A 45,662-nucleotide genomic window follows, 5' to 3' on the forward strand; every position below is an offset into this window, starting at 1 on the left:
ACTTCATTTTACACGAATCAATCATGGGCCATTTTTTTATCTAGCTGTTGGTGTCGCACTTCATATTACAATCCGTCGAATATAAAAAGAAAAATGATGATGAGCCTAGTTCAAGCAAAACGTACATCTTTGATGGAGAAGGTAAAAAAACGAAGAAAAACAAAGAGAAAGCAGATCGAAAAACTATCAAGATGAAAAAAGTTAAAGAAAACAATGGCCGTCAAAAACTTACTGCATATGCTGAAGATGAAGATGATTACTACCAAAAAATTCAGGGCGGAACAGGAAAAGGTTGGCGATACCGAATTCAAGGACCTCTTACGACCGAAACTGATGCTGGTAATAACTTTAGTTTTCGATGGGGAACAGAGATTGAAGATATTGAGGACATGCTAGAGGAAGAGGGGGTTGATTATACGGGAAGCCACGATATAGTGAACTTCCGTCTTCGAATTGAATCGGATGAACCAGTGGTCTTTAATACAGTGGATCCAATTAACGATTCAAAAGAAGAATTTAGTGTCCCTATGTGGTTTGGAACACAAATTGGAGTAGTGAACATCCCGGTAGAAGCCAGTTCGGTACACATTTCTGGTAATGGTACAGACAACTTGTTGTATGAGTTTAAATGGAACGAAAACTATTTCCCATCTGGTTACTTAGACGAACGCGATTTTGATAAAAACCCAGGCAGGACTCCAGGTTTTGCAGTTCGATATTTTATGGATACAGCACCATCGATTGATACAGGCACAGCGAAAATCAATTTTAGTGGTTACTTCAAGTACCGTTCTCTGTACAACTATTATTCTTTGTTGTTGCATGAGTACACACAAATTACAAAAAAATCATCTTATGATATCGAGATTGTTGACTAAGCAAGGAAATGTGGCGGCTAGGCAGAATCTATGTCTAACCGCCATTTTCAAACAAGTAGAAATAGTGGTTCCAGAACAAGAATGAGGAGGAGATTGGTTGAAAAAACTCATTTGGAGCGCATTCGTTATCCTAGCACTTGCTTTAGGGGGATTGCTTGCTTTAGATATCTTACAGCTAAAACGCGCGACAGCTTTGTTAGATCAAATACAAATAAGTATCACAAAAATAGAAAAGGGGGATGAGATTGAAATAGGAATTCAAATGGCAGGAGAAATTCCGGAATATCCGGTGACACTTACCATTTTTACCGATAATCGATATTTGGAGCTTGTACCCAAAAGCTGGAGTGATGAAGAAGTTGTCACATACATCGGACAGACAGCAGGAGGAGCAGAAACGAAATTTGCCATTTCTCAACAATTTGATGGAGAAATGAGTGTTCGTTATGTAAAAAAAGAGAAGGGGACTGCCCCTCTGATCTACGCCTATTTTGAATCAGAAGTGAAAAGATTCATTCTGGAAGATGCTATTATTCGAACGGGGAATTTTGAGTGAGAAGTCGCGTCTTCGACCAGTGGTATTATCCCCTTACGGCAGACAGTGAGAAAAGCCCTCATGGTATCATGAGAGGAACACTGTTGACCGGAAGGGATTTTTTATGCCATCTACTTGACGGGGCTATGACCAAAATCATGACCAGAGTGAGGAGCCAGTAGCAACAAGTAGAGCCAGGGAAAGGAAAAGCCACCCGAAACGACGTGTACGTTTTTTCACAAGGATTGTCTCGTAAAAAAACACAAGATTGAGGTATAATAGTTGAGTGTGAAATTGGACTACGGAGTCTTGCAAGCAATCAATCTGTGACGTTGAAAGAGAGTGGGAATTTATGGGTCGTAAGTGGAACAATATCAAAGAGAAAAAAGCTTCGAAGGATGCCAGCACCAGTCGTATATATGCCAAGTTCGGCAAAGAAATTTATGTAGCGGCCAAGCAAGGCGAGCCGGACCCAGAGTCGAACCGCGCTCTGAAGGTCGTCCTGGAGCGTGCCAAAACATACAGCGTACCGAAAGCCATTATCGACCGCGCGATTGAAAAAGCGAAGGGCGGAGCCGAAGAAAACTACAGCGAACTGCGCTACGAAGGCTTCGGGCCAAACGGCTCCATGGTCATCGTGGACGCCCTGACCAACAACGTAAACCGCACCGCGTCTGAAGTGCGCGCCGCCTTCAACAAAAACGGCGGAAACATGGGTGTGACAGGCTCGGTTGCCTACATGTTCGACCCGACGGCCGTATTTGGCCTCGAAGGCAAAACAGCCGAGGAAGTGCTCGAAATTTTGATGGAAGCAGAAGTAGACGTCCGCGACATTTTGGAAGAAGACGGAGCCGTCATCGTCTACGCTGAGCCGGAGCAGTACCATGCCGTGCAGGAAGCGTTCAAAAAAGCAGGCATCACCGAGTTCACTGTCGCCGAGCTGACCATGCTCGCGCAAAACGAAGTGACGCTTTCCGAAGAGGCGCAAGCCCAGTTTGAAAAAATGATCGACGCCCTCGAAGATTTGGACGATGTGCAGCAAGTGTACCACAACGTCGATCTCGGCGAATAATCAACGAGAGAAAGACCTTTGCCGCATTGGTGGCGAAGGTCTTATTGTATAACGAAAACCCCCAGTCGAACTGGGGGGGTCGTTATACAATAAAACCGCCTCCTAAAAGGAGACGGCATATATCGAGCTCGCTAGTTTTGAGGTGTTACCGATCATCACGTGCGACGCATCTACCTCCAGTATGAAGTTAGAAGCTGTTAGCAGTGTTGCGGTTTTCCTTTACTCACTAGGTGATCGTGTAAATCATCCATGGCACATCGCCTCCGTAGAAGACTACAGCCTGTTTGAAAACACACCACCGAGCTCGATGAATATAGTATGATCCGATTTACAGCTTTTATACGCGCGAAATGCTCCAACCGTAAAACACTTATTTCAACAGCCGCGCGGACAGCGCGTTCAAAAACGACTGGTTGCTGTAGGCCGTGCCTCCGGCCAATCCGGGGTTGACGGCATTTTCGTACACCTGGCCGCTTTGGATCACGCGCAGATTGCTCCATTCAGGCTGCTGCTTCAACTGCTCGAACGATTTGGCGGCGTCGGGATCGCTGCTTTTGTCGACCATCACGAACAAATAATCCGGGTCTGCCTGTGCCAGCTCTGCGAGGGAAAGCGGCACGGGTTCTTTTGCTTGCTCTACAACGCTTGGGGTCGCCAGCCCGAGATCGGTATAGAGCAAATAGTTGTACCGCTCGTTTTTCGGATAGACGAGAAAAGCGCCTTCGTGAAACCATGCGGTCAGCACGATTTTGTCCTTGAGCGGAGCCAGCTTGTCGCGCGTTTTTTCGGTATTCGTCCGGACCTTGCTCACGATGGCATCGACGTTGGCGTCTTTGCCGCGCACCTCGGCAAGCAGCCGCAGGTTGTCTTCCCAATGCGCTCCATTCGAGGAGATGGGAATGACCGACGCTGCGCTTTCCAGCTTGCTGCGCTTTTCCTCGGACGTCTTGTCGGAGGTCAGGATCGTATCCGGCCCCAAAGCGGCAAGGTCGCCGACGTGGTCCGCGATGTCCGCGGGGAGCTTTTGCGTATTTTGCGTAATCGCGGCGTATTCCTGTGGGAACGCACCGCTTTTTTCTACGGTAGCGGCAAACGGCGGGATGCCGGTCAAAAGCGCATCTTCAAAGCTGCTGCGAGATTCGACGAAGGCGATTTGCTTCGTTCGCGCCGGGATTTTATATGTGTTGCCCAAATACTGGATAGAACGTGTCGGTTTTGCGGCAGGATCGCCTGCGGCTTGCCCTCCTGGCCCGTTCGCACCGCATGCTGCCAGCAACAGAAACACAGCCGTTACAGGGATGGCCAGTAGCTTTTTATACATCTTTACGTCACTCCGATCGTACCTTGGTCTGTTTTTTGCAAGAGAAGCCGTCACAGTAAATTATAGGGTACCCGAATGAGGACGGACTGCTTCATTCCTGAACTTTTTCAGACATTCTCCCGTATCCCATGCATCGGTGACGGGGTATTTGCCTGTTGTCTGTTCGCAGCAGATGCTCTACGATGGACAAATACAGACCAAAACGAGAGTCTAACTGAGCTTTTGGGGAGATGGAGCTGCGCCACTTGAAGACATTCCACGTCGTTGCGGAATGCCTCAATCATCAGTGGCTTTCGGTGGTTTGTTGGCTGAAAAACCTTTGAAAGAATCTCATGGAAGGATTCTCAACAGATCGTAGGGGCTTTTGCCTCGGAGAAGAGAACCAGCGATTAAGTATGCTGTTACGTTTTACTTCGCTAGTTAATCTTCGCATGATATTCGAAAATCCGTTACTTTTGGCGGTTGTTCGGTGCTGTTGTTTGGGTCTTCATCGCGGCTTTCGTGGAGGCGAGGAAAGAGGAGAAATCGCGGGAGCTTCTTGGGCTCCCTGCTGGGGGCTGGACTGCCCGGCTCCGGGGAAAAAGCGAAACCGCGTCCAAAAGTGGTTGATTCAGGGAGTTTCTCAGGGTTGGACGCTAAAAACGTGTTTCGCTTTTTTACTTTTCAATTCCTGTCCAGCGTATTTCGTTACAGTCGGGATGACCATTCATTCGTGTTCACACTCTATTTGGAATTTGTTTAGGTCAGACGAGATGACATCTTATTTGTTAGCATTTTAGATAAAAATACGTGGGAAGGTGATTTCGAAAAGAGAGGCTGGAGTGTAAAATTGAAAAGCATGGGAAAATATGAAAGTTGAGGGAATGATATGAGTATTATTGCACTAACCATTCTTCTGTTTTTTGGGTTTCAATATTTGCTGCCAATTGTTACACAGGAATTTCTTTGGAATCCAGAAAAAATGGACGATTATCGGCATTTCGATTCAGACACGCTTTCGATCCTGATTCTCTCTTACGCGTTCGCTTTTCCGATCGGGCTGATGGTGGAGGGAAAAATAGCAAAAATCCTGAAGATAATCCGTTTCCCAAAAGAAGATTCTGCTATTTTAAAAGTTTTGGACATTGCCCGGGAGAATGACGGATATGTTACAGTCGTAGATATAGCTACAAAATCTACTCTCTCCCTGGAGGAAGCGCAAAAAATTTTGGACGATCTTCAAAAAAAGGGACATGCTGACCTGAGTGTAACGAAATCGGGTGATATCCTTTATTACTTTCCTGGATTTCTAAAGCAGGACCAAATAGAGGATAGGGGGTGAGCAAATGAGGTACTTAGGCGGTGCGATGATAATTGTAATATGTGGCAGTTTTCTTCTATCGTGTTTGCTAATTACTGGTTTGCTAATGCAACAGCCATTTTTTTCTACTTTATATCTCATTATGGACAATAGGAGCATTATAGGTGTACTTTTGGCAGCTCTCTCCCTGATTTACATGGCGAGCCTGCTGATTGAAAAAGTGCTTGCGAAAAAAAGTCAGGACCGTTTTTATCATAGCCGTGTGATACAGATTGCCCTCGAACACGGTAACCAGATTACCGCGCCAATGCTGGCATTGGATACTTCCCTGAAGCTATCAGAATGTGAGCGAATCTTGAAGGAATTTGAGAAAAAGCAAGTCGTTAGCAGTTCAACTCCTGTTGGTGAGGCTGTGGTATATCACTTGGCACCGCTCATCTACGAGAATTGGTTGCCAAGTGATGGAGAGTATTGTGGAAAGGCTGACGAAACAGAAGCGGATGAGAAGGAGCAGAAAATATGGAAAAAGTGGCTGAAGGTCACCGGTTTCATTCTCGTGACAATCATTGCTCCCCTCTGGCTGCTTGATAAACAGACCATCCTTTCAGAGGAGTTTATGACAGGGGCACTCTTCGTCAACGTGTTTGCGGTTATCCGAATATTTCATGTTGTTTATTTGACTTACCGAAATTATGTACGGAAAACCGAGCACGATGTCTTGGGGTATGTCATGGACAATCAAGGTGTTCTCTATCCACAAGAAATCGCAGAATTTACCGACGAGAGCCTGTCGTCCATTCAGCGGATGGCCGATCGATGGCACAAGGCCAATCTCGTATCGATGTCCTACGGGAATGATGGGACCGTGATGTACTTGTTTCCGAATGTCACCGCTGAATCAATGGTGTACTTGCGGGAACCCAACTATAATCCGCTCGCGCAGCTCAAACGGGTAAAGGAGCAATTGATGCAGACATGCTGTTATGCCTTTCTTTATTCTTTTCTGGCCGGTTACGCATTCATGAATTGGAGCCATTTTATCTTTTATGGAGGGATTGGGGCGGTCTGCGCAGCCTACAGAACTTTCTACTCTATACAGGCGAGGGAGGAAGCGGAGCAGATTGAGCGAATCGGACTTCAGGTGGCTACACATCGGAATGGCCAATTGACCGTCCATGAATTGGCTTATAACGCAATGGTCAGCATGAAAGAGGCGGCAAAGCTACTAAAAAAGTGGGAGCTTGCAAACATTGCCAGACGAATTGAGATAGGTGAGGGATTCGTACCTGTTTACATTATCAGCGGCGTCGTGTCGAAGGAACAGCGGTTGGCTTCAGAGCGGGTGCAGCACTATCCATTTCCGATGGGGCGTATGACTGCGCAGAAATCGGCTGGAATTAGCTGCAGCGTGTATGTAGTGCTCGTCATCGCAGAAATCCTCGGCCATCAGGACAAACTTTCCCATATGCAAAAAATCCACCTGACGATGCGAGGTGGATTTTTTGGCGTTTTGTTCATCCGTGCCGTTTACCCTTGCTTTTTCGTCAACTGCCAAACGTCCATGAGGTTCACTTTGCGCTTCGTCTGGTCGTGGTACAGCTTGTCCCCGTCGATCCGGTCCACGAACAGCACGCCGTTCAAATGGTCGATCTCATGCTGGATACAGCGCGCCAAAAAACCTTCGCCCTCCAGCGTGAACGTCTCGCCCGCCCGGTTTGCGCTCTGGATTTTCACGTACTGGGCGCGCTTCACGATGCCCGAGTAGCCGGGAAAAGACAGGCACGCTTCCGGCCCGATCTGCTCGCCGTCCAGCTCCAAAATTTCCGGGTTAATCAGCTCGATCAGCCCGTCTCCGCAATCCATGACGATCACGCGCCTTAAAAAGCCGACTTGCGGCGCGGCCAGCCCTGCCCGGCCTTCCTTGGCGTAAAGAGTCTCCGTCATATCGTCCAGAAGCTTTCCCAGCCTGTCATTGAACTCGGTGACGGGCTTTGCGGTTTTGCGTAAAATCGGATCTCCGAAAGGGAGGATTGTTTTTACTGCCATCTGCCTTCTACCTCCAAAAAATGAATTACGCCCCTTCGTTTTGCGAGGGCGGGGTGTGCACCCACAGATCGTTCGGCGTGCATTCCAGCGCCGTGCACAAAGCATCCAGCGTGTCGGCTTTCATTTGCTTCGGCTGGCCGTTGAGCAGCGCGCTGATCGACGGAGCCGAGAGTTCATAGCCTGCCTTTTCTTTCAGCAACCGGGCGAGCGCCGCCCCGGACCAGATGCCTCTGTCCGCCATTACTTTTCGCAACATCCAGACAAGCATGCCTTCCCGTTCCCCCTCTCGACTTGCCAAAAAACGAATGTGTTAGGTATTGCCTAATGTTTTTAGTTATTACCTAATATAGCGGATTGGGAGAAAAAAGCAAGCGCGTCTCCTGGACGTGCGCCGTCGATGTTTTGTCCGAGCAGGATTATTTTATTGAATTTGGATTTTTAAAAATTGATTGAAAATAAAAAACACCCTCCCTTATAATGTGTATATAAAAGAAACGATGGTTCTATTATAGAACCAGGAGGTTGGGCCATGACATTAAAAACGTTGGAAAAATCGTTGGAGCTGTTGGAACTGTTTACAAAAGAACGAACTTCCTGGGGAGTGCGCGAGCTAGCCAAGGAATTGGGGATCAACCATACGACCGTCTACCGCATTTTGGCTACGTTCGAGCAAAAGGGGTATTTGATTCAGGACCACGAGACGAAAAAGTACGAGCTGGGCATGAAGCTGTGGGAGTTCGGACAGCTTGTGGAAGACAAGCTGGGCATCTCGGAGTACATTTACCCAATCATGAGAAACGTTTCCGAGCAGACGGGCGAAACGATCTTTTTGACCTGGCTCGATCAGTTGGAGTGCGTGCACGTGGAGATGGCGGAAAGTTCGCAGAGCATCAAGTTTTCCGTGTCGGTCGGCAGCCGGACGCCGTTGCATGCGGGGGCGTCCAATACGGTTATTATGGCGTACTTGCCGCGCGACGTTCAGGAGCAGGTGATCGCCAGAGGCTTGACGGCGCTCACGGCACACACCGTCGTGGAAAAAGAGAGCCTGTACAAGAAGCTGGACGAGATCAAAAAGCGCGGCTGGTGCTTCAGCGCGGGCGAGTTCGCCGACGAGGTGTTCGGGCTGTCCGTTCCGCTGTTCAACAAGCGGCGGGAAATCGTTGGCTCGATGACCATTGCCGGACCTGTCAGCCGCACTCCGGAGGGCGAGCGGTTGCTGACGATGCTGTCTGCGCTGCAGGAGGGGCAGCGTGAAGTCCAGCATTACCTGGACAAATACAACCTCAGCTACGTGTAGACGGGGAAAACGGGTGAAAACGGACAAAAGCGAGTAGAAACTAGCGGAAACTCCTAAAACGGCGAAACCGCGAAACCCGCGAAAATCGCAAAATCCGCGAAAATCGCCAAACCCGCCAAACCCGCACCACGCTATCTCGCATGGAATCTAGCAAAATCGCACAAATGCACAAAATCGCACAACGCTTTTAAAGGAGGTGAGGGAGGCAGCGCATTTGCATAGCAGCTTCGGGGTCGGATCTGTTTTGGTTTTCGGTGCAGTAAAAGAGAGAGAAAAAAGAAGCGAGTGGACAGGAAGGAAGAGAGAACGCTGCTGATACCGGATGGGGGTGTAGGCATGAGCGACAGAAAACAAACAGAAAAACAGCGGCATCCAAGAGCGGTAGAACCGTTTACGCTCTTTTTGATTCTCATTACTTCGGTGATGGGGGCCGTGATCGGGATGCAGTTGATTGTCACATTGGGAATTTCGGCGAATACAGCAATTATTGGTGCGTTACTGGCGATGGTCATCTCCCGGATTCCGATTGCGATCATGAAAAAATACCGTTCAGTGCATCGGCAAAACATCATTCAAACGGCGATCTCCTCGGCTACGTTCGGGGCCGCGAACAGCCTATTGATCCCGATCGGCATACCGTTTTTGATGGGCAAAACCGAGTTGATCCTGCCGATGCTGATCGGGGCGGCGTTGGCGATGTTTGTAGACGCTTTTCTCATGTACAAGATGTTCGACAACAAAATTTTTCCGGCGCAAGGGACGTGGCCGCCAGGTGTTGCGACGGCAGAGTCGATCATTGCCGGGGACCAGGGTGGCAAACGCGCCAAGTTTCTCGGGCTTGGGATCGCGGGCGGTCTGGTCGGGTCTTTTCTCGGGGTGCCGATGTCGGCATTCGGGGTCGCGTTCATCGGGAATTTGGCCGCGCTGACGATGTTTGGCCTGGGGCTGCTCATTCGAGCCTATTCGATTCCGCTTGCCGGAATTGACTTGAACGCGCTGTACGTGCCGCACGGCTTCATGATCGGCGCAGGCTTGATGGCGCTGGTGCAGGTCGCCATCCTGATTTCGAAAAAGAAGCAGCAGCCAGCCGCTCAGGCGCACGTGCAAAAGAGCGAAATTTCTGCCACTTCGCAAGCCGCTGCCGAGGTGGAGACGAAGGCGGACAAAGAAATCGGCCGCGTGTTTGGCATCGGGTTTTTCGCCTACTTGGCGGTCGCGCTGATTATCGCGATCACGGGAGGCATTATGACAGACATGTCGCTCGGCATGTTTATCGGCTACTTGCTGTTTGCCGCGTTTGCCGCTTTTGTCCACGAGCTGATCGTAGGGATTTCCGCGATGCACTCTGGCTGGTTCCCCGCTTTTGCGGTCGCCTTGATTACCTTGATTATCGGGATGCTGGTCGGCTTCCCGCCAGTCGCTCTCGCACTGCTCGTCGGCTTCAGCGCCGCGACGGGACCTGCGTTTGCCGATATGGGCTACGACTTGAAGACAGGCTACATCATTCGCGGCAACGGCGCGGACATGGAGTACGAGCTGGACGGCAGACGCCAGCAGTTCATTACGGCGATGATTGCTTTCGGTGTCGCTACGCTTGCCGTTTTATTTGCCTATGAAGGCTACTTCAAGGCCAATCTCGTGCCGCCCGTGGACAAGGTGTACGTCGCGACGATCGAAGCGGGCGTATCCGGCGATATTGCCAAACAGCTTTTGCTCTGGGCCATCCCGGGGGCGATCCTGCAATGGCTGGGCGGGCCAAACCGGCAGCTTGGCGTGCTGCTTGCGACAGGGCTTTTGATCCTCAGTCCGGCTGCGGGCTGGGCGGTACTGGCGGGAATTGCGATTCGCTCCCTCGTCCTGAAATGGAAAGGCAAGGAAGCAGAAGTGCCGATGAGCATTTTGGCCGCAGGCTTTATCGCCGGGGATGCGTTGTACAACTTCTTCAGCTCGATGCTGAAAATGGGCAAATCGTAAAATCGGAACGACAAAGGAGAGAGTGAGATGCCAGAAGCGAGAAGACAACGACTCTCACGCTATTTGCAGCAGGAAAACACAGATGCTTGCATCGTAGTGCCCGGACCGAATCTGTACTACTTCACGGGACTGGCGCTAAAGCCGAGCGAACGGCTCAGCTTCGCGGTCCTCACCAAAGAAAACCGGTTGCTGTTTGTCGTTCCCCAGGTGGAACTGAGCAAGGTCGAGAAGCTGGCTCATGACGATCTGTTCTGGTACACGGACGAGCAAGGCCCGGACCAGGCGCTGGCGGCACTGCGGCAAAAGCTGGGCACGCTCGGACGCCTCGGCATCGAGGAAGGACAGATGCGCGTCAAGGAGCTGAAAGCGGCAGAAATGCTGGGGGCAAAAGAGCTGGTCGCCATCGACAAAACGGTGGACAGGCTGCGCGTCGTCAAAGATGAGCGGGAAATCGCCGCGATTCGGCAGGCGGTGCGGGTCGTGGAAGAAAGCTTTACGGCTGTCCTTCCGGCGATTCGCGAAGGAGTGGCGGAGCTGGAAATTGCCGCCGAGCTGGAATACGAGATGCGCAAAAGAGGCTCGGAGGGCACGCCGTTTGGCACGATCGTCGCTTCCGGCTACCGCGGGGCGCTCCCGCATGGTAGGGCTGCGGACAAGCTCATCCGGTCCGGCGAGCTGGTCGTGCTCGATTTCGGGGCGTACTGCCAAGGCTATGTGGCAGACATTACGCGGACGGTGGCGGTAGGCGAGCCTGCGCCTGAGCTTGCGCGCATTTACGAGATCGTGCGGCAGGCGCAGCAGGCGGCGGTTGACGCCGTGCGTCCGGGGGTCACGGCGCATGAGATCGACGAGACAGCCCGCGCGATCATTCGGGACAGCGGCTACGGCGAGTTTTTCACGCACCGTCTCGGGCACGGCATCGGGCTGAGCGGTCACGAGGAGCCGTACATGCACAAGCAAAATCCGCTGCGGCTCGAACCGGGGATGGCGTTTACGATTGAGCCTGGCATTTACTTGCCGGACAAGGGCGGGGTCAGAATTGAGGATAACGTCGTCGTGACAGAGGACGGCTGCCTCAATCTGATGACGCTCTCCAAACAACTGCTTCAACTGTGAGGGGAGACGGGGACATGACCTACACGTATTTGAACACGGCAGCGGCTTCCGTCCCCCCGCAGCAGGTCGTGGACACGATGGTCGCCTATTTGCAAAAGACGGCGACCGTCGGGCCCTACCTGCCGGCTTTTCGCCGGGACATTTATGCGAAAGTCGATGCGATCCGGGAAACAGCCGCTGCCTTTATCGGAGCGGCGCGCGAAGAGATCGCTTTTGCCAAAAACGGAACAGAAGGTATTAACATGATCGCCAGCGGCATCCGATGGCACGAAGGCGACGAAGTCATTTTGGCGGACCTGGAATTTCACAGCAATTACGTGCCGTGGAAGCGGCTTGCGGAACAAGGCAAGATCAAGCTGGTCGTGCTGCGCACCGACGCGAGCGGCGTCATCTCGATCAGGCAGCTTGAGCAACTGATTACGCCCCGCACCCGGCTGATTACCGTGTCACACCTGCCGAACGCTTCCGGCGCTCTCCAGCCGATCCAGGAAATTTGCGACATGGCGAGCCGCAAAGGCATTCTGACCTTGGTGAACGCTTCGCAGACATTGGGCCTCGTCCCTTTGGACATGCGCGCGCTGCCCTGCGACTTTCTCGTCGCTTGCGGCCGCAAATGGCTGCGCGGCCCCGAGGGCTCAGGTATCGTTTTTATCCGAAAGGCACAGATCGAAAGCATTACCCCGGCCTTTACCGGATGGGGCGGAACGACGTGGGATTTTCAGACGAACGAAATTTCCTTTTTGTCGACGGCCAAACGGCTGGAAGCTGGCTGCCCGATCATTCCTTCCATTCTGGGGCTGGGTACGGCCCTGGAGGTCGCACAGGAAGCAGGCGTCGCGGCAATCTACAGAAGAGTCAAGCACCTCACTTCCTTTACGTTGGAAAAACTACGGACCATCCCGGGGGTGGAGATTTACGGACCGCAGGACGAGACTGACCGGCTGGCGATTATTCCGTTCAATATAAAAGGGGTAAGCCCCGATGCGATTACGGCTTTTTTGGAGCGGCACGCGGTCATCATCGAGGCGGGAACGTTCATGGCGAATACGTTGCTCCAGCAGTACGGGATCGAGAGGATGGCACGCATCTCGCCCCATTATTTCAACACCGAGCAGGAAATCGAACGGGCGATTGCGCTCATCAGGCTGATGCTGGCAGAAGCATGAGATCGTGACAGCATCGGCTCTTCTTTCCGAGAAAAAACGAAACGGTGGTTCACTATCGAAAACAAGAAGGGTGAAAAACGATGAGAATAGCAACCGATATTGGCGGCACTTTTACCGACCTGGTGTATGTGACAGACGAAGGCGAATTTGGCATGGCCAAAGCGCATACGACCCCGCCGCATTTTGAGCAGGGGGTGCTGAACGTCATTGCCCAGAGCGGCATTCCGCAGGAGTCGATCAAAATGTTCATTCACGGCACGACGGTCATCATCAATGCCTTGACCGAGCGCAAAGGCGTCAAAACAGGACTGATTACGACCAAGGGCTTTCGCGATGTGCTGGAAATCGCCAGGGGCAATCGCCCGGACCTGTACAATTTCCGCTATCAAAAGCCGGAGCCGTTCGTCGAGCGGTACTTGCGCCGGGAAGTGGAAGAGCGCCTGAATTACAAAGGCGAGGTCGTGACGCCACTCAACGAGGCGCAGGTGGCAGACATCGTCGCCTATTTTCGCGAAGAGCAGGTCGAGGCAATCGCCGTTGCCTTCCTGCATTCCTACGTCAATCCGGCGCACGAGCAGAAAACGGTCCGGCTTATCCAGCAGTTGTGGCCGGAAGTAGCTGTCACGGCCTCGCACGAAGTGACAAAAGAATGGCGCGAATACGAGCGCACGAGCACGACTGTTTTCAACTCGTACGTGCAGCCGATCGCCTCCTCCTATATTGATCGGCTGTACAACAAGCTGGCGGAGAGCCAATCGCACGGCAACAACTATATCATGCAGTCCAACGGCGGGACGACGACGTTCGCGCAGGCGAAAAAGACGCCAATTCACCTCGTGGAATCCGGCCCGGTAGCAGGCATTTACGGAGCGGCGGTCATCGGCGAGCTGATCGGCGAGCAAAACGTGATTGCCTTTGACATCGGCGGGACGACAGCGAAGTGCTCGCTGATCAGCAAAGGCGAAGTGAAAGTCACGACGGACTACTACATCGAGCGCTCGGACAAGGAAGCGGGCTATCCGATCAAAGTGCCCGTCGTTGACATCGTGGAGATCGGAAACGGCGGCGGCTCGATTGCCTGGATCGACGAGACAGGCTCGCTGCGCGTAGGCCCGCAGTCTGCCGGATCGGTCCCGGGACCCGTCGCCTATGGCCGAGGGGGAACAGAGCCGACCACGACAGATGCGAACCTGCTCGTCGGCCGTCTGTCCAAGGAAAACTTTGACTACCAGGTCGATCTGGAGCAAGTCAAGGCCGCTGTCGCGGAAAAAGTCGCGAAGCATTACGGCACCACGGTGGAAGAAGCGGCGCTCGGGATCATCCGCATTGCCAACTCGAACATGCTGAACGCGCTGAAGCTGATCTCGATTCGCAAAGGGTACGATCCGCGCGATTTTGCCCTGGTGGCCTTCGGCGGCGGCGGTTCGATGCACGCAGCCGCTCTGGCCAAAGAGCTGGGCGTGAAAAAAGTGATTATTCCTGTCGCTTCTTCCGTCTTTTCGGCGTGGGGGATGCTGATGACCGACTTGCGCCACGATTACATCCAGACCTACATCAAGCGGCTACAGGAGCAAAACTTGCCGGGGTTAAACGAGGAGTGGCAACGGCTGGAGGCGCAGGCGGCGCAGCAGTTCAGTGAAGAGGGAGTGGCACAGGAACGGATCGTCTTTGGCCGGATCGCCGACATGCGCTACATCGGGCAGGAGCATACGGTGAAGGTGCCTGTCCCGTCCGGTATCTGGACAACAGAAACGCTTGCCGACATCATGGCGCGTTTTCACGAGCTGCACGAGCAGAACTACACGTTCAAGCTCGAAGGCGCGACGGCAGAAATCGTCAACCTGCACCTGACTGCGCTCGGGACGGTAGACAAGCCGGTGTTGAAAAAACTCCCGCCAGCAATAGATGCGAACGCGCCTGCGGTCAAGGAAGTCCGCCCGGTCTATTTTGAAGAGCGCGGCTGGCTGGACACGGCGATCTACTTGCGTGCAGACCTGGGAGCCGGAGCAAAAATCGACGGTCCGGCTATCGTGGAGGAGCGTTCGGCTTCGACCTTGCTCTATCCGGGACAGACATTGACAGTGGACGAATACGGCAATCTGATTATGGATACAGGAGTGAGCGCGTAATGGAACAGCAAACTGCGACGAAGATGGACCCATTCAGCCTGGAGATCATTAAAGATTCGCTGAAAGCGATCGGCGACGAGATGTTTTACGCGCTCGCCCGCACCTCGATGAGCCCGATCATCTACGAAGTGCTCGACTACGCCTGCGGCTTGACCGATGCCAAGGGCCGTCTGGTCAGCCAAGGCAACGGGGTCACGAGCTTCATCGGCATGCTCAGCCCGATGGTCCAGCACGTGCTGGAGAAGTTCGACAACGGGCAAAAGCTGTCTCCCGGCGACATCATCATCATCAACGACCCGTACGTGGGCGGCGGCTCGCACTTGTCTGACGTGGGCCTGGTCATGCCGATCTACTACGGCGGCGAGCTGGTCGCGTTTTCCGCCAACAAAGGCCACTGGACAGAAGTAGGGGGCAAAGACCCCGGTTCGTTTACGAGCGATGCCAACGAGATTTATCAGGAAGGCTTGCAACTGCCGGGCGTGAAGCTGTTTGACAAAGGCGTCGTCAACGAGGCCGTCGTGGAAATCATCAAAACAAACGTGCGCTTCCCGGACTTGTCGCTCGGCGACATGTGGGCGCAGGCAGCCGCGCTGCGAACAGGCGAGCGGCGCTTTCAGGAGCTGTGCGAAAAATACGGCAAGGAAATGGTCCTGGTCTCTGTCGGGCAACTGATGGAGCAAGGCGCGCAGCTCGCGAAAAAGGAGCTGCAGCAACTGCCAAAAGGCGTCTACGAGGCGGAAGGCTACATGGAGGACAACGGAAACGGCGAAGGCCCGTATCTCATCAAGGTCAAAGTCACGATTACGGACGACCAGTTTCTTTGCGACTTCCGCGGCAGTCATCCGCAGGTGCAGACTCCGGTCAACTGCTCGTACTACGCGCTGCTTGCGGGCGTGCGCGCGATTTATCTGGCGGTCATCCGGCCGACGCAAAACGTCAACGAAGGCGTGTTCCAGCCGCTTTCGATCATTACGGATGAAGGCTCGATCGTCTCGGCCAAGCGCCCGGCTCCTGTCTCGATCAACTGGGAGGCGCGGCTCGGCGGTGCCGACCTGATCTGGAAAGCGCTCGCTCCCGTGCTGCCGGATCGGCTGACAGCAGGTCACTTGCTCTCTATCGCGTCCGTAGTCGTAAACGGCATTCACCCCGACTTGAACGAACCGTTTCTGATCGTGGAGCCATCTGTCGGCGGCTGGGGGGCAGGGCAAGGCCAGGACGGCCAGCGTGGCCAGTTTTGCATGGGCGACGGCGAGACGTACAACGTGCCAGTCGAGGTGGCGGAGACGCGTTACGGCGTGATGGTCGAGGAATACGGACTGCACTGCGACGGCGCGGGTGCAGGCGAATACATCGGCGGCTCGGGCGCGATCCGTTCCTACCGGGCGATGAGCGACAACCAGAAGCTGTCCGTCATTTTCGGCCGCCATCATTTTGCCCCGTGGAGCCTGAATGGCGGGGAGGAAGGCTCGCCGAACTACGTAATGGTGGAAAAAGCAGACGGGCAGGTCGACGGGCCGTTCGGCGTGAAGGCGCGCTATCCGCTGAACAAAGGCGATGTGGTCAAGCTGTACACGGCAACGGGCGGCGGTTACGGCAACCCGTTTGACCGCCCCGCCGAAAAAGTCGCCCGCGATGTGAAAAACGGCTACATCTCGCTTGCGCAAGCCAAGGAAAAATTCGGCGTGATTGTCGATGCGAAAACGTTCGCGGTCGTGGGAGTAACGGAGCAACGGCAAAAATAAGCAGATGCTTATATAATAGAAGAAACACAATTCAGGCAGCAACGAACAGGAAAAGGTGTTCGTTGCTGCCTGTTTGTCGTTATGATAGAAAGAGATGTATCGGGAAGCGAGGGGAAGAGCGTGAGAAAGCGAATCATACGCATAAGCGGTTTGCTGCTGGCCGTTTTGGCCTTTACGTTTTGGCTGACGCTGGGGCTGGCAACGCCGATCCAAACAGTCGAGGACGCGCTGGAAGCTGTGCGCGCAGGCAGAGCGGGCGAGCTGGCGCTTGACCAGGCGGATGCGGGCAAAATCGCTGGCTTTTTTCAGTTTGCGCAAACGAAGCAGTTGGGCGAGCCGGAAGTAACGCTCAGCGAGCATTTCGTCTCGGCGGACGAGCGCCAAGTCGTCGCGCGGTTTCTGGCGATCGAGTACAACCCGAATCGTACCGTGCGGCAAATCTACGGCGGGACGCTGATGTTTGCGCTGCACAAAAGCGCATTTGCGGCTTGGCGCATCACGCAGGTTGAAGTCAGCCAGCAAATGGGGCCGCACGATTAGCGTGAAAACATCGCGAGCCACGCTTTGCTTCTGCACCGAACTGCTTTTTTGCCGCAACTCCCCCCGTGACATTTTTTATGCCAACAGGTATCGTGGAACATAGAAGTTTCACGTATAGCAAAAGAGGCGAGGGATGAGGTGAACAAATGCGGTTTTATCAAAAATACATAAAGAAGTACGGCGTGCTCGCGAGCATCTCCATGATCTTTTTGATGGTGGAGGCGTTGTGCGATTTGTTGCAGCCGACGATCATGTCGCGGATTATCGACATCGGAGTGGCGCAGCGTGACATGGATTACGTGCTGAAAACCGGGGGACTGATGCTCTTGATTACGGCGCTGGGCGCTGTCGCCGCCTCCATGCGCAACGTGCTTGCCACTTATGTGTCGCAAAACTTCGGAGCGCAGTTGCGGTCCGATTTGTTTTCCAAGGTGCAGTCCTTGTCGTTTGACAGTCTCAACAAGTTCGACCGGGCGTCGCTCGTCACCCGCCTGACCAATGACGTCAACCAGGTGCAGGTGTTCGTCAACGGGATGATGCGCATTTTCGTCAAAGCGCCGCTGGTGTGCATCGGGGGACTGTTCATGGCGACGCAGTTGAATGCGGAGTTGGCTGTCGTGCTCGCTGTCGTCGTGCCGATTGTCGGCTTGTTGATCTTTTTGAATCTGAAAATCGGCTTTCCGTTTTTCCTCAAGGTGCAACAAGCATTGGACCGCGTCAACGGAGCGATGCGCGAATATTTGTCAGGGGTGCGAGTCGTCAAGGCGTTCAACCGCTTTGACTTCGAGGTCGGCAAATTCACGCGGGCAAACGAAGAGTTGCAAGAGAAGTCGCTGTCTGCCACGCGCGTCATGTCCGTGTTCAGCCCGGCGATCATGCTGACGGTCAACCTCGGGATTGTGGCCGTGCTCTGGATGGGCGGGCTTGGCGTGGAGCAAGGCAATATCCAGGTCGGCCACATTATTGCGTTCACCAACTACATGACGCAAATTTTGTTTTCGCTGATGATGATTTCCCTGGTTTTCAACATGTTCGTGCGGGCCAAGGCTTCGGCTGGCCGGATCGGAGAAGTTTTCGCCGAGGAAAACCGGATGAGCTGGAAAGAGGACGCGGCGCATGGACAGGAGCCGGGGGAAGAAAAAGGCCGGATTGACTTTGAACAGGTCAGCTTTTCGTACGATGGCGAAGGTGGACAGCCTGTGTTGAAGCAGATTTCGTTTTCGTGCCTGCCAGGAGAGACAGTGGGAATCATCGGTTCGACCGGGGCGGGGAAAAGCAGCCTCGTCAGCCTGATTCCGCGCTTTTACGATGTGACGGCAGGGACGATTCGCGTAAACGGGCAAGATGTCCGCGAGGTGGACCCGGCCAAGCTGCGTGAAAAAATGGCGATCGTCCCGCAAAAGACGACGCTGTTTACGGGAACGGTGCTGGAAAACATCCGCTGGGGCAAGGAGGATGCCACGGAGGAGGAAGTGGAAGCAGCGGCCCGGATGGCGCAGGCCCACGAGTTCATTGCGGCGACGCCGGAAGGCTACCAGACGCGCGTCGGCCAAGGCGGAGTCAACTTTTCCGGCGGGCAGAAACAGCGCATCTCCATCGCCAGGGCGTTGGTGAAAAAGCCGGAGATTCTCATTCTCGACGACAGCACGAGCGCGGTCGACGTGGCGACGGAGAGCAAGATCAAGGAAGCGCTGCAAACGTACGCAAAAGGGCTGACCTGCATCCTGATCGCGCAGCGGATCACCTCTGTCATGGATGCCGACAAGATTGTCGTGCTCGACAACGGAGAGGTCGCCGGAATCGGCACGCATGAAACGCTGCTGGCTACGTGCCGGGTTTACCAGGAAATCTTTACGTCGCAAATCGGCAAGGAGGTGAGCTAGGATGAGCCAGGAGCAAAAGGAACAGCCGTTTTTCCCTCCCCGTCCGGGCCGCGGCTTCGGCCATGGGGGCGCGCGCGTGCCGGTGAGCAAGCCGAAAAACTTTTCGGCGACCATAAAAAGACTGTGGCAAGCGTTCGGGCGGGAAAAACGATGGCTGCCGCTCGTGTTCGCCATCGTGCTCGTCGATGGTTTGCTGATGCTCTCGGCTCCGTACCTGATCGGGAAGGCCATCGACGCGATGACAGGCGGGGCAGAGGCGTTCAGCTTTTTGTCGATCATCATTCTCGCTTTGCTCGGCTCGTACATCGTGGACGGAGCCTTGACGTTTTTGCAGGGCTGGATGATCGCCGGCATCACGCAGCGAATCGTGACCAACATGCGGCAAGCTTTGTTCGAAAAGCTGCAAAAGCTACCGATTGCCTTTTTCGACTCGCGCACGCACGGCGAACTGATGAGCCGCCTGACCAACGATATCGACAACGTCAGCAACTCCATCTCGCAGTCGACGACACAGCTCATGTCCGGGGTGATCGTGCTCGCCGGGTCGCTGGTGATGATGCTCGTGCTTTCGCCGATTCTCACGCTCGCCTGCCTGATTACGGTGCCGCTCGTCTTTTTGCTCACCCGCACGATTGCGAAGCGAACCAGTGTGCTGTTCAAAAATCAGCAGATCGAGCTGGGCAAGCTGAACGGCCACATTGAAGAGACGATTTCCGGGATTCAGGTCGTCAAGGCGTTCAACCACGAGGAAAAGGCGATTGCCGACTTTGCCGCGATCAACGACAGACTGTGCAAGGTCGGGATGAAGGCGCAAATCTGGTCGGGCTTTTTGATGCCGATCATGAACGTGATTAACAACCTTGGCTTTGCGATGGTGGCGATTGTCGGGGGGATACTGGCGGTGAAAGGGATGATTACCGTCGGGGTGATCGCCAGCTTCCTCAGCTATTCGCGGCAGTTTGTCCGCCCGCTGAACGATCTCGCCAACATTTTCAACGTGCTGCAGTCCGGCGTAGCGGGCGCGGAGCGGGTGTTCGAGGTGCTGGACGAACGGGAGGAGCCGCTCGATTCCCCGGACGCCGCTGTGCTCAGAGAGCCAAAAGGGCACGTCGTATTCGACCGGGTGAGCTTCGGGTATCGCCCCGACCAGCCGATTTTGAAAAACGTCAGCTTCGAGGCACAGGCGGGAAGCACGACTGCTCTGGTCGGTCCGACGGGTGCGGGCAAGACGACCGTCGTCAATTTGCTGACGCGCTTTTACGATGTGACGGAAGGGACGATCTACCTCGACGGCAAAGACATCCGCGAATACTCGCGGGACAGCCTGCGCAGAAGCTTCGGTTTCGTTTTGCAGGACACGTACCTGTTTTCCGGGACGATCAAGGAAAACATCATGTACGGCAAGCCTGACGCGACAGACGCCGAGGTCGAGGCGGCCGCGAAAATGGCGCATGCCGATGTGTTCATCAATCGGCTGCCCAAGCGCTACGATACGCAACTGACCGAAAACGGCGGCAATTTGAGCCAGGGGCAGCGCCAGCTTTTGGCGATTGCCCGCGTCATCCTCGCCCGGCCGTCGCTTCTGATTCTCGACGAGGCGACGAGCAGCATAGACACGCGGACAGAGCTGATTATTCAGGATACGCTCGCGACGATCATGGAAGGGCGCACGAGCTTTGTGATCGCGCACAGGCTCGGCACGATCCGCGACGCCGACGCGATCATGGTCGTGGACAGCGGCGAGATCGTGGAAAAAGGCAGCCACGACGACCTGATCGCGCAAAAAGGGGTATACTACCAGTTGTTTTACAATCAGTTCAAAAACTTGCACGCTGCTTCGTCCTGATCGAAACAGCCCGTCTGGCACGCTGAATTTTACGTGTGCAGACGGGCTGTTTTGCTGGGATAAAGCTTCTGTAACGATGCAGCAGCGCTCAATGTGCAAGCCAAGCGTCAAGCGTTTTTGGCGAGGGGGCTGTTGTGCTCTCAGCTTGGTTGCCCCTTTGCGCGGACGTCCTTCCTTTCAAGGCTCGGAGCAGGTGCGGACCACATGTTTGTGACCACGTATGAGACGAAGCAGGAGGACCAGGACAAGTTTTTTGAAAACGCGGTCTACAAAAACTTGTCGGCCGTCAAAAACAACCATGTGTACAGGATGACGTTTGAGCAGATGTACTACTACGACCCGCTGGCGATTGAGGGGCAGCTTGATCTGGTCGTGGAGAAGCTGCTGGGGCATCAGGCGAAATAAACAGAACGACAAAAAGACCCGGGACAATCGCCCAAGGGTCTTTTTGCTGTCACTTGCCGAAGTAATCCAAAATAAACTCCTTAAAGCGAAGCGCAGCCGGAGACAAATACCCGCCTTTGACCAGCGCCATGCCGATTACGCGCTGGCACTTGGGGGTGCGGATGCGGATTTGCGCGATTTTGCTTTGGTCGATGCCGCGCAAATCGGGGAGCAGGGACACGCCCAGTCCGGCTGCGACCAGCCCCGCGACGGTGGCCGCCTCCTCGCCCTCAAAAGTCACGCGGGGGGTGACGCCGAGTTGCTCAAAAAGCTGGTCGGTCGTGCGCCGCAGCGCGTAGCCCTTTTTCAAAAAAATAAACGATTCCTCGGCAATTTCCGAAAGCAGGATGCTCTCCCGTCCGGCCAGTGGATGCCCGATCGGCACGATGGCAAACAGCTCCTCGCTCCAGAGCGGCGTCCACTGGATCGGCAGCTTGGTTTCCGTCGGCTCGGCGAGAAGGCACAGGTCCAGCTCGCCTGCGTCGAGATGCTCGAGGAGCGAGTAGCTGTGGTTTTGGATCATCGTGAAGCCGATGGAGGGCGACTTGGCGCGAAACGCGCCGATGAGGTCGGGAATCAGGCTGGTGCCGAGCGTGTGCAAAAAGCCGAGGGCAACCTCGCCGCGGTCGGGGTGGACGAGATCGCGCAGCTCCTGTTTTCCGTCCTCAAATTCTTTGAGGATGCGGTTGACGCGCTTCAAAAAAAGCTGGCCGTAACGGTTCAGCATGATCGTCCGCCCTTGCCGTTCAAAGAGCGGGACGCCCAGCTCTTCCTCCAGCCGCGCGATTGAGCGGCTGAGCGCGGGCTGGGAGAGCGACATCGCTTCCGCCGCACGGGTGACGTGCTGCATCCGGGCGAGCGTCTGAAAATATTCGAGTTGTTGCCATTCCATTCGGGTGACCTCCCTGCGCGACAAAGCGCGTGTGTCCGATTCATTACTATCGTGCATGAAAATTATGATTACAATAAATTATACATTATGAATTGTCAATGATAGTATAACAGAAAAACGGGTTGAAACGCGGGGAGGTTTCACCACCATGGGATACATCAAGCAAGGCACAACCGCTTTTCGCAAGACCAATCTGGCTTTTTTTGCGGCGGGCTTCAACACGTTTGCGATTTTGTACAGCACGCAGCCGTTGATGCCTGAATTTACAAAAGAGTTTCACGTTTCGCCGACGATGGCGAGCTTGTCGCTCTCGTTGACGACGATCTCGCTGTCCGTCAGCATGCTCGTGTTCGGGACGATCTCAGAGGTGTGGGGACGCAAGCCGGTAATGATTAGCTCGATGCTGGCCGCCTCCCTCCTGTCGATCCTGACGGCATGCAGCCCTTCATACGAATCTCTTCTTCTTTTTCGCATCATCCAGGGAATCTCGCTAGGCGGCCTTCCGTCTATTGCCATGGCTTATTTGGGCGAAGAAATGGAGCCGAAAAGTCTGGGAGTCGCCATGGGGCTGTACATCAGCGGCAACTCGCTGGGGGCGGTGTGCGGGCGGATTCTCTCCGGCATACTGACCGACCTGTTCAACTGGCACATGGCGATGGGCGCGATCAGCCTGATGAGCCTCGTCGCCACGCTGATTTTCTGGTTCAGCCTGCCTGCTTCGCAAAACTTTCACGCGCGCGCTCCCGAGGTGCGCAAGCTGGCGGCTTCCATGCTCAGCCACTTGCGGGACCCGGCTCTTTTCTGCCTGTTCGGCATCGGGTTTTTGAGTCTCGGCAGCAATGTGGCGCTCTACAATTACATCGGGTACGTCTTGACCGCAGCGCCTTATTCGCTCAGTCAAACGCTCGTCGGCTGGATTTTCATCGTGTTTCTCGTCGGGATGTTCGCCTCCGTCTGGATGGCGAAGCTCGCAGACAAGTTCGGCAGGCTGAAAATGCTGCTCGTCTCCTTGCTGCTGACGCTGCTCGGCGCGTGCCTGACGCTCGACAGTCATTTGGCGGTCATCATCGCGGGCTTGCCCGTCCTGACCTTCGGCTTTTTCGGAAGCCATTCGATTGCGAGCGGCTGGGTCGGGCGGCGGGCGACCCATGATAAGGCGCAAGCATCGTCGCTCTACCTGTTCTTTTATTACGCCGGTTCCAGCATCGGCGGGACGATGGGCGGCCTGTTCTGGTCGTCGCTCGGTTGGGGCGGTGTCGTCGCGATGATCGCCGGATTCATGGCCGTCGCCTTCGTCTTCGCCCTGCGCCTGTCCAAAGTCCTCGCCAATTCGTCTGCGCCGTCCGCCGAGAAAAAGTGGACGGTGGCGAAGCTGAAATGAAGCGGGGGAGCGCAGCGTGGTTGCCCCTTAACAGCGGCTACAGAGGCAGCGGGGGCGCCTTTCTTTTCTGAGATGGAACGGAAACGGGGCTGTGGAGTGCAAAATCAGCCAGGTTCGCAGCATGTTCCGGCGCGATCCCCTCACGGCAGACAGGAAAAAAGAGTCCAAAGCAGCTTGGACTCCACCCTGTATACCGGAGGGGATTTTTCACGTCACGGCAATACGCACAGAGGCTGGCTACTTCTGGGCGTGTCTTTTTTCCTGGATGACGCAGCCGAGGTAGAGCAGCAACAGCAGCAAGGAAACGTACACGGAGCCATCGAAGTAGCTTTTAAACAGCTCGCGCGACCAGCGATCCTCGCCGATAATCCAGTAAGCGAGCGAATTGGAGATGGCGATTCCGTCATTTGCTGCAGGGATGAGACTCTCGGTGTAGTTTTGGGCAAGGCAGACCGTCGATAGCACGGATGCGAACAGGAGCACAAGCGTTACGGCCGAGTAGTAGTTTTTTAACCGTTTCCAGGTTTTCTCAAATCCAAAATGGTATGATAGAACCGGGAAGGAGAGTGATCGCCCATGCTTCGAAAAGTGCTGGTCGCGCTCGCGTCTGCGCTCATTTTTTGCCTGGTGCTCGCCTGGTCGAACTACACGCCAGCAGGTGAGCGGGAAGAGGGTGTCTACCATTGGTCGTACGGCTCGCTTGTCGCGATTTATCTCATTTATGCCCTCCCCGTCTATTTGCTTGGCGGGATTCCGTTTGCCTATCTGATCGAGTTCGCCGAACGCAAAACGGGTTGGAAGCATCCGCTGGCTGTGTATCTATTTCGCTTTTTTGCCTATGCGTTGGCAGGCTGCTTCGTGATGGGGCTGTTCGTCGTAGTCGTATCGAACGGGCGCTCTTTGAGCAATGCTTTTGCGTCTGGCGGGTTGCTGCTGTTAGGCGGAGGCGCGGCTCTGTTGTACGGCCATGTCCTTCTGTTCAGTTTTTGGCTCGTCAAGAGACGAAAGGAGTGGGGATGATTGCGGGACACTTCTGCTGCTCGCAACATTTTTGATCTGTTTTTTAGCTAGGAGAGGATCGACATGACCATTGGTGGTTTTCAAAGCGGCTTTTCGGCCAGAAAAGTGCCGCGCGCCGAAGTGAAGTGGGAGCAGTTCCTCATCTGCAGCCACGGCTGCGAGGAAGTCATTCAACTGATTTCCCACGTATCCGGCGAGGTAGAGTTTGAACTGTGCAAAATCGAGGCCGAGCGGATGGGCAACGTGTTGCTTGCGGCAGTAAAGACAGAAAGTTGTTGAAACTTGTGGGCTGCTGACCCGTATGTATAAACGAACAGATAAAAAAAGGGGAGGCGGAACATGAACGACAACAACGTAGTGAAGATGAATCCGTTCCAAGCTGGAGGAAAGCTGCTCGCAACCATTCTCGTACTAGCCGTTTTGGTCTTGCTCGGGACCCAATCGTTTACGATCATATCAGCGGGGCATAGCGGTGTCGTGCTGCAATTGGGCGCGGTACAGCCAAAAGTTTTGCAGGAAGGCATGCACTTTAAAATTCCTTTTATCCAAACCGTCATTCCGATGGAGGTACGGGTACAAAAATCGGAGTCGAGCCAAACGTCCGCTTCGCGTGACCTGCAAACCGTCTCGACGACCATCGCGGTCAACCACCATCTGGACAGCGAAAACGTCAACAAGCTGTACCAGCAGGTGGGGCTGGAGTACAACAGCCGCATTGTCGACCCGGCTATCGCCGAAGCGCTGAAAGCCGTCACTGCGCAGTACACGGCAGAAGAATTGATCTCCAAGCGCTCCGAGGTGAGCAACAAAGTCAAGGAAGCGCTGCGACAAAAGCTGTCTGCCTACAACATCATTCTCGATGAGATCAACATTCGCGAGTTTACGTTCAGCGACGAATTTAACCGCGCGATCGAGTCGAAGCAGGTAGCGGAGCAGCAGGCGCTCAAGTCGAAGCTCGACCTGGAGCGGATCAAGATCGAAAAGGAGCAGGAGATTACGCGCGCGCAGGCACAGGCCGAAGCGTTGCGCCTGCAAAAGCAGGAAGTCACGCCGGAGCTGATTCAGCTCAGACAGATCGAAGCGCAACTGGAAGCGATCCGCAAATGGGACGGCAAGTTGCCGAACGTCACAGGCGGCGCGACTCCGTTTATCAACGTAGGGAACCAGTAACGACAAAAGCGAAGACCATCCGGGCCGCGAATGAGCCGGATGGTCTTCGTTTTTGATTTAGCGCGTGCTTTCAAACAGCTCCAGCCATTCGCCGTCCGGCCCGCGGAAAAACATGTAGCGGGAGCCGTTGGGCAGCGTCGTGATCGCTTCGTCGATGAAGGAGACGTCAAGCTGCTGCAGCCGCTCGATCTCGGCTTCGAGGTTATTCACCGCAAACGCCAGATGGTGCACCTTGCCTTCCTCCGGCAGCGCGTCGTTGTAGCCGTGAATCAGCTCCAGCTCCGTCTCTGTGCTGCCCGGAAACCCGAGAAAAGCGAGCGTAATAATCTGATTGGAATGCACGAGCGTCCCTTTCAGCTCCATGCCGATCACTTTCGTGTAAAAGGCGATGGACGCCTCCAAATCTTTGACCATCAGCCCGACGTGCTCGATTTTTTTGATTGCCATGAGCGGTTTCGTCCTTTCCCTGACAAGCTCGTTTTCTTTTTATTGTAAAAGATTTGCTGCGAAAAGTCTGCCCACCTGCTGCTGTTGCTTGCGGTGCTGCCTCCCTCCCATTCCTCGCGCTGATGGGAGGCATCGAATCATTCTATTGGAATGAATTGGCTGAACCTGATACGGTGAAGAGAAAGAACAGGAGGTGGCTGTATGAAGCATCAAATCGCCCGCATGCAAAAGCATCTGGCAGAAGTTCCGGACATGTTTCGGGACAGGGGAGAGGATGAAACGGCAAGGCGTCCGGCTCCGGGCAAATGGTCCGCCAAAGAAATACTCGGCCATTTGTGCGACTCGGCGATCAACAACCTCGCCCGCTTCGTCCGCGCGCAGACCGAGCAGCCGTATGCGCTGATCCCGTACCAGCAGGACGAATGGGTAAAAGCGCAAGCGTACCAGGCGCGGCCTGCCGACGAGATCGTGCAGCTATGGAGCAGCCTGAACCGCTCGGTGGTCGCGGTCATGGCCGCGATGCCGCCCGCCGCTTGCGAGCATGCCTGTATATTGGCCGACGGCACGACGGTCAGTCTGCGCTGGCTGATGGAGGATTACGTCGCGCATATGGAGCACCATCTCGGCCAGTTGTCCAGGCAGCTTGGCCAGGGCTAGACGATTGACTTCGATTCCGTTTGGGGATGCCCTGCGAGCACAGAAGTGACGATGTACACCGAGTCAAATTCGCCCTCGGACACGGCGATGATCGGCGACGGCTTGGCGAAAAGCAGTGCGTTGATTTCCGCCACAGTCAGCCCTTGCCCGTGCAAATGCAAGATTTCCCCTTGTAGCTGGAGCAAATCGTCCAGCTTGCGCGCAAGCAAATCTTTCCCTTTGGCGATGTAGCCCGCATGAGCGCAGTACATAGCGCGAAAATCGCGGGTCAGGACGTGGCGAATCGAATCGATCAACAGCGGAATGGACTCGTCGCGCAAAATTACTTTTGTCTTCGTTCCGAGAAAAAGGTCGCCGGAAAACAGGCGGCCTGTTTGCTTGTCGAACAGGGCGACGTGGTCGTGCGCATGTCCGGGAGTGTAGATGACCTCCCAGTCGATGGTGCGGGAGTGAAACGTTTCAGCGAGCGGCCGGGCGGCAAAAGGCTCGCGCATTCCCCAGACAAGCTGGCGGTACAGCGGATAGTCGGCGGGTCTGGAGCATAGCTCCACCCCTTTTTCGTGGACGTAGATGGGGACGTTTTTGCTGTTGGCAAGCCAGGCTGCGTTTCCGCTGTGATCTTCATGGCTGTGCGTCAGGACGACAGCGTCGAAGGAAGCGGCTGAAAAGCGGTCGGTCAGGCCGGCTGCGAGTGTTTGCGGCCCGGTATCGACCATCATGCCGTCTACGACATACACCTGGATTCCCCACTCGCGGCCCGCTCTTTGTACAATCCCCTCCAGGCACAGGACATCTTCGTGCTGATGGACTTCTACCACGGTGACACCTCCATTTTCTAATTCGGACTTTTCTATCTGCCAAATGAACATATTCTCATTATACTATTGAATGATTATTCAGTCATTTCTCAATTTCTTTTCCTCGCCCACTGATCGTGTATGATGGTTACAGATGGATACGGACAAGAGGTGAAAAGATGAAGGCAATGCCTATTGATGCGGTGCTGCCGGAGTTGACCGGAGCGCTTGCGGCAAGCAACAACGCCGTGCTGGTCGCCGCTCCCGGGGCAGGGAAAACGACCAGGGTGCCGCTCGTTTTTCTCGAGCAGGACTGGCTCGCCAAAAAGCGCATTCTCATGCTGGAGCCGCGGCGGCTGGCAGCGCGAGCGGCGGCGGGCTACATGGCGCGGCAGCTTGGCGAGCAAGTGGGAGAGACGGTAGGGTATCGGGTCAAGCACGATACGCGAGTCGGCCCGCGTACGCGAATCGAAGTGATAACCGAAGGAATATTGACGCGGATGCTACAAGACGATCCCGAGCTTGCAGACGTCGGCCTGATCATTTTCGACGAGTTTCACGAGCGGAGCCTGCATGCGGATTTGGGACTGGCGCTCAGCTTGCAGGCGCAAAGCCTGTTTCGCGAAGACTTGCGGATTTTGGTCATGTCGGCCACGCTTGCGGCAGAGCCTGTTTCCCGCCTGCTGGGGGATGCTCCCGTCATCGTGAGCGCAGGCAGAGCTTTTCCGGTCGAGACGCGCTTTTTGCCAAAGCCGTGGACTGGCGCGGTCGAGGAGGCAGTCACCCGCATCGTTTTGTCGGCATTGGCGGAGGAGGCAGGGGATGTGCTCGCGTTTTTGCCGGGAGCCAAAGAAATTCGCACGACGCAAGCTTTGCTGGCTAAAAGCGAGCTTGCTGCAAACGTGCGCGTCTACCCGCTGTACGGGGCGCTTGCGCAGCACGAGCAAGATGCGGCGATTCAGCCGGGCCAAGCAGGCGAGCGAAAAGTGGTGCTCGCCACTTCGATTGCGGAGACGAGCCTGACTGTCGAGGGCGTGCGAATCGTGATCGACAGCGGTTGGAAAAGGCTGCCGCGCTTTTCTTCGCGCACCGGGATGACGAGGCTGGAGACGGTCCGGGTATCGCGGGCGGCAGCCGACCAGCGCAGGGGGAGAGCGGGCAGGCTGGACGCGGGTGTCTGCTATCGGCTGTGGACGGAGCAGGAGGACCGGATGCTCGTAGCGCACGAGCCACCGGAAATGACGGAGGCAGACCTCGCCCCGCTCGCTTTGGAGCTGGCAGCTTGGGGCGTGAATGACGTGCATGAGCTGCAATGGCTCGATGTTCCGCCAAAAGCTTCGCTGGCCCAGGCCAGGGAGCTGCTCCAGCAGTTAGGGGCGTTGGACGGGCACGGCCAGATTACCGCGCACGGCCGGGTGCTGGCCGGGATGGGCCTGCACCCAAGGCTTGGACACATGATTCAAAAAGCGGGCGAGCTCGGACTCGGAGCGCTTGCGTGCGAGCTGGCTGTGCTGCTCGAGGAGCGGGATATCGCCCGGGGCCGAGCGGCTTTTGCCGATGCGGATATCAGCTCGCGGGTGGAGCTGTTGCGGCTCGTCGCGGGAAAACAAGGCGGGGCACGCGCTTTTGCGGAAGGGCAGGCTGATGAAGCGCTGTGTCGGCGGCTGTGGAGCGAAGCTGCGCAGCTCAAGCGGCAGTGGGGAAGCGCCAGCACGGCTGAAAACGTGGCCGACGTCAGCCAGACGGGCAGGCTGCTCGCCTTTGCCTACCCGGACAGGATCGCCCAGCGCAGGGGAGATGGACGCTACTTGCTGCGAAATGGCCGCGGCGCGACGTTTGCCGTTGAGCAGCCTCTGGCTTTTGCGCCGTACGTGGTAGCTCCGCTTCTCGACGACCAGGGGGCGGACAGCCGGATCATGCTCGCGGCAGCGGTGGAGGAAAGCGACCTGTACCGCGACTGGTCCGGGCAGATCACAGAGGAGACGTCTGTCTGGTGGGACCGTTCCGCTCAGGCCGTGCGCGCGCGTACGCGGAAAAAGCTCGGGGCATTCGTCTTGCAGGAGGTGGCGGCAGAAGCGGAAGCCGATGAGGTGTTGCAAGCTCTGCTTGCGGGCATCCGGACGGAAGGGCTGGAGCTGTTGCCGTGGAGCCGTCACGCCCGCCAGCTCAGGGAGCGGCTGCAGTTCATGAGCGGGATTGTGCCGGGCTGGCCGCGGGCAGATGACGAAGCCTTGCTCGACACGCTGGAGGAATGGCTCGCGCCGCATGTGTACGGCATGCGCAAAAAAGACGAGTTGCAGCAACTGTCCATGTCTATGGTGCTGGAAGGGATGCTGAGTTGGGAGGAACGGCAGCAGTTGGATGAGTACGCGCCTACGCATATCACCGTTCCGAGCGGCTCGAAAATCGCCGTCGACTACAGCGACCCTGCCGCGCCTTGCCTGTTCGTCAGGTTGCAGGAGCTGTTCGGCTGGCAGGATACGCCGCGCATCGGCCGGGGCAAGGTGCCGCTGACGCTGCATCTGCTTTCCCCGGCGCAGCGTCCGGTGCAGGTGACGCGAGACTTGGCCAGCTTTTGGCAGCAGGCGTACTTCGAAGTGAAAAAAGACTTGAAAGGCCGCTACCCGAAGCATTACTGGCCGGACGATCCGCTCGCCGCGATCCCGACGAACCGGGTGCGCCCGCAGAAATAGTACATTGGGGCTTGCGGGCTTGCCGCTTTTGTAGAGATCGAACCAGAAAAAGCCGACGGGCGCAACCAGGCTCAGGGCGATATTTCCCAACTTCCTAGTTCCATGTGCGCAAGTCGGCTTGAAACTGAAACTTTCACGCGGTTTGCGGCCGTCAGGAACATACCGCGATTCACGTACTACCCTCTCTATTTCCTTGGGACTGCCTGTTCATCGGGCAGTCCATTTTGTTTGCCGGACGGGGTGTTTCCCCAGCGGCCGCGATAGATCAACTGCTGCAAGTCTTCCCGCTTTGCCCATTGGTGCAGCTCCAAAAGCGGCCGATCCGGGTAATGATCGGTATAGCCGATGGACAACAACGCGACAGGGTCGATGTGCGGCGGGATGTTCAAGATGCGGCGGACGTCCGCCTTTTTGTAAAAGCTGACCCAGCCCATCGCCAAATCTTCCGCATATGCCGCGAGCCACATGTTTTGAATGGCACAGCTTACCGACATGATATCTGTCTCGGGAATCGAATTGCGCCCAAGCACGTGATCGCCGCCCCGCGTCGGGTCGCAGGTGACGCAGATGGTGAGCGGCGCTTCCTTGATGCCCTGGATTTTCAGCGCCAGAAAAGCCGATTCGCGCCCTGTTCCCTCGTAGTGGATGGCGAGCGCGCGCCGTTCTTTGTCCGCACAGTCTGCCAACTCCTGCTTGGTCGGCTCGTCCTCTACGAGAATAAAATTCCACGGCTGCATGAATCCGACGGAAGGGGCGTGATGGGCAGCGGCCAAAATCATGGCAATTTTTTCCGGCGGGATTGGATCAGGGCGAAACGTGCGTATATCGCGACGATTGCTGATAGCCTTGTACAGACCGTTTTTTTCTTCCGGTGTCAAACGCTTCATGAGTAAAACCTCCTTGTTTGCTACGGCTTCCTTCATTTTACTGATGCGCAAGCTCATGTTCCAGACATTTGCCTGACATATTCATGTCCTACGCTAAAGGGGGAAGACCTGTCCGTTTTCGAGGGGAGAGAAACTGGAATGACAAACATCCTGATCGTGGAAGACGAGCTGCCCATCTCTCGGGTGCTGAAGGCGTACCTGGAAAAACATCAGTTCTGCGTCGAACAGGCGTTTAACGGGGACGAGGCCCAGCGCAAGTTCGATTCGTTCAATCCTGCCCTGGTGCTGCTCGACGTCATGCTGCCGGGCCGGAGCGGGTGGAGCATTTTAGAATACATACGGTCGAAAAGCTCTTGCCCCGTCATCATGCTGACGGCGCTCGGGCATATCGACAACAAGCTTACAGGGCTGAATCAGGGAGCGGATGACTACATCACCAAGCCGTTTATTGCCGACGAAGTCGTGGCCCGTGTCAAGGCGGTGCTGCGCCGCTCCAAGCAAATTATCGAGGGAGATCAGGTCAAGCAGTTCGGCAGCCTGAAAATCGACTTCAAGGCGTACACGGTTACGCTGCACGGCGTAGAGCTGGCGTTTACGCCAAAAGACTTGTCGCTGTTTTTGTTTCTCGCCCAGTACAAAAATCAGACGTTTACGCGGGAGCAACTGATCGAGCAAGTGTGGGGCATGGACTACGAGGGCAGCGACCGCGCCGTAGACCTGGCGATCAAGCGCATCCGCCGATCGCTGGAAAACTGGCCAGCGTCCGAAGGGGAAATCCGCACGTACCGTGGCTTGGGTTACAAGCTTTGCGTCTATGAGTGAGAAAAAGCGCATCTCCCTGTTTCGCTATTGGACGACGCGGTATTTAATCACGCTCTGCATCGGCCTGTTGGTCATCGGCATCGCGTCCAGCTACTGGATCAACTACAGCGAAAAGCAAAAACGGCTGGACTTCATGCGGCTGATGGCAGCCGAGGTGTCGGATCGGGTGGTTGACGCCAACGGGCGGGTCATCACGGCACCTTTCCTGTTCCGCCTGCTCGACAGCCGCCAGGAGTCGCTGCGCGTCAATTACAAGCCGTTCATGGTCATTTTGGATGCCGATCATCGCGCGGTGTTTGGCGGGCCGGGGCCGTTCAGCTCCGAGTTGAGGCGGATGGCCCGTGATCTGGTGGCAACGGATGAGAGCATGTCGCAGGTAGAGCTGGACCGGGGAGAAAAGCTGCTGTTTGTGAAAAAAAGCATCCAGGTCAACCAGCAAACGGTGGGCTGGGTCATGCTGTTTACGCCCATGCAGGATTTGACCCGCAGCACGACGGAGTTTCAGCTTTTGTTCACGATGCTGATAAGCCTTGGCCTGCTGGGCTGGCTGGTCATCTACTTGCTGACGAAAAAGCTGTCGACGCCGATCAAGGAAGTGGCAGACGCGGCCAAGCAGATCGTCATGGGCAATTACGACATTCATCTGGAAAAAGACAGGCGCGAGGATGAGATTTACGAGCTGATCCACTCGTTCAAGGAAATGGCGGATCGCCTGCGGCAACTGGAGCTGATGCGCACCGAGCTGTTGGCCGGAGTGACGCATGAGCTGAAAACGCCCGTCACGTCGATCAGCGGGCTGGTACAGGCGGTCAAGGACGACATCGTCGGCGGCGAGGAGGCCAAAGAGTTTTTGGAGATTTGCTCGAAGGAGACAGTCCGCCTGCAAAAAATGGTCGAGGACTTGCTCGACTTCAACTCTTTTGCCGTCGGCGACATCCGCATTCGCCGCGAACAGCAAAACATGTACGAGCTGGTGCAGGAAATTACCCATCAGTGGCAGATCGTGCAGGAGGTAGAGCAGATTGAGCTGTCCATCGTCAAGCCGGAGGAGCCGATCATCGCGAGCACCGATCCGCTGCGCGTGCAGCAAATTTTGTACAACCTGTTAAACAACGCCGCGCAGGCGATGGACTCGGCCGGAAAGATCGTCGTGTCCCTGTCTCGCACGGGCGATGAAATTCGCATTGATGTCAAAGATACAGGCTCGGGCATCCCGGAAGCGGAGCAGCCGCTTATTTTCGAGCGCTTTTACCGGGGCGAGGAAAAGAAGCATCTCGTCCGCGGGCTCGGCCTTGGCCTGTCGTTCAGCAAAATGATCGCGCAGGCGCTGGGGGGCAAGCTGCTGCTGTCCGAAAGCAGCAGGGCAGGGAGTACGTTTACGTTGCTTTTGCGCGCCTAGCCACGAATTGTACGCAATCGACCAGACCAATTGGCTGGTCGATTTTTCGTACAGTTGCCCTCTATCGAACATGACCGAACATGAAGTGAAAAAGCTGCGGAACCAGCCGTGACGACATTTCACACCACTCCCTTCCATCTGACTTTTCCCTGACGCATTCGTTCCGTATATTGATCGCAACAGGGAAGACAAGCAGCTTCCCAGTCATTACGCAAATGGCAGGAGGATTTGGTGTGACGCAATCGGAGAAAAAGCGGACGTTGTTTTCGGGGGCGCGAAATAGCAAGAAAAAATGGATCATCGTCGGACTGGCTGTCGCGGTGATCGCAGGAGGGGGCGTGTTCGGCTACCGGACGCTTTTGACCCCGGAACGGGCACAGGCGGCGTATCAGGTCGTCACGGTGAAAAGGGGCGATGTTTCGGAAACCGTGCTGGCGTCCGGGACTGTGCAGGCTTCCAAGCGGTCCTCGCTCTCGTTTTCAGACGCAGAGGACGCCAAAGATGCCATCTCGACGATCCAGGTCAAAATCGGCGACCATGTAAAGGCTGGCCAGGTACTGGCTACGATGGATGATTCCGTCGCCAAAATCCAGGTGACCAACGCCCAGGCGAACCTTTTATCGGCACAAGCGAAGCTGGAGGATGCGCAAAAGCGCAAGAGCGCGGCGGAAATCAGCTCCCTGCAGGCGGCTGTCACCCAGGCGAAAAACGAGCTGGAGCTGGCGAAGCAAAATATCGACGGGCAAAAGGCGACGAACGACGTAGCCAAGGCGAAGGCGAATCTCGACAACGCCCAGAAGACGTTTGATTCGCAAAAGAAACTGTTTGAGGCGGGCGCGATCTCGCAGACCGAGTACGACAATGCGCAAGACGCTTTGGAGCAGGCGAAGCGGGATTACAATTCGGCTGTGCTGACGGCGGGGCAGACAAGCTCGCAGTCTGGCGTAAAGGTCGAGCAGGCACTCGCTTCCTATCAGACGGCACAGGAGGCGTTGAAAGAAGCGCAGGAAGGGCCGGATTCGGCGACGATTCTCGCGGCGAAGGCTGCGGTCGAGCAAGCGAAGGCCGAACTGCAAAAAGCGCAAAAGGCATTGAACGCCGTGACGCTGCGGGCGCCGATGGACGGCGTGATCGTCCAGTTGAACGGCAATGTCGGCGAAATTCCAGGCAATGATTTTATTATTATGGATAATTCCAACTCCGGCGAGCTAGAGGTGCTGGCCCAGATCAGCCAGAGCGACATCGGAAAAGTAAAAGAAGGCTTGCCCGTGTCGTTTACGACCAGCTCGTATCCGGATGAAACTTTTACGGGAAAAGTCAAGCTGATTTACCCGGAGGCGAAGACAGACTCCGGTGTCACGAGCTATGATGTGCTGCTCTCCGTCACCAACAAGGACAGCAAGCTGAAAATCGGGATGACGATGAACGTCACGATCGAGTTGGGAACGCACAAGGATGTGCTGTACGTACCGGCCTATGCTTTGCAGACGCAAAACGGCAAGGACGGCGTCTACCTGATGTCCGGAAGCGGAAACAGCGCCGGAGCCGAGAGCGGTGCGACCGAACAATCTGCAGCCGGGAAGTCCGAGGCCAAGCCGGAGGCGGGAGCAGAGCGGCAAGCGGGGCAGACGGGCGAGCGCACAAGCGCAAGAGAAGGCAGAATGGCTTCCATGCCGTACCAGTTCGTGCCGATCAAGATCGGATTTTTTGCGGCGGATCGCGTAGAAGTGCTGGAAGGTTTGAAGGAAGGGGACAGAGTCGTCGTTCCGATCAGCACAAGCACAAGCTCGTCGACGTCCAATCAGAACGGTGCCCGAATGGGAGGCGGAATGCCCGGCCTTGGCGGCTTCCCAGGTGGCGGAGGCGTCGTCCAGATGAGGGGACGATGAGAAGATGAGACCAGTCATACAAATTGAAGGGCTGAAAAAGCAGTATCAGATCGGCGACCAGGAAATTTTGGCCTTGCGCGGCGTCAGCCTGACGATTGAAGAGGGCGACTTCGTGGCGATCATGGGGCCGTCCGGCTCGGGCAAATCGTCGATGATGAACGTGATCGGCTGCCTCGACAAGCCGACGGCGGGAGAGTTTTACTTGGACGGCCACCCTGTTTCCGAGGCGCACGATGACGAGCTGGCGGAGATTCGCAACCAGAAAATCGGCTTTGTTTTTCAAAACTTCAATCTGCTCCCGCGCACGACAGCGGTGGAAAACGTGGAGCTGCCGCTGTTGTACGGCGGCACGCCCGCCAAAGAGCGCAGGGAGAGAGCGATCAGGGCGCTGACCAGCGTGGGGCTGGCCGAGCGGTTGAACAACAAGCCGAACGAGCTGTCGGGCGGCCAGCAGCAGCGGGTATCAATTGCCCGGGCGCTGGTCAACGATCCGGTCATTTTGCTGGCGGACGAGCCGACTGGCGCCCTGGATACCAGGACGAGCGAAGAGATCATGGGCATTTTCCAGCGGCTTAACGACGAAGGCAAAACCGTCATCCTCGTCACGCATGAGCCGGATATTGCCGAGTATGCCAAGCGGATTGTCCGTTTTCGCGACGGCCAGATCATCGCCAATGAAGTGGTAAAAGAGCGCAGAAGAGCGTGGGCAGAGGAAGTGAGAACATGAGCTTGATCGAGTGTGTACGCATTTCGTTTCGCAGCATCCGGGCAAACGGCTTGCGCTCCGTGCTCACGATGCTGGGGATTATCATCGGGGTCGCGGCCGTCATTGCGATGGTCGCCATCGGGGAAGGCACGTCTTCCTCTGTCGCCTCGCAGATCAACGGCCTGGGCAGCAACCTGCTGATCGTCTCGCCAGGACAAGCGACGCAAGGCCGGGTCAGCCTGGGAGCCGGGTCGCTGAATACGTTGACGCTGGCCGACGCAGAAGCGATCGCAGAAAAGGAATCGGTCGCGGGCGTCGCCCCGAGCGTCAACGGCCGTGCCCAGATCGTCTGGGGCAGCAACAACTATTCCAGCATGCTGGAGGGGACAACCGCCGATTTTTTGCGCGTGCGCAATGCAGAGGTGGCACAAGGCCGGTTTTTCACGAACTTCGAGGTGACGCGGCAGTTTAACGTCGCCGTCGTAGGGACGGAGGTCGTCAGCAACTTGTTCAAGGACACGACGACGAACCCGGTGGGGCAGACGGTGCAGATCAATCGCGTGCCGTTTACGATCATCGGCGTGCTGAAAAGCCAGGGCAGCTCCGGCATGACGAACAACGACGACAGGATTCTCATTCCGATTACGACCGCGATGAGCCGTCTGACAGGCGGCAAAAACGTCGGCACGATCTACGTCTCGGCTGCGTCCTCCGACACGATGGACGCGGCGCAGCAGGACATTCGCCAGACGCTGCGTGCCCAGCACAACCTGCGGCCGCAAGCGGCAGACGATTTTCGCATTACGTCCCAATCGGATATTCTCAGCACGGCGCAGGAAGTGTCCAGCTCGATGACGGCACTCTTGTCCGGCATTGCGGCGATCTCGCTGATCGTCGGGGGGATCGGGGTGATGAACATCATGCTCGTGTCCGTGACAGAGCGCACGCGCGAAATCGGGATTCGCAAGGCGATCGGGGCCAAGCGCCGGGATATTTTGCGCCAGTTTTTGATCGAGGCGGTTACGCTCAGCCTGATTGGCGGCATTTTGGGAATTGCCATCGGGGTAGGGGCCGCGCTCCTCATCAGCAAGCTCGGCTCGCTTGCGACCTCGATCAGCCTGACGCCGATTTTGTACGCGTTTTTGACCTCGTCTTTGGTTGGCGTGATCTTTGGCGTCTACCCGGCGCGCAAGGCAGCCCAACTGAAGCCGATCGACGCGCTTCGCTACGAATGAGTGTGTAATTTTTCCAATCGGGGCATACTAGCTGCGGTGAGGTGTTGGTGCTGATGGAAAAAAACGTCCAGTTTTCCGTACCGTGGCGAGAAGCGACACGCATCCTGAAAAGGTTGAAAGCGGGCAAATTGCGGTTTGTGGTCAGGCAGTACGCAGGGAAGACAGGGGTTGCCTTCGTCTTTCCCAGAGTGAGCGTCAGCCAGTACGTCTATTTGTACATCGTATTTGGGCCGAGAGCTGCTGACGTAATCGGCAAGGATACCAAGTAGGAATGAATCCCTGCTCGTGAAAACGGGGCAGGGATTTGCTTTTTTTCTGCTTTTCCGACCGTTTTTCCCATTATTTCGCTATAAAACAAAACCTGACACTTTTCGATAAGAGAGTTTCATAGTACAATTCCAATATGAACGAACTTGGGGAAGTTCGGGATGGCGGTACCCAAACTGTGCAGGAGGGCCGCCTCTTTTTTTCAAGCGGGTAAATCTGCGGGAATTTGGCAGCAGGAGAAGAAGCAGACTCGCAACGAAACACACAGCTTTTTGAATGGATAGAATAGGTACAATTACCTGAATATACAGCTAGATCTTGTAGGTTTGTAGATGTAGAATACTTCCGTACTACCTCTTCCCAGGAAACGATCTTGGGATTTTTTTGTTTGCCGCAAGACAGAGCAAAAACCACTCGGCGAACAGAGCGGGCCGGCCGTTTACGCAGACGGGATTTTCGGGGAAAAGCTGCCTTTCAGCAAGGCGTCAATCAACTGCTTCTGCGACAGCGAGATCGAGATGCCAGGATCGGGCAGATCGGCGTGAAAGCGGTTTTCCTTGTACAAATACCACATGGAGCCAGTCGGCTGCAGCAAGTAGAGCATAATGTTTTCCTCTCTCTGCCGCCCGATTCTGGCAATGTCGCGCAAGGAAGTAAAAAGCTCTCCCCACACGGGCAAATATGGTTTTGTTTTGGCTTGGATGATAGCGTGGACAAGCTGCTGCTTGGCGAGGGAAAGAAAGTCGGTTGCGTTGTTTTCCACAGAGGGCATGTCTCTTGCTCCTTTTTCAAAGACGGGCGAAACGCGATCGATTCGGCCAGCCTGAAGTGTGGATGTTGACGAATTTTGTCGAAACCAAGATTAAGTGTAAAATAGTCTCCAGCTCGTTGCAATAGGAGAGATGGCGGATGCTTGTTGACATTTGACGGTTTCAGCCGATTTAGATAGCATAGGGGCAGCACATTTTACGAGAAATGAGAGACAGAGCGGGGAGTGGAAGCCATGGCACAAAAACAGCGGCTGCTGATTGATTATAGCGGCGGGCTCGATCAAGCGTTGGCGCTCTGGTATGCGCTGCAATCGGCAAACGTTCAGGTGAGCGGCATCGTCGTTACCGACGCAGAGCCGCAGCGCGGCATCAGGCTGGCGCAAAAGCTGATCGAGCTGGTGCAGCCAAATGCAACAATTCCGGTAGTGGCAGGTGCGAGTCGGCCGCTTTTTCACAGAGAAACAGACGCGCAGGCAGGGGCTGCTGCGACCAGTGACGGCGTGTCATTTTTGTCCGAGCTGAGGCACGATTCGGCCAATCCGTACACGCTGGTGACGCTGGGGCGTTTGACGACAGTGGCGATGGCAATGGCGAGGAACCACGAATGGACATCAGCGCTTGAACGGCTGGTCGTGCGGGGCGGCGCGATTCGCGTGCCGGGAGACGTGACGTCGGTCGCGGAAGCCAATCTGCACGCGGACCCGGAAGCGGCGGCGTTCGTCCTGGCAGCACGGCTGCCGCTTCTGTTCGTTCCGTTGGACGCGACGGAATCGCTGTCGGCGGCGGAGGCGTACATAGACGAGTTGGCAAAGCGTGCGAAGGCGGCTGGGCTTGTGACAGCAGCAGAGGCAGAGGCTTTCTTTTCCGCGGAAAAAACAGCTTCTGCCGTTCACGCGCTGGCAGCGATTATGGCAGCCGAGTCCCCTGAGCGCATTTTTGTCGAGCAAATGAAGCTTGCGGTCGAGTGCCAGAGCGAATTGTCGCGCGGCGCCCTGCTCGCCGATCTGAGGGCGAAACCAAGCGTGGGCACAGACGCGGCCGTGTGCGTAGGCATCAAAGCCGGGGCTGTGCTCGCAGGACTGCAGCAACTGCCGGAGAAAGGGGATGGACGATCGTGAAAAAAGTCATTTTGGACGTGGATACGGGCATTGACGACGCGTTGGCGATCTCCTACGCTATTCACTCCCCGGCCCTGGAGGTATGCGGGATCACGACGACGTTTGGCAATATTACCGTCGAGGAAGCGACGAGAAATACGCTGCAAATGCTAGAGCTGCTGGGCGCAGCCGACATCCCTGTTTACCAGGGAGCGGCCCGTCCGATCGTCCGCGAGCTGACGGGCAAGGCACGGCTGTTCCACGGCGAAAACGGTCTGGGCAATGTCGTCCTGCCGCCGCCCGTGACAGCCGCACAGCCAGAGAGCGCCACGCAGTTTCTCATCTCCACAATCAAGGCGAATCCTGGCCAAATTACGCTCATCATGGTCGGAAGCATGACCAATCTCGCCCGGGCGATCATGGCGGCGCCGGAAATCGTCACGCTCATCGAGCAGGTCGTCGCGATGGGCGGAGCGGTCACCGTGCCGGGCAATCGCACGCCAGTGGCGGAGGCCAACATCTGCGCCGATCCGGAAGCGGCCGCTTTCGTCATGCAGTCAGGTATCCCGATGACACTGGTGGGGCTTGACGTGACGATGCAGACGCTGCTTACGCGCGAGCACCTGCGGGAATGGAGAGCGCGTGACACGCCTGTAAGCCGGGTGTTTGCCGATATGTGCGAGCTGTACATGGACGCTTACGCGACGGTAGGCAATGTGCGCGGCTGCGGCCTGCACGATCCGCTGGCGGTCGGCGTCGTGATTGACCCGACGTTTGTGAAGGCCGTCCCGATGCACGTCGAAGTCGACACTTCCGGGGGCGCAAGCGACGCGCGCACGATTGGCGACAGGCGGGCTCGTCCTGCCCAGGCTGCGAATGTACAAGTTTGCCTGAAGGTCGACCACGAGCGTTTTGTGCAGCATTTTTTGCGGCATGTCATGGGAAATTAAGGAGGAATCGTTATGTTGAAAGAGTTCAAAGAGTTTGCGTTAAAAGGAAATGTGCTCGATCTGGCCGTCGGGGTTGTCATCGGGGGAGCCTTCGGCAAAATCGTGACTTCTTTGGTCAACGACATTATTACGCCGTTAATCGGTCTGCTTTTGGGCAAAGTTGATTTTACGAATCTGTTCATCGCGCTGAACGGCGTTCATTACAATACGCTTGCGGAAGCAAAAAACGGCGGGGCTGCAACCCTGAACTACGGACTTTTCCTGAATTCTGTCATTGATTTTCTGATTATCGCGTTTTCTATCTTCATCGTCATCAAGCAGTTGAACCGCTTCAAGCGCAAGCAGGAAGTGGTCAAAGCGCCGGAAACGACGAAGGAATGCCCGCATTGCATCACGACCATTCCGATCAAGGCGACCCGCTGCCCGCATTGCACCTCCATGCTCGATACAAACGGAGCGGCGTTGGCGCACGAATAACCACAGACTTGAGCGTACAGAAGACGCAAAACGAAAAAGCAAGCCGACCAACTGGTGCGGCTTGCTTTTGTTTTTTTAACCAGGTTTGTACCGTGCGCGAAAAGGCGACTTGAACATGATTTCGCCCAGGAACAGCAGGCCGATGCACGCCGAGGCGACCAGGAGGGAGCAGTCGAAAGCTGTTTTGATGTTCCCCCAGCAGTTGCGCAGGCAGCGGGAGAGGATGTTCCATGGGGGGCCCGGCCCGCGCTTTTAAAGCGCTTTCTTTTTTAAACGAAAGGATTCACGTAAAAAGCGGGAGAGGACGCCGGGCAAAAAACCGGAGCATCTGTCGACTCTGCCGCTATTCCATGAAGCGGAAGCGATGCAAGGAAATAAACAGGCTGAGCAGCTTGTTCACTTGTTCACGACAGGCTCACCTTCATTGCGGTTGCCCAGTTCCTCCAGCGCGACGTCAATCGCGTCGGCGCTTTTGGTCAGCTCGCTTGCGGTCATGTTTGCCATCACGCCGTAGATTTCCAGCGGCAGTACGCTTTTGTTAGTCTGGTTGTCGGTCACGATGCACGCTCCCGAATACTTGTCCACTTCTTTGGCGCAGTAGCACATCTCCGCACTGTCCTGTCCGACGACGACAAAGTAGGGGAGCGGAGCGGGCCAGGAGGTTGCCACGGCGCCGTGCTCGACGTACACGCCTTTAAACAAGCCGTTGACGACGTGGCGCTTGCCATCGGCATAGCGGCGAATGACGGACAGGTCCTTGGCAATCAGTTCGCCGTCTTTGAACACGTACAGCGGGTTGATCTGCGACAAGCTGTCTGTCGAAACGATATCGGCAAAACGGCCTGGTGTCAAAGAGCCGATCTGATCGTCCATATGATACGCCTTGGCGGTATTGTAGGAAGCCATTTTATCGCCTTGATCGGACTGATGCCCATCTGGGCGCAAAGCGAAATGATCCAATCCATGTGGCCCAGCTTCCGCAAGCGTTCAATCGAAATATTGTCCGTGCAGAGCATGAAGTTTTCCGTCGGGAACTTGCGGTCGACGATGGAGCGCAACAGCGTCTGGATGACTTCGCTGCTGCCGACGCCGAACTTGATCTGCGTCGGGAAACCGTAGCGAATGCTTTTTTCGATGTCGTCGCCGTTCCAGACGTCGTGGTTGTTGGATACCCCGATCGCAGGCAAGTAGTTCAGCACCATGTCCGGCAGAGCGGTCAGGCCCCAGTGTCCGTTCATGAAGCCGCCTTTTGCCCGCACCCAGGCCGCTTTCTGGAAATCGTCCTCATCGCCTTTGCTGTAGGTGAAGTGCTCAAATTCGCCTAACCCGATGACCGGCTCCATCTCCAGCACTTCCTTGGTCACCCAAGCCGCCGTCTTTTTGCGGGGAGCAAAAGCGTACAGGCGGTAAGGCAGCTTGTCATAGTCGCGGAACAAGTTTTGCGCGGCGCGTACCCCGTCTTCGCCAGCCTCGCTGAGCAGGTCGAGACATTCGGCAAAAATCGTCGTAGTCCCGCACGGCACCATCGCTTCCGCAAGCGCTGTCGGGTGGGCGAGCTGGGATTCGAAGTGCAGGTGGGCATCGATCAAGCCGGGGATTGCATACAGCCCTTGCCCGTCAAACACTTCTTTGACCCGGATGACCGACTCGTCCGGATTGAGCGCGACGATTCGCTTGTCGTAAACGAGCAGGGAGCCGTGGTAGACGGTTTCTCCATGCACATCCAGAATATTCAGGTTTTTTAATAGCAGGTCGGCTTCCTTCTTGCCGTGCAAAATAGCGAAAATCGCACGGACTTGTTCAAGGTGGTTCGTTTCTGTTTGCTTCATGGCTTCAGTTCTTCCTTTCCTTGGGAAAAATTTATATAAGGAGAGCGAGTAAGCTCTGCACTTATCGAATGGAGAGGGTTAGTTAATCGTTTAACTAAATGCGTTTGCGAAACGTATGTAGCATGGAGCAAAACATTCAGTTAAACGTTTAACTCAACCAGCAAAAAAACATGTGGGAAAGCTTGTCGGCAGAGGAAAACGGTTGTAGTTAAACGTTTAACTAAAAGGGGAAACGAAAGCTCAAAAGACGCGAAGTCTTTTTTGCGCAGATGAAGAGTGTACAAGAAAGGGCAACCAAGGCTGAGCCAAGCCCGTGGCGCAGCCAGGTTTTCGAACGGCCGGCTATTCTTTTGAAAAAGTCAGGCGGAGTTGCGCACGACGATGAACGGCTCCAGTACGGTGACGGGTTCGAACTCTTCTTTGCGAATCTGGCTTAAAATGATCTCGGCGCTTTTGACCCCGAGCTCGCGGTTGTGCAAGTCCACGCAAGTCAGCTCGGGCGTAGAGATTTCCGACATCAAGGAGTTGCCCAGACTCAGCACCGCCATGTCTTCGGGAATCCGGATGTTTGCCTGCACCAATGCTTTTGTCAGACAGACGGCACTCAGCTCGTTCAGGACGAAGACGCCGTCAATGTTGTGTTGCAACAGGGCCGGGATGCAGTCTTTTGCCAGGTCCATGCTATCGGCCATTTCCAGCAGCAGCGGTTTTTCCGCGCTTCCGGTCGCCTGGCGGTACCCGTCGAGAAAATAAGGGAGCAGATGGTCGGGCAATTGCTTGTGGACGAAGGCGAGCCGCCGCTTTCCGCTGGAGCGCAAATACTCGGTGCCTAGACGGCTGGCCTTGACCAAGTCCGGGTACAGCAGCGGAAATCCGGCGAACGGAATGCAGCGATTGGCGTAGACGACGGGAATATTCCAGTCGAGGACGCTCTGGATGCTTTGCTGGAAGGACATGTCCGAAAACAGGCCGATGAAGATGATTTTGCCAACGCTTGGTTAAACGTATCAGTTAATCGATTAACTTCTGTTGAGAGAATCGTAGCATTCTGCTCATTTTTTGCCCGCAACCCGCAAAAAGAAAAGATAGAGAATCAGAGGCGATCTGAAAGCCCTATCCGCAGCGTTTTCTGCCGTATTCGTCAAACGTTTTTCTTTTTGCGCTTCCCCCGGTTTTTGTACTGAAAATGCAGCCGCTTGATGGTGCGGAAGTATGTTTTGTCCTTGAGCTTCGCAAACAGGGCGTGAGAAGGGAAGTCGTAGTTGACCTCGATGATCGAGAGCTGGCCCGCTTTGTCGATGGCGAAATCAACCCCGATTTGCGCGCTGTGGCGGTATTTGTTGAAATGGGCGCAGACGCGGTGGCTGACGCGGATCAACCGGGAGACGACCTCCTTGATTTTTTCCGGCGCGACCGCTTGCGACTTGGACAAGGCGTGAGGGACTGTGACGGCGTAGCCGCCTCCGCGGGCGACGTTCGTGATGACGCTGTCAGCTCCGGCTACTTTTGCCAGCATCCCGGCATATTGCCATTTCCCGAGGCCGTTGCGCATCATCATGACGCGAATGTCGTACGGGCGGCCGTTCAGCTCAGCCAAATCCAGCCCTTTTTGGATGATGTAGTTTTTTTCGGTACACTGGCGGGCAAGCTGCTGCTTCAGCTCCGCCAGCGAGGCAACCCGGACAGGCTCGCCACGCTCTTTTACAAACTGGTAGCCGTCCGCCGTTTGCAAGACGCGCATGATGCCTTTGCCCATGTGGGTTCGCGTCGGCTTGATGTAGACGGTCGTGTACTTCGCAAGATAAGGTTCCAACAGAGCGGGCTGGTACAAGTCTGTAGGGGGCAAATACGGACGAATGTGCGGGCTTTTGGAAAAAAACTGATGAAGGCTCCATTTGGAGGAGGAGATCAAGTTAGACACCTCGCCTTTTTGCAAAGATCAAAGTTCCATTCTTGCTAACATATACAGCAAAATGGAAAAAAGTGAGCAGGAGTTGGGCAATTGCGGGGAAAATATGTTCTAGGAAAAGCAAATGCGAACGGAAACGGAGAACGAGATGAGACGATACCAACCAGTCCAGCCGCCGATCTTGCAAGGGACGGGCTCCGACGACCAGTACAGCTATCGCGAATACTTGCCCAGCAAAAGCCTGGCGAATTACGTGGCCTGCTATTGGACTTCGCAGTTCCACGGCCACGGGCAGAGCACGCCGCTTTTGCACAGAGTCATCCCGGACGGCTGCGTCGACATCATTTTCGATCTGGGAGCGAGATCGTTCGGGCGCGACGCGTTTGTCACCGGACTGATGACCGCCTATGAACTCATGCCGCTGGTAGAGCCGCAGGCGATGTTCGGCATCCGTTTTTTCGTGGAGGAGGCCGACCGTTTTTTCCGCTTTCCGGTGGCGGAGGTCAGCGCTGCGCACGTTTTGCTGGAGGACCTCTGGGGGAGCGAGGCGCTGTGGGCGATGGAAGGAATGCTGGACGCGGCGGACACGGCCCAGCGGATTGCCTGGGCGGAGCGGCTGCTGATGCAGAGCCTGAACCGCGACGGGATGCGGCAAAATGCGCTCTTGTTGACCAGCATGCAGCATATGTACGAGCATCAGGGGAATCTGTCGGTTGCGGCGCTGGCGGAAAAAGTGTGCTACAGCGAACGAAATGTGCGCCGGATGTTCCAGCAGGCGCTCGGCATCGGGCCGAAGGAGCTGTCCCGCATCATCCAGTTTCAGAGCTTGCTGCAACTGCTCGCCAAAGGGCAGGCTGCTTCCTTTGCAGACGCGGCCGTACAATGCGGCTACTACGACCAGTCGCACGTCATCAAAAGCTTTCGCGCCTACTACGGCGAGACGACGGGCGGAATTTTCGCCGTGCGCGGAGCGCGGGCGCAGCCGGGTGAAGTTGTCCGTTTTTTACAGATTTTCCGAACGAGAAAGCCCGCTACGGTGCGATAGCACCCCCTTTAGGGGCGGGATGAGAGTGAGGTCA

General features: G+C 55.6%; 43 protein-coding genes. 30 read left to right on the top strand and 13 right to left on the bottom strand.

Annotation, left to right across the window (positions count from 1 at the left end; translation table 11 throughout):
- Positions 1-50 precede the first annotated feature (50 nt).
- The 3 genes from AC3WJN_RS19380 to AC3WJN_RS19390 all read left to right on the top strand — a co-directional run bounded on the left by AC3WJN_RS19380 (position 51) and on the right by AC3WJN_RS19390 (position 2,485).
- Positions 51-878, top strand: coding sequence for a hypothetical protein (locus AC3WJN_RS19380; protein ID WP_237716688.1), 828 nt, complete (start codon positions 51-53; stop codon positions 876-878).
- Positions 879-975: 97 nt separating this feature from the next.
- Positions 976-1,434: a hypothetical protein gene (locus tag AC3WJN_RS19385; protein ID WP_005836894.1), complete on the top strand. Its 459-nt coding sequence runs from the start codon at positions 976-978 to the stop codon at positions 1,432-1,434.
- A gap of 331 nt (positions 1,435-1,765) precedes the next feature.
- Positions 1,766-2,485 carry a YebC/PmpR family DNA-binding transcriptional regulator gene (locus AC3WJN_RS19390; RefSeq protein ID WP_007786164.1) on the top strand — a complete coding sequence of 240 codons (720 nt, stop codon included), beginning with the start codon at positions 1,766-1,768 and terminating at the stop codon, positions 2,483-2,485.
- 370 nt (positions 2,486-2,855) lie between these two features.
- Here the strand turns inward: AC3WJN_RS19390 and AC3WJN_RS19395 are convergent, their stop codons facing one another.
- Complete coding sequence (locus tag AC3WJN_RS19395; RefSeq protein WP_007786167.1) at positions 2,856-3,806, bottom strand: ABC transporter substrate-binding protein; 951 nt, start codon at positions 3,804-3,806, stop codon at positions 2,856-2,858.
- Between the two features lie 868 nt (positions 3,807-4,674).
- On the opposite strand from AC3WJN_RS19395, the gene AC3WJN_RS19400 reads away from it, so the two are divergent.
- On the top strand, positions 4,675-5,127 hold the full coding sequence (locus tag AC3WJN_RS19400) for a hypothetical protein (protein WP_005834521.1): 453 nt from the start codon (positions 4,675-4,677) through the stop codon (positions 5,125-5,127).
- Between the two features lie 1,506 nt (positions 5,128-6,633).
- Here the strand turns inward: AC3WJN_RS19400 and def are convergent.
- Both def and AC3WJN_RS19410 read right to left on the bottom strand, forming a co-directional pair.
- Complete coding sequence (gene def, locus AC3WJN_RS19405; RefSeq protein ID WP_005834515.1) at positions 6,634-7,152, bottom strand: peptide deformylase; 519 nt, start codon at positions 7,150-7,152, stop codon at positions 6,634-6,636.
- Positions 7,153-7,177: 25 nt separating this feature from the next.
- Positions 7,178-7,420, bottom strand: coding sequence for a helix-turn-helix domain-containing protein (locus tag AC3WJN_RS19410; protein WP_005834513.1), 243 nt, complete (start codon positions 7,418-7,420; stop codon positions 7,178-7,180).
- Positions 7,421-7,681: 261 nt separating this feature from the next.
- On the opposite strand from AC3WJN_RS19410, the gene AC3WJN_RS19415 reads away from it, so the two are divergent.
- The 10 genes from AC3WJN_RS19415 (at position 7,682) to AC3WJN_RS19460 (ending at position 21,250) form a co-directional block, all read left to right on the top strand.
- Entirely contained in the window at positions 7,682-8,449 is a 768-nt protein-coding gene (locus AC3WJN_RS19415; RefSeq protein WP_005834511.1) for an IclR family transcriptional regulator, read from the top strand.
- A gap of 336 nt (positions 8,450-8,785) precedes the next feature.
- Entirely contained in the window at positions 8,786-10,423 is a 1,638-nt protein-coding gene (locus tag AC3WJN_RS19420) for an OPT/YSL family transporter (protein ID WP_007786172.1), read from the top strand.
- A gap of 27 nt (positions 10,424-10,450) precedes the next feature.
- A complete protein-coding gene (locus tag AC3WJN_RS19425; RefSeq protein WP_007786173.1) occupies positions 10,451-11,539 on the top strand; it encodes a M24 family metallopeptidase in 1,089 nt (362 codons plus the stop codon).
- A gap of 14 nt (positions 11,540-11,553) precedes the next feature.
- Positions 11,554-12,705, top strand: a complete 1,152-nt coding sequence (locus AC3WJN_RS19430) for an aminotransferase class V-fold PLP-dependent enzyme (RefSeq protein ID WP_007786175.1) — start codon at positions 11,554-11,556, stop codon at positions 12,703-12,705.
- A gap of 80 nt (positions 12,706-12,785) precedes the next feature.
- Complete coding sequence (locus AC3WJN_RS19435) at positions 12,786-14,834, top strand: hydantoinase/oxoprolinase family protein (RefSeq protein WP_007786179.1); 2,049 nt, start codon at positions 12,786-12,788, stop codon at positions 14,832-14,834.
- Positions 14,834-16,576, top strand: coding sequence for a hydantoinase B/oxoprolinase family protein (locus AC3WJN_RS19440; protein ID WP_007786181.1), 1,743 nt, complete (start codon positions 14,834-14,836; stop codon positions 16,574-16,576). Before AC3WJN_RS19435 ends, AC3WJN_RS19440 begins: the two co-directional genes overlap by 1 nt.
- A 120-nt stretch (positions 16,577-16,696) precedes the next feature.
- The gene (locus tag AC3WJN_RS19445) at positions 16,697-17,116 is read left to right on the top strand and encodes a hypothetical protein (RefSeq protein WP_005834510.1); all 420 of its coding nucleotides are present in this window, start codon (positions 16,697-16,699) and stop codon (positions 17,114-17,116) included.
- A gap of 146 nt (positions 17,117-17,262) precedes the next feature.
- Positions 17,263-18,999, top strand: coding sequence for an ABC transporter ATP-binding protein (locus tag AC3WJN_RS19450; RefSeq protein ID WP_005834508.1), 1,737 nt, complete (start codon positions 17,263-17,265; stop codon positions 18,997-18,999).
- Between the two features lies 1 nt (position 19,000).
- Positions 19,001-20,845, top strand: coding sequence for an ABC transporter ATP-binding protein (locus AC3WJN_RS19455; RefSeq protein ID WP_007786184.1), 1,845 nt, complete (start codon positions 19,001-19,003; stop codon positions 20,843-20,845).
- A 204-nt stretch (positions 20,846-21,049) separates the two neighbouring features.
- The gene (locus tag AC3WJN_RS19460) at positions 21,050-21,250 is read left to right on the top strand and encodes a hypothetical protein (protein WP_005834503.1); all 201 of its coding nucleotides are present in this window, start codon (positions 21,050-21,052) and stop codon (positions 21,248-21,250) included.
- Positions 21,251-21,299: 49 nt separating this feature from the next.
- On the opposite strand, the gene AC3WJN_RS19465 is transcribed toward AC3WJN_RS19460, so the two are convergent.
- A complete protein-coding gene (locus AC3WJN_RS19465; protein ID WP_007786186.1) occupies positions 21,300-22,181 on the bottom strand; it encodes a LysR family transcriptional regulator in 882 nt (293 codons plus the stop codon).
- Between the two features lie 148 nt (positions 22,182-22,329).
- Between AC3WJN_RS19465 and AC3WJN_RS19470 the strand changes: the two genes are divergently transcribed.
- Entirely contained in the window at positions 22,330-23,562 is a 1,233-nt protein-coding gene (locus AC3WJN_RS19470) for an MFS transporter (protein WP_007786188.1), read from the top strand.
- Positions 23,563-23,799: 237 nt separating this feature from the next.
- On the opposite strand, the gene AC3WJN_RS19475 is transcribed toward AC3WJN_RS19470, so the two are convergent.
- Positions 23,800-24,045, bottom strand: coding sequence for a hypothetical protein (locus tag AC3WJN_RS19475; RefSeq protein ID WP_007786190.1), 246 nt, complete (start codon positions 24,043-24,045; stop codon positions 23,800-23,802).
- A 93-nt stretch (positions 24,046-24,138) separates the two neighbouring features.
- Here AC3WJN_RS19475 and AC3WJN_RS19480 point away from each other — a divergent pair, with 93 nt between their 5' ends.
- The 3 genes from AC3WJN_RS19480 (at position 24,139) to AC3WJN_RS19490 (ending at position 25,752) form a co-directional block, all read left to right on the top strand.
- Entirely contained in the window at positions 24,139-24,582 is a 444-nt protein-coding gene (locus tag AC3WJN_RS19480) for a hypothetical protein (protein ID WP_005834496.1), read from the top strand.
- A gap of 63 nt (positions 24,583-24,645) precedes the next feature.
- A complete protein-coding gene (locus AC3WJN_RS19485; RefSeq protein ID WP_005834494.1) occupies positions 24,646-24,861 on the top strand; it encodes a hypothetical protein in 216 nt (71 codons plus the stop codon).
- A 60-nt stretch (positions 24,862-24,921) separates the two neighbouring features.
- Positions 24,922-25,752, top strand: coding sequence for a prohibitin family protein (locus AC3WJN_RS19490; RefSeq protein WP_007786192.1), 831 nt, complete (start codon positions 24,922-24,924; stop codon positions 25,750-25,752).
- Between the two features lie 57 nt (positions 25,753-25,809).
- Here the strand turns inward: AC3WJN_RS19490 and AC3WJN_RS19495 are convergent, their stop codons facing one another.
- Complete coding sequence (locus AC3WJN_RS19495; protein ID WP_005834490.1) at positions 25,810-26,199, bottom strand: VOC family protein; 390 nt, start codon at positions 26,197-26,199, stop codon at positions 25,810-25,812.
- A gap of 201 nt (positions 26,200-26,400) precedes the next feature.
- On the opposite strand from AC3WJN_RS19495, the gene AC3WJN_RS19500 reads away from it, so the two are divergent.
- A complete protein-coding gene (locus AC3WJN_RS19500; protein ID WP_007786195.1) occupies positions 26,401-26,856 on the top strand; it encodes a DinB family protein in 456 nt (151 codons plus the stop codon).
- Here the strand turns inward: AC3WJN_RS19500 and AC3WJN_RS19505 are convergent.
- Entirely contained in the window at positions 26,853-27,674 is an 822-nt protein-coding gene (locus tag AC3WJN_RS19505) for an MBL fold metallo-hydrolase (protein ID WP_005834486.1), read from the bottom strand. The genes AC3WJN_RS19500 and AC3WJN_RS19505 overlap by 4 nt on opposite strands.
- Before the next feature lie 158 nt (positions 27,675-27,832).
- Between AC3WJN_RS19505 and hrpB the strand changes: the two genes are divergently transcribed.
- A complete protein-coding gene (hrpB, locus tag AC3WJN_RS19510; protein WP_007786198.1) occupies positions 27,833-30,346 on the top strand; it encodes an ATP-dependent helicase HrpB in 2,514 nt (837 codons plus the stop codon).
- A gap of 185 nt (positions 30,347-30,531) precedes the next feature.
- Here the strand turns inward: hrpB and bluB are convergent, their stop codons facing one another.
- Positions 30,532-31,233 carry a 5,6-dimethylbenzimidazole synthase gene (gene bluB / locus AC3WJN_RS19515; protein WP_007786200.1) on the bottom strand — a complete coding sequence of 234 codons (702 nt, stop codon included), beginning with the start codon at positions 31,231-31,233 and terminating at the stop codon, positions 30,532-30,534.
- A gap of 138 nt (positions 31,234-31,371) precedes the next feature.
- Here bluB and AC3WJN_RS19520 point away from each other — a divergent pair, with 138 nt between their 5' ends.
- The 6 genes from AC3WJN_RS19520 (at position 31,372) to AC3WJN_RS19545 (ending at position 37,553) form a co-directional block, all read left to right on the top strand.
- Positions 31,372-32,055 (top strand): response regulator transcription factor, encoded by a 684-nt coding sequence (locus AC3WJN_RS19520; protein WP_005834480.1) that lies wholly within the window; start codon positions 31,372-31,374, stop codon positions 32,053-32,055.
- Entirely contained in the window at positions 32,048-33,454 is a 1,407-nt protein-coding gene (locus AC3WJN_RS19525; protein WP_193373892.1) for a HAMP domain-containing sensor histidine kinase, read from the top strand. The genes AC3WJN_RS19520 and AC3WJN_RS19525 overlap by 8 nt, the downstream gene beginning before the upstream one ends.
- Before the next feature lie 233 nt (positions 33,455-33,687).
- Complete coding sequence (locus tag AC3WJN_RS19530) at positions 33,688-35,343, top strand: efflux RND transporter periplasmic adaptor subunit (protein ID WP_005834477.1); 1,656 nt, start codon at positions 33,688-33,690, stop codon at positions 35,341-35,343.
- Between the two features lie 4 nt (positions 35,344-35,347).
- Entirely contained in the window at positions 35,348-36,070 is a 723-nt protein-coding gene (locus AC3WJN_RS19535; protein WP_007786204.1) for an ABC transporter ATP-binding protein, read from the top strand.
- On the top strand, positions 36,067-37,284 hold the full coding sequence (locus AC3WJN_RS19540) for an ABC transporter permease (protein ID WP_005834474.1): 1,218 nt from the start codon (positions 36,067-36,069) through the stop codon (positions 37,282-37,284). The genes AC3WJN_RS19535 and AC3WJN_RS19540 overlap by 4 nt, the downstream gene beginning before the upstream one ends.
- Positions 37,285-37,337: 53 nt before the next feature.
- Complete coding sequence (locus AC3WJN_RS19545) at positions 37,338-37,553, top strand: hypothetical protein (RefSeq protein WP_005834472.1); 216 nt, start codon at positions 37,338-37,340, stop codon at positions 37,551-37,553.
- Positions 37,554-37,990: 437 nt separating this feature from the next.
- On the opposite strand, the gene AC3WJN_RS19550 is transcribed toward AC3WJN_RS19545, so the two are convergent.
- A complete protein-coding gene (locus AC3WJN_RS19550) occupies positions 37,991-38,323 on the bottom strand; it encodes a hypothetical protein (RefSeq protein ID WP_005834470.1) in 333 nt (110 codons plus the stop codon).
- Between the two features lie 231 nt (positions 38,324-38,554).
- On the opposite strand from AC3WJN_RS19550, the gene AC3WJN_RS19555 reads away from it, so the two are divergent.
- From AC3WJN_RS19555 to mscL, 3 genes are read left to right on the top strand one after another with little or no spacing between them, the layout of a single operon-like run.
- A complete protein-coding gene (locus AC3WJN_RS19555; protein ID WP_005834468.1) occupies positions 38,555-39,439 on the top strand; it encodes a nucleoside hydrolase in 885 nt (294 codons plus the stop codon).
- Entirely contained in the window at positions 39,436-40,368 is a 933-nt protein-coding gene (locus AC3WJN_RS19560) for a nucleoside hydrolase (protein ID WP_007786210.1), read from the top strand. Before AC3WJN_RS19555 ends, AC3WJN_RS19560 begins: the two co-directional genes overlap by 4 nt.
- Positions 40,369-40,380: 12 nt before the next feature.
- Positions 40,381-40,845, top strand: a complete 465-nt coding sequence (gene mscL / locus AC3WJN_RS19565) for a large conductance mechanosensitive channel protein MscL (protein ID WP_005834464.1) — start codon at positions 40,381-40,383, stop codon at positions 40,843-40,845.
- Between the two features lie 396 nt (positions 40,846-41,241).
- Here mscL and AC3WJN_RS19570 read toward each other — a convergent pair whose 3' ends face one another.
- The 4 genes from AC3WJN_RS19570 to AC3WJN_RS19585 form a co-directional block, all read right to left on the bottom strand.
- Positions 41,242-41,718 (bottom strand): adenine deaminase C-terminal domain-containing protein, encoded by a 477-nt coding sequence (locus AC3WJN_RS19570; protein ID WP_051998947.1) that lies wholly within the window; start codon positions 41,716-41,718, stop codon positions 41,242-41,244.
- Positions 41,694-42,674: an adenine deaminase gene (locus AC3WJN_RS19575; protein WP_007786216.1), complete on the bottom strand. Its 981-nt coding sequence runs from the start codon at positions 42,672-42,674 to the stop codon at positions 41,694-41,696. Before AC3WJN_RS19575 ends, AC3WJN_RS19570 begins: the two co-directional genes overlap by 25 nt.
- A 359-nt stretch (positions 42,675-43,033) precedes the next feature.
- The gene (locus AC3WJN_RS19580) at positions 43,034-43,630 is read right to left on the bottom strand and encodes a substrate-binding domain-containing protein (protein ID WP_005834461.1); all 597 of its coding nucleotides are present in this window, start codon (positions 43,628-43,630) and stop codon (positions 43,034-43,036) included.
- Positions 43,631-43,815: 185 nt separating this feature from the next.
- Positions 43,816-44,586, bottom strand: coding sequence for a YheC/YheD family protein (locus AC3WJN_RS19585; RefSeq protein WP_007786219.1), 771 nt, complete (start codon positions 44,584-44,586; stop codon positions 43,816-43,818).
- A 145-nt stretch (positions 44,587-44,731) separates the two neighbouring features.
- Here AC3WJN_RS19585 and AC3WJN_RS19590 point away from each other — a divergent pair, with 145 nt between their 5' ends.
- Positions 44,732-45,628 (top strand): helix-turn-helix transcriptional regulator, encoded by an 897-nt coding sequence (locus tag AC3WJN_RS19590; protein ID WP_035317520.1) that lies wholly within the window; start codon positions 44,732-44,734, stop codon positions 45,626-45,628.
- Positions 45,629-45,662 lie beyond the last annotated feature (34 nt).

The organism is Brevibacillus sp. FW306-2-1A-C05A, assembly GCF_058781555.1.

Bases quoted from the DNA above. Each gene is read 5' to 3' on its own strand.
- AC3WJN_RS19390 (WP_007786164.1), top strand. From the start codon at position 1,766: ATGGGTCGTAAGTGGAACAATATCAAAGAGAAAAAAGCTTCGAAGGAT.
- AC3WJN_RS19395 (WP_007786167.1), bottom strand. From the start codon at position 3,806: ATGTATAAAAAGCTACTGGCCATCCCTGTAACGGCTGTGTTTCTGTTG.
- AC3WJN_RS19400 (WP_005834521.1), top strand. From the start codon at position 4,675: ATGAGTATTATTGCACTAACCATTCTTCTGTTTTTTGGGTTTCAATAT.
- def (WP_005834515.1), bottom strand. From the start codon at position 7,152: ATGGCAGTAAAAACAATCCTCCCTTTCGGAGATCCGATTTTACGCAAA.
- AC3WJN_RS19410 (WP_005834513.1), bottom strand. From the start codon at position 7,420: ATGCTTGTCTGGATGTTGCGAAAAGTAATGGCGGACAGAGGCATCTGG.
- AC3WJN_RS19415 (WP_005834511.1), top strand. From the start codon at position 7,682: ATGACATTAAAAACGTTGGAAAAATCGTTGGAGCTGTTGGAACTGTTT.
- AC3WJN_RS19420 (WP_007786172.1), top strand. From the start codon at position 8,786: ATGAGCGACAGAAAACAAACAGAAAAACAGCGGCATCCAAGAGCGGTA.
- AC3WJN_RS19425 (WP_007786173.1), top strand. From the start codon at position 10,451: ATGCCAGAAGCGAGAAGACAACGACTCTCACGCTATTTGCAGCAGGAA.
- AC3WJN_RS19430 (WP_007786175.1), top strand. From the start codon at position 11,554: ATGACCTACACGTATTTGAACACGGCAGCGGCTTCCGTCCCCCCGCAG.
- AC3WJN_RS19435 (WP_007786179.1), top strand. From the start codon at position 12,786: ATGAGAATAGCAACCGATATTGGCGGCACTTTTACCGACCTGGTGTAT.
- AC3WJN_RS19440 (WP_007786181.1), top strand. From the start codon at position 14,834: ATGGAACAGCAAACTGCGACGAAGATGGACCCATTCAGCCTGGAGATC.
- AC3WJN_RS19450 (WP_005834508.1), top strand. From the start codon at position 17,263: ATGCGGTTTTATCAAAAATACATAAAGAAGTACGGCGTGCTCGCGAGC.
- AC3WJN_RS19455 (WP_007786184.1), top strand. From the start codon at position 19,001: ATGAGCCAGGAGCAAAAGGAACAGCCGTTTTTCCCTCCCCGTCCGGGC.
- AC3WJN_RS19460 (WP_005834503.1), top strand. From the start codon at position 21,050: ATGTTTGTGACCACGTATGAGACGAAGCAGGAGGACCAGGACAAGTTT.
- AC3WJN_RS19465 (WP_007786186.1), bottom strand. From the start codon at position 22,181: ATGGAATGGCAACAACTCGAATATTTTCAGACGCTCGCCCGGATGCAG.
- AC3WJN_RS19470 (WP_007786188.1), top strand. From the start codon at position 22,330: ATGGGATACATCAAGCAAGGCACAACCGCTTTTCGCAAGACCAATCTG.
- AC3WJN_RS19480 (WP_005834496.1), top strand. From the start codon at position 24,139: ATGCTTCGAAAAGTGCTGGTCGCGCTCGCGTCTGCGCTCATTTTTTGC.
- AC3WJN_RS19485 (WP_005834494.1), top strand. From the start codon at position 24,646: ATGACCATTGGTGGTTTTCAAAGCGGCTTTTCGGCCAGAAAAGTGCCG.
- AC3WJN_RS19490 (WP_007786192.1), top strand. From the start codon at position 24,922: ATGAACGACAACAACGTAGTGAAGATGAATCCGTTCCAAGCTGGAGGA.
- AC3WJN_RS19495 (WP_005834490.1), bottom strand. From the start codon at position 26,199: ATGGCAATCAAAAAAATCGAGCACGTCGGGCTGATGGTCAAAGATTTG.
- AC3WJN_RS19500 (WP_007786195.1), top strand. From the start codon at position 26,401: ATGAAGCATCAAATCGCCCGCATGCAAAAGCATCTGGCAGAAGTTCCG.
- hrpB (WP_007786198.1), top strand. From the start codon at position 27,833: ATGAAGGCAATGCCTATTGATGCGGTGCTGCCGGAGTTGACCGGAGCG.
- bluB (WP_007786200.1), bottom strand. From the start codon at position 31,233: ATGAAGCGTTTGACACCGGAAGAAAAAAACGGTCTGTACAAGGCTATC.
- AC3WJN_RS19520 (WP_005834480.1), top strand. From the start codon at position 31,372: ATGACAAACATCCTGATCGTGGAAGACGAGCTGCCCATCTCTCGGGTG.
- AC3WJN_RS19525 (WP_193373892.1), top strand. From the start codon at position 32,048: ATGAGTGAGAAAAAGCGCATCTCCCTGTTTCGCTATTGGACGACGCGG.
- AC3WJN_RS19535 (WP_007786204.1), top strand. From the start codon at position 35,348: ATGAGACCAGTCATACAAATTGAAGGGCTGAAAAAGCAGTATCAGATC.
- AC3WJN_RS19540 (WP_005834474.1), top strand. From the start codon at position 36,067: ATGAGCTTGATCGAGTGTGTACGCATTTCGTTTCGCAGCATCCGGGCA.
- AC3WJN_RS19545 (WP_005834472.1), top strand. From the start codon at position 37,338: ATGGAAAAAAACGTCCAGTTTTCCGTACCGTGGCGAGAAGCGACACGC.
- AC3WJN_RS19550 (WP_005834470.1), bottom strand. From the start codon at position 38,323: ATGCCCTCTGTGGAAAACAACGCAACCGACTTTCTTTCCCTCGCCAAG.
- AC3WJN_RS19555 (WP_005834468.1), top strand. From the start codon at position 38,555: ATGGCACAAAAACAGCGGCTGCTGATTGATTATAGCGGCGGGCTCGAT.
- mscL (WP_005834464.1), top strand. From the start codon at position 40,381: ATGTTGAAAGAGTTCAAAGAGTTTGCGTTAAAAGGAAATGTGCTCGAT.
- AC3WJN_RS19570 (WP_051998947.1), bottom strand. From the start codon at position 41,718: ATGGACGATCAGATCGGCTCTTTGACACCAGGCCGTTTTGCCGATATC.
- AC3WJN_RS19575 (WP_007786216.1), bottom strand. From the start codon at position 42,674: ATGAAGCAAACAGAAACGAACCACCTTGAACAAGTCCGTGCGATTTTC.
- AC3WJN_RS19580 (WP_005834461.1), bottom strand. From the start codon at position 43,630: ATGTCCTTCCAGCAAAGCATCCAGAGCGTCCTCGACTGGAATATTCCC.
- AC3WJN_RS19590 (WP_035317520.1), top strand. From the start codon at position 44,732: ATGAGACGATACCAACCAGTCCAGCCGCCGATCTTGCAAGGGACGGGC.